Here is a 57671-nt window from a genome sequence, read left to right on the forward strand (position 1 = left end):
CAGGTGGGCGAGGCACGCATAGCCGCAGGCCGTGTCGGCGAGGCCGATCACGGTGGCGGCGTGCAAAAAACCGTTCGGCGCGAGCAATTCGTCGCGTACGGTCAATTCCGCGGTCAAGGTGCCTTGCTCCAGCGCCAGAACATGCACGCCCAGCAAGCCGGGAAGCTTGCCCTTCTGACGTTCATGCAGGCGTTCGATGGAGTATTCCGGACGGAGTTTGCTCATGAGATTCGGGTCCTCGATGGAAAAAACAGGGGTGTGTGGCCGCTAATTAGCCGTTTGGGGGCTTCGACCCCGGTGCATTTGCCGATATTATCAACGGCTGGATCGACGGGTGAACCTGAAACCGGCAGGGATCAGGGCACATCGGCGCAAGTCAGAGCAAACTGCGCGGCAAACCGGCTGGCGGCGCCCAGCCTTCTTTCCGGGAGAATTCATGACGGTGATCGTGGTGGCGAATCCGAAGGGCGGCGTGGGCAAAAGCACGCTGTCCACCAATCTGGCCGGCTATTTCGCGTCGCAAGGGGAATGGATCGCGCTGGCGGACATGGACAAACAGCAGTCTTCGCACGCGTGGCTGTCGCTGCGGCCGCCTGCGCTGCCGGCCATCGAGACCTGGGAGGTCGACCTTGAAAACCCCGCCAAGCCGCCCCGAGGTCTGGAACACGCGGTCATCGACACGCCGGCCGGGTTGCATGGCAACCGCCTGAATATCGCGCTGGATCTGGCCGACAAGGTGATCGTGCCGCTCCAGCCGTCAATGTTCGATATTCTCGCCACCCAGGAATTTCTCGAGCGGCTGGCCAAGGAGAAGGCAGTCAGGAAAGGCGCGATCGAGGTCGGCGTGGTGGGCATGCGCGTCGACGCGCGCACGCGCTCGGCGGAGCAGCTGCATCGCTTTGTCGAGGGGTTGAAGCTGCCGGTGCTGGGTTACCTGCGCGACACGCAGAATTACGTGCAGTTAGCGGCGCACGGCCTGACCCTGTGGGATGTCGCGAAAAGCCGCGTGGAGAAGGATCTGGAGCAGTGGCAGCCGATCATCCAATGGACCAACGGCGAGAGCAAGAAAGCGTGATATGAATCAGCAGGCGGCGTGGCCGCCCGCTGCATGGAATTACGCCGTGCCGTGCGGCGAAAGGCCGGTTCAGATCCCGCTTAAGTCCAGTTCTGGGTCGGCACGTGGTCGCGGCTGCCCTTGATCTTGTTGTTGTCGTCCACGAACACCAGATCCGGCTTCCAGCCTGCCTTCAGTTCCGCCTCGTCGACCACCGCGAACGCCGCGATGATTACCAGATCGCCAAGTTGCGCGCGCCGCGCGGCCGAGCCGTTCAGCGAAATCATGCCGCTGCCGCGTTCGCCCTTGATCGCGTACGTCGAGAAACGCTCGCCGTTGTTGATGTTCCAGATGTCGATCCGTTCGTTTTCGACGATGTTCGCGGCTTCCAGCAGGTCCTCGTCGATCGCGCACGAGCCTTCGTAGTGCAGCTCGCAGTGCGTGACCGCGACGCGATGGATTTTCGACTTCAGCATGTTGCGTTGCATGACCAATCCCTTGTGCTTCGAATGCGTGTTTGCACAGCCTAAGACGGCTTCAGATTTCGAGGTTATCGATGAGACGCGTGGTGCCGAGCTTGGCGGCGGCCAGCACGACCAACTCCGCGTTCACCTCTTGCGGGCCCGGCGGCAGCAGATTCGAGCGCTTGCGCACTGCGATGTAATCCGGTTGCCAGCCACGCGCTGCCAGTTCCGCCATCGCCGCCTGTTCGAGTTTTGCGAAGTCGCGGTCGCCGGCGAGCACCGCATCGCGCACGCGATTGAGCTCGACGGCCAGCATCGGCGCCTCGGCGCGTTCGGCCGTTTGCAGAAAGCGGTTGCGTGAGCTGAGCGCGAGGCCGTCGGTGTCACGCACGGTTTCCGCGGCGATGATGTCGGTCGGCAGCGCGAACTGGTGGCACATGCTGCGCACGATCATCAACTGCTGATAATCCTTTTTGCCGAACACGGCGACGCGCGGCTGCACGCACGACATCAGCTTCATCACCACCGTGCACACACCCTGGAAGAAACCAGGCCGGAATTCCCCTTCGAGAATGTCGCCCAGATCGTGCGGCGGATGCACACGATACTCCTGCGGCTCCGGATACAGATCTCGCTCAGTCGGCGCGAACAGCACGTAGACGCCTTCTTTCTGCAGCTTCTCGATGTCGGCTTCGAGCGTGCGCGGGTATTTGTCGAAATCTTCGTTCGGGCCGAATTGCAGGCGGTTGACGAAGATGCTCGCCACCACCGGATCGCCGTGCTGGCGCGCGAGGCGCATCAGCGACAGATGGCCCTCGTGCAGATTGCCCATGGTCGGCACAAAGGCGGTGCGATTCTGGCCGCGCAACTGGTCGCGCAATTCATGGATCGAGCTGATGACTTTCATGATCGGACAGGGATTTCCTCGCGCGGCGCGAGACCCGGTTGGCGCAAAAACTCAGGTTTTCGCGGGTCCCGCAGCCTCACTGGTAATGACAGGTTCGGAGCGCGGGATTGTAGTGGATTTGCTCCCGGGGCGCACCGAAATGAGGCGTCTGCGGCAGCGATAGCGCACACAAGCCCCGTTTTGCGGCGTCAGGCCGGCAGATAGGCGAGGCGCACATAGATCGGTGCGAACGGCTCGGCCTGCGTGATTTCGACGAGCGATTCGCGGCACAACTCGAGCATGGCGATGAAATTCACCACGACCACCGGCACGCCCTTGCTCGTATCGAACAGGTCCGAGAACTCCACGAAGCGCGCGTTTTGCAGTTGCCGCAGGATCGTGCTCATATGTTCGCGCACCGACAACTCCTCGCGCGAAATCTTGTGATGCTGAACCAGCTTGGCGCGCTTGATCACGTCGGCCCAGGCGGCGCGCAGGTCTTCGCTATCCACATCCGGAAAGCGCGGCGTGATGCTTTGCTCGATGTACACCTCGGCGCGCAGGAAATCGCGGCCAAGTTGCGGCAGATGGTCGATGCGTTGCGCGGCGAGTTTCATCTGCTCGTATTCGAGCAGGCGGCGTACCAGTTCGGCACGCGGATCTTCGGCTTCTTCGCCGCTGTCGGCCTTCTTCACCGGCAACAGCATGCGCGACTTGATCTCGATCAGCATGGCGGCCATCAGCAGATACTCGGACGCGAGTTCGAGATTGGTCTGGCGCAACTGGTCGACGTAACCGAGGTATTGGACCGTGACGTCCGCCATCGGGATGTCGAGCACGTTGAAGTTCTGCTTGCGGATCAGGTACAGCAACAGATCCAGCGGGCCTTCAAACGTTTCGAGGAACACTTCGAGCGCGTCCGGCGGAATGTACAGATCCGTCGGCAGCTTGAAGAGCGGTTCGCCGTACAGGCGTGCGAAAGCGATGCCGTCTACGGTGTCCGGCGTCGAATCGGTGGCGGGCGCGGCAAGCGCGGCGTCAGGCGCCTGTGTGGCGCCCTTTGCCTCGTCGGCGTGACTCACGCGCTTAGAAGTTTTGATAGTACGAGTAAGGCGTCTGCTCTACGCGCGAGGCTTTCTGCTCGGCGCGTTCTTCGAGATCGATCGGCTGTTTGTCCCACAGCAGCGACCGGCCACGGCGCTGCTCCGCTTCCAGGTTCGGTTTTTGTTGCTTGAGCTGGTTCAGGAACTGGGTGATGTCCGATTGATACATGGCTAGACGTCCGTGGTGTGGGGAATGGCGGCTGCCCAGCGGGGATCCCGCGCGGCATCGCTCCTATTCCATAATTTTACCGCATGCGCCGCGCGTGGTCGAAAAATGACGGCGTGCTTGTCTCCTGCGGGGTTCTGACGCGCCGATCGGACTTTTTTTCAGCGCGTCGATATGGAAATGTTCCCGGCATTCATGCCGCTGTGGTGGCTTGGAGCGGCCTGGATACGGATGCCGGGTTGCGCGGCGGCGCGCGCCGATTTACGCCCGCCCGGCTTCGCCTGCGCGTTCTTCGACGAGCTTCAGAACGGCTTCGCCGAATGCCTCGGGCCGCCCTTCGAAGAGCCGCTCGGCGGCTTTCTCCTCGATCAGACGCTGGCGTAACGTTTCGCGCTCCGCGTGCTGCGTCGCGAGACGCACGGCGGCGCGGACATATTCGTCCACCGTCGACGTCGTCAGCCACGACGGCAGTCCGGCGCGAGAAAAAAGCCCGCTGTCGATGTGCTCGAACACTTCCGCGCCGCACAGGTTGACGCCGGGCAGGCCGAGCGTGAACGAATCGACAATGCCATTCGTATTGCCGAATGGGAACGGGCTGATGAACATGTCCATGGTGTTGAGAATTTGCAGATACCGCGGATAGGCGGTAGAGCCGTATACCCATGCGTGCGATTCCGGCAGCGCGGCGTGGATCGACTTTCTGACGTACGCGATGTCGACGCCTTCGCCCCATGAGGTCATGAAGTGAAAGCGCACGGGAACGCCCGCGGTCTCGATGATCGAGCGGCACGCTTGCAGGAAAACCGGGTTGATCTTCATCGCGCTGGCCGTTACCGCGATATTGATGCACTCGCCGCGCGGCGGAATGGCCGGCGTGATATCCGACAGCAGTTTCGATGGCCTGTACGGTTGCCCGTCCTTTGGCAGGCGCAGCAGCTTTTCGCTGAAGCACGCCGGGTCGCCGACGAAGTCGTCCTCGACGCTCACATAGTCCATTTGCGAGCTGTGCATGGTCGCGGGATGGCCGAGCCCGGCGATCTGCAATGGCGCAAGGCGCACGTTGCTGACGAAAATGGTGTGAGAGAACATGCCGACGCTCGGCATGTACAGGACGTCCGGCTGATGTTCGTCGACGAAATCCTGCAACTGGCGGATGCAGTCGCCGATGTGCTCCGGGTACTCGAACGGAATGAACCGGTCGAAAATAGCGCGCCCCATTTCGTCCACGTGCTGGTCTTCGCCGAACGCCACGACTTCGAAATGTTCGCGCGCCGCGAGCATCGTGCGTGAGTGCGTGCGGTAGATCGAATGGCCGCCCGTGAACCATTCGAGCACAACGAGCATCACCGGTTTGCGCCTCGTCTGCGGCATGCGCGCAGCATCGCGTCCGGGCGCGACTTCGCGCTCGAGCAGCCCGAGCGTCCGCAGTTTGTTGCGGACCAGCCGGTTAATGCTGCGTTTGACCGCGTGCCGCTGCGGCAGAAGCGAGTAACTGCAGTGCATGTAGGCGGCGCAGACCGCCCAGCCCGGCAGGTCGTCGAGATCGTCGATCGTATCGAGCACCGGCGGCAACCATTCGGCCATGCGTTCGCGCTTCGCATGCGCGGCCGGCGAGATGACGACGGCCGCGCCGAGCATCGAGATGCCGAGGCTTGCCGCGAGCACGGGATCGCTTTTTGCCAGTGCGCCGAGATCCATGTCGTATTGCGACTCCGCTGTGTACAGCACGAGTTGCTTCCTGGTAAGTGCATCCACACCGTCCTTGTCATCCGGCGCGGGCGCGTGTTCGAGCAATGCGCGGACGATGTGGTCGGTGCTGCCGTAGGACGTCGCGGCAAACAGCATGTTGAGCCATGGGCGGGCCCAGAACAATTGACCACACTGTTCGTTCGAGAACTGGAACCCTGGGTCCGACAGCAGCGTGGTCAGTGCGTCGGCGATACGTTGCAGGATTTGCTGCGATTGTTCGTCGCGCGGCTCGTTTGGGACAACGCTTGCCAGCCGGTCGTCCGGGAGCGTGCCGCGACGTTGAATCAACGTGTCGAGCAGGGCGACGGTTTCGGTATGCGCACCGTCGTAGTCGCAGGACTGGACAAGGGATTCCAAACGATCAAGAGAGAATTCTGTGCTCATGGCTATGGTCGATAATGAACGGCCTGCGTTGTTCTGCATGCCCGGTGTCTTCAATGAGAAAGCGTCTGACAGAACAGGGGTGACGCTGGGTGTGTCGGCTGGGATCGTGGCATCGCGGCATCGCGGAGATTCGCACCTGAACATCGTGGGGGCGCTTCCTGTCTGTGTTGCCGACTGATGAACATTGTCAAAGAGTTCGATCGGCCTGCATGTAGGAGGAGTCTTATTTTGAGAAAGCTATTTCGGGTGCGGCCGGACTTTTTTGTGGACGAATCCGAGACGCAGGCGCGAAAAGTCTGCGGAACGTTCGGCTTAGGAAGCGCGTCCAAGGCGGGCGCATAGGCTGCAGGGCGCCCGGTGCGGCTCGTGTTCTTTGATCAACGCGTCTTGCGATGGCATGCGTCATGTCGCCGCCTGCGTTGCCCGCGATATTGTTTGGCGGATCGGTCCCCGGCAGGCAAACCCTCGCACCAATGTGGTCAAATAGCGGGCGCCCCGTCCAGCCTTGAGCGCCGGGTGGCCGCATTCCTAAACAGCTGTTAAATCTGAGCCGGAGGTCGTGTTTGGCGGGGTGGACAAACGAGCAGTCGCGCGAGCGACGTCAGGAAAGCGCGGTGAAAGCCTGGCATCCCATGCGCGGCGCATCGTTGACGACCGTGCTTTTGCGCGGCTGGCTCGCTTGCGTCTTCAGCGCACTGCTGCTCGTTACACTGAATGCCCACGCCGCGCGCCCGAAGGCCTCGTACCAGGTCGACATCGAAGCGACGCCGCGCTCGCTGCGCAAGCTGCTGGAAGCGCATCTGGATATCGCGCGGTTCGCCAAGCGCGCCGACATCAGCGACGACCAGTTCGAGTTCCTGATTACCGCCACACCCCAGCAAGTGCGCGATCTGGCCTCCACGCAAGGCTACTTCACACCGATCGTGCGCACCGACGTCAGAACCGTCGACGACAAAAAACGCGTCACGGTGAGCGTCGATCCCGGTCCGCAAACGCTCATCAGTTCCATTTCCCTGTCGTTTAGCGGCCCGGTGCTGACCGAAGACCCGGCTCAGGAAAACGCCGCGCGTTTTGCGTTTTCACTGCACGAAGGCGATCCGTTTTCGCAGGACGGCTGGGACGACGCAAAAAACGCGTCGCTCAAGGCGCTGCAGGCGCGCCGCTATCTGGGCGCGAAGATTTACCACTCCGAGGCGCGTGTCGATCCGCGCACGCATGAGGCGAAGTTGTCGGTTACGTACGAAAGCGGTCCGACCTTCACTATGGGCAAGCTCGACGTCTCGGGCACGCGGCGCTATCCGGAGCAGATCGTCGATAACGTGAATCCGATTTCGGTTGGCGATATCTATGACGTGCAGCGCGTCGCCGAACTGCAACGGCAATTGCAGAACACGCCGTACTACGCGAGCGTCGCGATCGACGTGGATAGCGACCCCGCCAAACCGGTCGACACGCCGATGCACGTGAAGGTGTCGGAATATCCGTATAACAATATCCGCGGCGGCGTGGGTTATTCGACGGACAACGGTCCGTTGATCCAGGGCGCCTATTCATATCTGGACACGTTCGGCAAAGCGTGGCCGTTCACGGTCGAGGGCCGTCTCGACCAGAACCAGCAATACGGGCAGATCCAGCTTGCCATGCCGCCGGGACCGCGTGCGTGGACCAATAGCGTGCTGGCGTCCTACACCACTACCGACGTTTCCGACACACGCATCTACAGCATCCGCGCCGGCGTGCAGCGGGCCCGCACCTCGCAATTCATCGACTACAACTATTCGATCCTGTACTACCAGGACCGGCTCGACCAGAACGCCATTGCGCCGACCACGAGCCGCGCGCTGGTCCCGTCGTGGTCGTGGACCCGACGCAATACCGACGACCCGCTGTTCCCGCGCTCGGGCAACCTGATTCACGTCGAAGCGGGTTTCGCGGTCAAAGGCGTGCTGACCGACCAGACGTTCGCGCGCGGTTACGCACGCGGCCAGCAGTACCTGCCGATCGGCAAGGAAGACCTCGTGCTGATCCGCGCCGAACTCGGCGGCGTGTTCACGAGCGGCAGTTCGAGCGGTATTCCGGCTTCGCTGCTGTTCCGCGCGGGTGGTTCGAATTCGATACGCGGCTACAGCTATCAGAGCATTGGTAATAGCGTCGACGGTTCAGTGCTGCCCACCAAGTATCTCGTCACGGCGGCAGCCGAGTACCAGCACTGGTTCACGCACGATTGGGGCGCGGCGGCGTTCTTCGACGTCGGCACCGCCACCGACACCTGGGGAGAAAAAGTCTTTTATCCGGGTGTCGGCGTGGGGGCGCGCTGGCGCAGCCCGGTCGGCCCGGTCAATGTCGATGTCGCCTATGGGATACGCAACAGAAGCGTGCGGCCGTACCTGACGCTCGGCATTGCCTTCTGATGGAACCTGCTTTCACATGACCTACGCATGACCACGGACGCTTCCGCTCAACCATCCTCGCAGCCGCCAGGTGCTTCTCCGCCTGGCCAGCAGCCGCCCGAGGCGCCGCCGGCAAAGCGCCGGCTCGGCCGCTTGCTGCTGAAAACGCTTGCGTGGTTGGTGGTCGTGCTGGTGCTGCTAGCCGCGTTGGCCGTCGGCCTGCTGTACGGCGCGCTGACAACCGAGCGGGGCACTGCCTACGCATGGCAGGCAGCGGTCAAGCTGTTGGGCGGCAAGCTGACCGGCACGCTGGAGAGCGGCGCGCTGGCGAACGGCGTGCAATTGCGCCAGGTGCGCTGGCGCAGTCTCGACAGCAGCGGCACCGATATCCAGATCGACCGCGTGGCGGGCCGCTGGGGGCTCACGCACAAACCGTGGCGCTTCACGATCGACTATTTGCATGTCGGCACTGTCGACGCACGGATCGGCGCATCGTCGTCGAGCAGCAGCGAGCCGGTGAAGCTCCCGCAAGACTTGCAGTTGCCGCTGCAGCTGGAAATCCGCGACGTCCAGGTCGACCGGCTGCTGTTGCACCAGGGTGCGTCGACGACGGAGTTTTCGCACTTCGCTTTTCACGGGCGTAGCGACGGGCGCCACCACGAGGCCGCGATCGAACGGCTCGACACGCCGTTTGGCGCGGTGACGGCGGCGGCGAAGCTCGACGGCGTTCAGCCGTTCCCGCTCAGCGGCGATCTCGGCTATTCCGGCAAGGTCAACAACGAGGCGGTGCAGGTGGGCGGCCATCTGAGCGGCTCGCTCGAAAATCTCGTCGCCGAGCTCGACGCCAGCGGCATGAAGCTCGCCGGCCATGCCCAGGTCGAAGCCACGCCATTCGACGACGTGCCTTTGCGGCGTGCCACGCTGACCTTCGATCACATCAATCCGCAGGCGTTTGCGCCCGGCGCGCCGCTGGCCGATCTGGCCGTGCGGGCGGAATTGCAGCCGGTGACGCAAGGTGGCGTCAGTACCGATACGGCCAAAAAAGGCGTCGCGAGTTTCGCCGTCGCCGGGCACGTTTCGATCGTCAACGCCCGGCCCGGTGCGATCGACCAGAACCTGCTGCCGTTGATCGATGCCAACGTGGACGTGCACCTCGACGCTCAGGCGCAGCGCATCTCGAACCTGAACGTGCGGCTCGTGAAGAACGCCACGCTCACCGGCGGCGGCGCGCTGACCGGCAAGCGCGGACAGTTCGATCTGCAGGTTGCCGGGCTCGACCTGAACGCGCTGGAAGCGACGGTGCGGCCCACGCAGCTTGCCGGTCCCATCGGCATCCGTCTGAACGACGACGTGCAGAGCCTCACGCTCGACCTCGCCGACCCGAAAGCGGCGCTGCGCGCGCAAGGCAAAATCACGTTCGACCCGGCCCGCATGAGCTTCAACGATGTGCGCGTGACGTCGGGCAAAGGCCGCATCGACTTGTCGGGCGCGCTCAAGCACGATGCGAATTCCAGCTACAACCTGAAAGCGCAACTGACCGATTTCGACCCATTGACGCTCGCGTCGCAGATGCCGTCGCGCACGCCGGTGGCCGGCCCGGCGCCGGCGGCGAGCAACGCAGGAGGCAAGGCCGGCGCACCCGTCAAGCCAGGCACGGCGGAAGCGGGCAGCACGGCCGGCGCCAAAAGCGCGGCGCCGGGCGACCAGGCCGCCGCCGTGGCGAAGAACACCGCCAAAGCGGTGGTGAAGACCGAAGTGGTCCAGCGCAAAACGCCGCCGCCCAAACGAGGCGCGCCGCCGGCCCGCAAGGTCGAGGCGCGTGTGAGCGGCACGCTCACCGCAGCCGGCATGCTCGGTCCAGTCTTTACCACCAAGGCGGAATTCAAGCTGGGACCGAGCGTCTACGACGGCCTGCCGCTGACTGGCGGCGGCACCGTCCAGTTAGCCGGCTCACGGATTCTGCCGAGCCGCGCGAATCTGTCGGTGGCGGGCAATCAGGTGGATCTGCAAGGCAGCTTCGGCGCGCGCGGCGACCGGCTGCGCTTCAAGGTCGATGCGCCGCAACTTGAACGCCTCGGTTTCGGCCTCGCGGGTCTTGTCGCTGCGGATGGCGACGTCACCGGCTCGTTCGCGCATCCGAACATCGTGCTGAACTACAAGGCCGACAGCGTGGTGTTCAGCAGCAACCGCATCGGCCATGCGGAAGGCCACGCGGAATTGCGCGACGGTGCGAACGGCGCGCTTGTCTTCAGCACCGACGCACGCAATCTCAGCGCCGGCGGCGTCGATCTGACCACGCTCACGGCGCACCTGTCCGGCACGCGCGCGAATCACACGCTCGAAGCCGCGGCCACCGGCAAACTGCAGGACCGCCCGCTCGATCTCACGCTCGCCGCCAACGGCAAGCTGACCGAAGCGCGCGACGGCACCCGCTGGGACGGCACGGTGACGCGCCTGCAGAACCGCGGCACACCGGCGCTGAATCTCGAGTCGCCGCTCGCCGTGAGCGCAGGGCCGAGCCGCCTGACGCTCGGCGCCACGCGCCTCACGCTCGAAGGGGCGGTGCTGAGCCTGAAATCGTTCGCCTTAGACCACGGCAAGATCCAGTCGGCGGGCAGCTTGACCGACATTTCGCTGGCCCGTCTGCAGGATCTGCGGCGCGAGGTTACCGGCGAGCCGCCTGCCGTCAAAACCGATCTGGTGTTCGATGGCGACTGGGATTTCGCGCTTGGCAGCACGGCAACGGGCCACATCCAGCTCAAGCGCCGTAGCGGCGACGTCACCGTCGAAATCGGCCGGGGCCTTGCCTCGCTGGGTCTCTCGGACATGAGCGCGCGCGCCGAATTTACCGGCGGCAACCGGCTCAATGCCACGGTGCACGCCCAGGCGAGTCGGATCGGCGTGATCGATGCCGACGCGCACACCATGCTGGTCATGCGCGACGGCTTCCTGAGCGTCAACGAAGAAGGTGCGGTCACCGGCAACGTGAATGCGAATGTGCCTTCGCTGAAAACGACCGGCGGCCTGTTCGGTCCGAGCTACCTGCTCGACGGCCACCTCTCGCTCAAGCTCGCGCTCGGCGGCACGGTGGCCAAGCCGAATCTGACCGGCGCGCTGGTCGGCGACGGTCTTTCCGCGACCCTGGTCGATCAGGGCGTGCAGTTGAAAGACGGCGTGGTGCGTATCGCGCTCTCACAGAATCTGGTGGACTTCCAGCAGGTCGAGTTTCACGGCGCGAGCGGTACGTTGCGGGCCACCGGCCGTGTACGGCTGGACGGCGCGGAACCGGATCTGGCCGCGAGCATCGTCGCGGACAAGCTGGAACTGTTCGCGGCGCCGGACCGCAATCTGTCGCTGTCGGGCAGCGCGAGCGTGGCGAATGCCGGGGCGGAGGGCGGCATGGCGATCAATGGCAAATTCGTGGTCGACCATGCGTTGTTCGACATGCCGGAGCAGTCCGCACCGAAGCTGGGTGACGACGTGGTGGTGGTGCGCCCTGACGGCACGGTGGCCGGCGAGCGGCAGCCGCCGGTGGCCGGTACCAACAAGCCGATCGGACCGTTCGCGCCGCGTGCGAATATCGACATCAGCCTGGGCAATAGCTTCCGCTTCCGCGGTCAAGGCGCCGACCTGGGACTCACCGGCACGATCACCGCGATGAGCGCGCCGAACCTGCCGCTGCGCGCGGTCGGGAACGTGCGTGTGACACCGGGGTCGACCTATACCGCGTTCGGCCGCAAGCTCAACATCGAGAACGGCTTCTTTACGTTCAACGGGCCGGTGGCGAATCCCGGCATCAACATTCTGGCGATGCGTCGCAATCAGCAGGTCGAGGCGGGCGTGCAGGTCGTCGGCACGGTGCAGTTCCCGGTGGCGAAGCTGGTGTCCGAGCCGAACGTGCCGGATAACGAAAAGCTCTCGTGGCTGCTGTTCGGTCACGGCACGGATCAGGGCAACAACCTCGGTCAGCAAAGCACCATGACGACGGCGCTCGCGCTGCTCGGCAGCGCGAGCGGCAAGCGAATCGCGCAGACCTTCGGGCTCGACGAGTTTTCTATCGGACGCAGCGAAGTCGGACTGACCGATCCACAGGTGGTGATGGTGTCGAAGGCGATCAACGAGTGGCTCGTGCTGGGCTACGAGCAGGGGCTGCAGTCGGCCAGCAATGCGATCAAGGCGACGGTCAACCTGACGCGCTATTGGTCGGTCGCGGCCTACGGCGGGACGTTCGACGGCATCGAGCTGCTGTACACGCGGCGCTTCGACCGGATCCGGTGGTGACCGGGCCCGGACAAAAAAAACGGCACGCCTTTAATTAAAGACGTGCCGTTTTTATTCATGGCGGCGTTCGTTGCCGCCGCAGCGCGTCTTACTTCACACGCATGCCCGGCTTCGCGCCGCTATCCGGCTCGAGCACGTAGAGGCCGGGTTCGGCTTTCTCGTCGGTGGCCGAGGCCGCCAGCACCATGCCCTCGGACAGGCCGAATTTCATCTTGCGCGGCGCGAGGTTCGCGACCATCACCGTCAGTTTGCCGACCAGTTGCTCAGGCTGATAGGCCGACTTGATGCCCGAGAACACGTTGCGCGTTTTCTCTTCGCCAATGTCGAGCGTGAGTTGCAGCAGCTTGTCCGAGCCTTCCACCGCCTTGCAGTCGACGATCTTCGCGATGCGCAGATCGACCTTCGCGAAATCGTCGATCGAAATGACGCCGGGCGTTTCATCCTTGTCTGCGGCGGCTGCTTTTGCTGCTTTCGACTTGGCCTTCGCATCCGCCGGCGCCGCGGCTTCCGGCGTGGCCTGAAGCGAATCGCGATTCGCCGCAATGAGCGCGTCGATCTGCTTCGGATCGACGCGCGTCATCAGATGCTTGTACGCGTTGATCGGGCGCGCGGAGGAGAGCGGCACGTTCGCGTCGGCCCACACCAGCGGCTCGATGCCGAGGAAGCCTTCGACCGCTTCAGCCAGCTTCGGCAGCACCGGCTTGAGCGCCAGCGACAGCAGACGGAACGCCTCGACGCTCACGCTGCAGGTCTCATGCAGCGCAACTGCGTTCGCCGGATCTTTTGCCTGATCCCACGGCTTGGCGGAGTCGACGTAGGCGTTGACCGCGTCGGCCAGTTCCATGGTCTGACGCAGCGCGCGGTTGTACTCGCGCGCCTCGTAATTCGCGGCGATCTGCGGCACGGCGGCGCGCAGCGAGGCGAGCAGCGGGTGCTGCATTGCGCTGTCCTGCACGCGGCCGTCGAAACGCTTGATCAGGAAACCGGCTGCGCGGCTCGCGATGTTCACGTATTTGCCCACCAGATCGCTGTTCACGCGTGCCTGGAAGTCGTCGAGGTTCAGGTCGAGGTCTTCCATCGTGCTGTTCAGCTTGGCGGCGAAGTAGTAGCGCAGCCATTCCGGATTCAGACCCGTGTCGATCACGCTTTGCGCGGTGATGAACGTGCCGCGCGACTTCGACATCTTCGCGCCGTCCACCGTCAGGAAACCGTGCGCGAACACGTTGGTCGGCGTACGGTGACCCGAGAATTCGAGCATGGCCGGCCAGAACAGCGTGTGGAAATACAGAATGTCTTTGCCGATGAAGTGATACTGCTCGGCGCTCGACCCTTTGCGGACCCACGCGTCGAAATCGAGGCCGCGTTTTTCGGCGAGGTTCTTGAAGCTCGCGTAGTACCCGACCGGCGCGTCCAGCCACACGTAGAAGTACTTGCCCGGCGCGCCCGGAATTTCAAAGCCGAAATACGGCGCGTCGCGCGAGATATCCCAGTCGGCGAGCTTGGCTTCGCCGGCGTCGCCGAGCCATTCGCGCATCTTGTTGGTAGCTTCCGGCTGCGCCAGACCGCCTACCCATGCGCGCAGGAAATTCTCGCAGCGCGGGTCGGACAGGCGGAAGAAGTAGTGCGTCGAGGTCTTACGAATCGGCGTGGCGCCCGAGACGACCGAGTACGGATTGATCAGATCGGTCGGCAGGTAAGTCGAACCGCATACTTCGCAGCTGTCGCCGTATTGATCCTTCGCGCCGCACTTCGGGCACTCGCCCTTGATGAAGCGGTCCGGCAGGAACATTTCCTTGACGGGGTCGTATGCCTGTTCGATATCGCGTGCTTCGATCAGGCCGGCTTCCTTGAGCGCCAGATAGACCGATTCGCTCAGCACGCGATTCTCGTCGGAATCGGTCGAGTAATAATTGTCGAACGAAATCCCGAAGCTGTCGAAATCGCGCTTGTGTTCCTGCCAGACACGGTCGATCAGCTGCTTCGGCGTCAGACCTTCCTTTTCCGCGCGCAGCATGACCGGTGTGCCGTGCGTGTCGTCGGCGCCCACGTAGTAGACCTCGTGCCCGTGCATTCGCAACGTCCGGACCCAGATGTCCGTCTGGATATATTCGACCAGATGGCCGATATGGATTTGCCCGTTCGCGTACGGAAGGGCTGACGTGACGAGAATCTGGCGACGGCCTGACGGCGCGCCTGCGGAGAGATCGGTTGCGGGTGCTGACATAAGAATGGTGGGAGCCTGCGGTGGGACGAAACGTTGATTCTAGCAGGGCCGGTGCCCGGCGCGGGCTGGGCCGTCTGGGCCACGGCCGGGTGATTGCTGGAGCGGGGCGGTGCGTCTCCCAATTCCCTTGGGGGGACTTCCTGGGGATGAAAACCGTGCGCCCAAAAAAAACCGGGGTTATTAACCCCGGAGCAACAACGACAAGAGGAGAATGGTGACGCGACGGCAATTGCCAGCCACGTACCGTAAAGAGAGACCGCGGATTTTCGGCAGAGTTCGAAATTTTTTCGCTCTCGTGCGAGATTTTTTGCGTCGGCCCGCGTTTGTCCGAATTTGCCTTTTACTGCGTGCCGGACACCGGCGGTGCCAGACGGCAAAAGGCGGCAAGCGCCGCCTTTTGTCCGGTTGCTTCTTCCTCTTTCAGGCTGTGCCGTTATTGCGTGGCGTGCTGAGCCGTGGCACGCAGATAGATTTCCACGCGACGGTTTGCGGCACGGCCGGCTTCGGTGTTGTTGTCGGCGATCGGCTGGTTCTGGCCCATGCCTTCAGCCGACAGGCGTTGCGGCGCCACGCCGCGTTGCCCCAGATAGCCCGTCACGCTTTGCGCGCGATTGACCGACAGTGTCTGGTTGTATGCCGGCTGACCCGTGCTATCCGTGTAGCCGACCACCTGGGCGATCAGTTCCGGATTCTGCTGCAGGGTCTGCGTCAGTTGATCCAGCACCGGCGCGAACGACGGCTTGATCGCGTAGCTGTTGGTGTCGAACGTGACCGAGCTCGGGATGTTCAGCTTGAGCGAGCCGTCCGGCTGCTCGGTGATCTGCGTGCCGGTGCCCTTGGTCGCGCCCGACAGCTTGTTGTGAATGGCTTGCCAGTTGTAGCCGGTGATGCCGCCTACCGCAGCGCCGACGCCCGCGCCGATCGCCGCGCCCTTGCCGCCGCCGAAGATCGCGCCGAGTGCCGCGCCGGTGCCGGCGCCCACGCCCGTGCCGACAGCCGTGTTAGTGCCCTGTTGGGTTGCACAGCCTGCCAGCAGCGAACCGGCAACGGCAAAAACGGCAAGGCGAGTCATGATTTTTGCGTTCATTTTTTGATTCCTCTTGAGTGAAGCAGGTGGAAGCGATAAATCTATTCGCCAAACGTAACGGTCGTAAAGCGCATGACTCGAGAATACGAGAATCCTGCGCCTTCCCTGGTCCCGGTCCGACAGTGGAGAAGGGTCTTCCGGCAAGGCTTGGCGCCAGCCACTACAATGATGACTGAAGTACGCAGCGATGCGACCCCATGGCGTCCCGCCTGCCCGAAGGGTGCACGGCGCATCTGGTTTTAGCAATGCTGCCTAACAATTTTTTTCAAATTCCGGCGTGTGGCTGAACTTGGATTCTGCCGCGCCGCAAGTGTTCCCCACGGAGTGTCAATGAGTATCGATCGGGCTTTGGTCGACGCCGCCCTCGCGGCCGTCACTGACCCCAACACGGGCAAGTCCTATGCGGCTGCCAGGAACATCAGGAACGTGGCCGTGGAGGGTGGCACGGTTAGCCTCGAAGTGGTACTCGGCTATCCGGCTAAACGGCAGTTTGAAGCGGTTCGCGCGCAATTTGCCGACGCGCTGAAAGCCGTACCCGGCGTGGCAAACGCGCGCGTCGAGGTGTCCCAGCACATCGCGGCGCACACGGTGCAGCGCGGCGTCAAACTATTGCCGAACGTTAAAAACATCGTCGCGGTGGCGTCGGGCAAGGGCGGGGTCGGCAAGAGCACGACCGCCGTCAATCTCGCGCTGGCGCTGGCGAGCGAAGGCGCGTCGGTCGGCATCCTCGATGCGGACATCTATGGCCCCTCGCTGCCAATGATGCTCGGCATTACCGGCCGTCCCGAATCGCCCGATGAAAAGTCGATGAACCCGATGGCCGGCCACGGTTTGCAAGCCAACTCGATCGGCTTCCTGATCGAGCAGGACAACCCGATGGTATGGCGCGGCCCGATGGCCACCTCGGCGCTCGAACAACTGCTGCGGCAGACCAACTGGCAAGATCTCGACTACCTGATCGTCGATATGCCGCCGGGCACCGGCGACATTCAGCTGACCTTGTCGCAGCGCGTGCCGGTGACGGGTGCCGTGATCGTCACGACGCCGCAGGACATCGCGCTGCTCGACGCGAAGAAGGGCCTCAAGATGTTCGAGAAGGTCGGCATTCCGATCCTCGGTATCGTCGAGAACATGGGTATGCATATCTGCTCGAATTGTGGCCACGAAGAGCATATCTTCGGCGCCGGCGGCGGCGAGCGGATGGGCAAGGAGTACGGCGTCGACGTGCTCGGCAGCCTGCCGCTCGATATCGCTATCCGTGAGCAGGCCGACTCGGGCAAACCCACGGTCGTGGCCGATCCGGAGGGGCGTATTGCCGGGATTTACCGGTCGATCGCGCGTAAGGTTGCGATCCATATCGCCGAGCGGGCTCGCGACATGACTTCGAAGTTTCCCAGCATCGTTGTCCAGAACACCTGACTAGCCGTTCGGACAAGGGCCAACGCGGGGTCAAGGCGTCAATTTTCGCCTGGTCTCGCGGTATCATGTCGACTTCACAAGTTCGGCTCGGCGGCCGCAGGGGCGGCCGCCAGGCCGGCAAGAGGATCGCATGGGAAAACGAATCGACGGGCAGGCGGTGCATGCGTTCATCGTCCTGGCTGCCAGCAGCATGCTGTTATGCGGCTGCAGCACGTTCCTGAGGCCACAGGAAAAGCGTGCTGACGCGCAGTTGCTGCCTACCGTGGGCAATCAGGCGCACGGCCTCGTGACGTTCATCGAGCGTTCGGATGGCGTGCAGGTTACCTACAATCTTGCGGGCTTACCGCCCAATAGCGACCACGCATTGCAAGTGCACGAGCGCGGCGACTGCAATGCCGCCGACGGCTCCAGCGCCGGCCCGGTGTTCTCGCCGGCAGCCGAGCGTCTGAAAGTGGGTGCCCGGGTCGAGGGCGATCTCGGCAATATCCACGCGGACGCGAACGGCGTGGCCAGCGGCTTCATCGTTGCACCTGACGTGTCGCTGGACGGTATCCGCTCGGTGTTGCAACGCGCGGTGCTGTTGCATCACGACGCGACCGACCCTTACGCGTATCCGCAGCTTGGGGCAGGCCCCGCGCTCGCCTGCGGGCTGATTCGCCAATGAGGCGCCACGCACCGTGCGCGTTATCTGCGTGCGGAGCGGCTTGACCGCCGCGCAACGGCTTCTGGACGTGCGCCGGGCCGTGCTCAGGCCATACCCGTAGCAGCATTCTCATGATCGCGTAAAATAAGCGCCTTTCGTTGGGGGCGTGTAGTCCGGGGCGTCCGGGCTGCGTAGCAGGGAGCCGTCTGGCCCGGCGCACGTAGCTGGGGGCACCCAGCCCGGAACGCGCGCTTGAGGCCTAGTCCGCGGCGCCCGTTTGAACGGCGTTCCGCCCAAGGCGGCCCCCGAGAGTTTGCCGATAAGTTGCCCGGTACCCACCGGGTTGTTACCCGTCACACACCTGTCACTCAAGTCGAGCAGCGTTCACCTATGACTATCAAATCCGACAAGTGGATCCGGCGCATGGCCGCGTCGCACAACATGATCGAGCCGTTCGCACCCGATCAGGTCCGCGTCTCCGAAGATGGCCGGAAGATTGTCAGCTACGGCACCTCGAGCTACGGCTACGACATTCGCTGCGCCGACGAATTCAAGATCTTTACGAATATCAACTCGACCATCGTCGATCCGAAGAACTTCGACGAGAAGTCGTTTGTCGATTTCAAGGGCGATGTCTGCATCATCCCGCCGAATTCGTTCGCGCTGGCCCGCACGGTCGAATATTTCCGCATTCCGCGCAGCGTCCTGACCGTGTGTCTGGGCAAATCCACGTACGCGCGTTGCGGGATCATCGTCAACGTGACGCCGTTCGAACCGGAATGGGAAGGGCACGTTACGCTCGAATTCTCGAATACGACACCTTTGCCTGCGAAAATCTACGCGAACGAAGGCGTCGCCCAGGTGCTGTTTTTCGAAAGCGACGAAATTTGTGAGACGTCGTACGCGGATCGCGGCGGCAAATATCAAGGTCAGCACGGCGTCACGTTGCCCAAGACGTAACGGCGGCAGCGTACTGACCCACCAGCTATTCGGGTGACCGCTGCTTAGTCGAATGCAGCGGTCGTTCTTTTTGGAGAATCGTCCATGAAGTTTCGTTTTCCCGTCGTCATCATCGACGAAGATTTTCGCTCCGAGAACATCTCGGGTTCCGGCATCCGGGCTTTGGCCGAAGCTATCGAGAAAGAAGGCGCGGAAGTGCTCGGGTTGACGAGCTACGGCGACCTGACTTCGTTCGCGCAGCAATCGAGCCGCGCATCGTGCTTCATCCTGTCGATCGACGACGACGAACTGCTGCCGTACGTCGATAACGTCGTGGTGGAAGGCGAGACACCGGAGCTGGCTGCCGCGATCGTCGCATTGCGCGCGTTCGTGACCGAAGTGCGCCGCCGCAACGCCGACATTCCGATCTTCCTGTACGGCGAAACGCGTACCTCGCGCCACCTGCCGAACGACATCCTGCGCGAACTGCACGGCTTCATCCACATGTTCGAGGACACGCCGGAGTTCGTCGCGCGCCACATCATTCGCGAGACCAAGGTCTATCTGGATTCGCTCGCGCCGCCGTTCTTCAAGGAACTGGTGCAGTACGCGGACGAAGGCTCGTATTCGTGGCATTGCCCGGGGCACTCGGGCGGCGTCGCATTCCTGAAGAGCCCGCTCGGTCAGATGTTCCACCAGTTCTTCGGCGAGAACATGCTGCGCGCGGACGTGTGCAATGCCGTCGACGAACTCGGTCAGCTGCTCGACCATACCGGCCCGATTGCCGCCTCCGAGCGCAATGCGGCGCGCATTTTCAGCGCCGACCACGTGTTCTTCGTCACCAACGGCACGTCGACCTCGAACAAGATCGTCTGGCACGGCACGGTGGCGCCGGGCGACATCGTGCTGGTGGACCGCAACTGCCACAAGTCGATCCTGCACGCGATCACGATGACCGGCGCGATCCCGGTGTTCCTCACGCCAACGCGCAATAACTTCGGCATCATCGGCCCGATTCCGCGCAGCGAATTCGAGCCGGAAAACATCAAGAAGAAGATTCTCGCGAATCCGTTCGCCCGCGAAGCATTGGCGAAGAATCCGGACCTGAAGCCGCGCATCCTGACCATCACGCAGAGCACGTACGACGGCGTGATCTACAACGTCGAGATGATCAAGGAAATGCTCGGCGACTGGCTCGACACGCTGCACTTCGACGAAGCGTGGCTGCCGCATGCCGAGTTCCACGAGTTCTATCAGGACATGCACGCGATCGGCGCGGGCCGTCCGCGCATCGGCGCGCTCGTGTTCGCGACGCACTCCACGCATAAGCTGCTGGCCGGTATTTCGCAGGCTTCGCAGATCGTCGTGCAGGATTCGAAGAACAGCCGCTTCGACAAGCACCGCTTTAACGAAGCGTATCTGATGCATACGTCCACCAGCCCGCAGTACGCGATCATCGCTTCGTGCGACGTCGCCGCCGCCATGATGGAAGCGCCGGGCGGCACGGCGCTGGTCGAGGAATCGATTGCCGAAGCGTTGGATTTCCGCCGCGCGATGAGCAAGGTCGACGCCGAATACGGCGACGACTGGTTCTTCAAGGTGTGGGGCCCGGAGACGTTCGCGGAAGAGGGCATCGGCTCGCGCGAAGACTGGATGCTGCGCCCGAACGACGCGTGGCACGGCTTCGGCCCGCTCGCCGAAGGCTTCAACATGCTCGACCCGATCAAGGCGACCATCGTCACGCCGGGTCTGGATATGGACGGCGGCTTCGGCGAGTCCGGCATTCCGGCCGCGATCGTGACGAAGTACCTGGCCGAGCACGGCATCATCGTCGAGAAGACCGGGCTGTATTCGTTCTTCATCATGTTCACGATCGGCATCACCAAGGGCCGCTGGAACTCGATGGTCACCGAACTGCAACAGTTCAAGGACGACTACGACAACAACCAGCCGCTGTGGCGTGTGTTGCCCGACTTCGTCTCGCATCATCCGATGTACGAACGCGTCGGGTTGCGCGACCTGTGCGATCAGATTCACAGCGTCTACCGTGCGAACGACATTGCGCGCCTGACGACCGAGATGTACCTGTCGAGCATGGAACCGGCGATGAAGCCGTCGGATGCGTTCGCCAAGCTCGCGCATCGCGAGATCGACCGGGTACCGATCGACGAACTCGAAGGCCGCGTCACGTCGATCCTGTTGACGCCGTATCCGCCGGGCATTCCGCTGCTGATTCCGGGCGAGCGCTTCAACAAGACTATCGTCAGCTATCTGCGTTTCGCGCGCGAGTTCAACGAGCGCTTCCCCGGTTTCCACACGGATATCCATGGGCTTGTCGGCGAAACCATCAACGGGCGCATCGAATACTTCGTCGATTGCGTGCGCGCCTGACGATGCGGGTAGTGAAGTTCCTGCCGGGTGCTGAGGGCTGGCGGCGCGCGTTCGGCGCGCTGGCCCTGACGGCGGCGATGTCGGCGGTGGTGCTTGGCGTCGCGCCGCTTCAGGCGCATGCCGAAGTCGCCGCAGCCGATCCGATCGATGCGTCGATGCGCACCTGTCTTGCGCGCAGCGACATGTCGTCGACGGCGGGGCAGGTGCAGTGCATGGACAACGCGCGGATCGGCTGGAAGGCGGCGTTGGACGGCGCCTGGCAGCAGCTTCAGGCGAAGTTGCCGCCGGCGCAACGCAAACCGTGGGAAAAGAGCCAGGCGAGCTGGCAGGCTTCGCGCGATGTCGAGAAACAATTACTGGCAGCCGTGTTCGAGACGACACACGGTTCGATGTACGTATTGGCCGAAGCCGACATGCAGTTGCAGCCCGTGCGTGACCGCGCACTTTCGCTGCGAAGCGCGGTGGCCAGGATCAGCGCCGGGGGCGATCCGCCGCACCGTGCTCGCGCCTGTACTGCGGACGCGCAATGCGAACATGCCATGTTCGATCTGAACCGCTATTACCGCCGCTTGCAAGCGAAGATGCCGGTGCGTTCACGCTCGACGCTCGTGCGTGCGCAAAAGGCCTGGACTGCGTATCTTGACGCTACCGCGCCGGTGATCGACGAACGCAGCCGCATCGATATCATCGGTGCGCGGGTGGCGACGCTTAAGCGCCTGTCGGAGACGGTTGGCAACGATTGAGTGGTTGCCTACGGCGTTGGGGTTTGCTTGGTCTGGTTGCCTGCACGGCGTTTATTGTTGTGCGCCTACGGCGTTGGCCTTTCCTTGTTTTGTTATTGGTTTATTAGCGTCGCCCCTGTGCGGGGCAGGCACCTACTTTTCTTTGCCTGCTGCAAAGAAAAGTAGGCAAAAGAAAGCAGCTCACCCCGCTAATTCTTAAGCGGGTCCCCCGCACAGTCACGGTAGTGGCGCATCTGGAATCCGTGCCCTCGCGCATTCAACGTTCGTGACAAGGCCATCATACTTCCGGCGACGCTGCGCGCGCCGTGGCGGTCGTTCATCGAAGCAGCCAGCGCTTTTGCGCCCAGTGGTAATTCACGAAGTGCCCTCTATCCGGGACCCGCGGCATCTCAAATTGCCGTTTGCCGCGCCCGATGCCTGCGGCACTTTACAAAACCGCTACCGGAGTTCGCTGCCCGTGATACTTCACAGTGGTACCTCACCGCGGTACTTCACCGTGGCACTTCAAAATGCAGCTTGCTGTTTTTAGCGTCCAGGCGCGCTTCGCATGCTGCTGGCTATGCTTGACGTCGGTGGTCTTCCAAAGCACCCAGGCGTCCTTGACACTAATCGCTTGAGCGCCGGCGGCGTTTGCGGCCGAGGCAAAACCGATGGCTCTCACCACGCTCAACCGAAGTCCCGGGTTCCCGATGGACCCTTCCGGCGAGCACGTAGTGCGAGGCGGGAAGCATGACGGCCTTGTCACGAACGTCGAATGTGCGGAAGCACGGATTCCAGATGGACCACTACCGTGACTGTGCGGGGGACCCGCTTATAAGCTGGCGGTGTGAGCTGCTTTCTTTTGCCTACTTTTCTTTGCAGCAGGCAAAGAAAAGTAGGTGCCTGCCCCGCACAGGGGCGACGCTAATAAACCAATAAGAATTCAAGGAAAGGCCAAAGACCAAAGAATCCAGATCAAGGAAAGGCCAACGCCGTAGGCGCACAACAATAAACGCCGTGCAGGCAACCAGATCAAGACAAACCCAACGCCGTAGGCAACCAGACCAAGCAAACCCTAACGCCGTAGGCAATCAAACCAGACAACAAAGCGGCCGCGCAGCCAAACCAATCAAGGAAAGCCCAAAGAATCCAGATCAAAGAAAGCCCAACGCCGTAGGCAACCAGACAACAAAGCGCCGCGCAGGCAAAAGATCAAAACCACGAGCCCACCGCGGCAACCCAAACCCCAAAAAACAGGCCGCCGCGAAGGCCCAACCCTTAATCCCGCGCTGAAGAAGCCGCCCCATGACTCAACCAGTCAAGCACCGCGGTAGCATCATCATCAGCGCCCTGTCGCGCCTTAGCGACCGTCTCAGCTACATCCGCGCTAGGCATAGCGCGCCGAATCGCCACTCCAACCGCAAGAATATCGATCATGACAAGATGCAGAATCCGCGAAATCATCGACAACTGCGACTCGCGAATTTCAATGTGATCGGTCTCCAACGCGACAGTAGCCCGCTTGGCCAATGGCGTATTGCTTGAGGTAATGGCAATCACCTTGGCCCCCGCCTGCATGGCGACATCCAGCACCCGCAGTAACTCAGGCGCCCGTCCCGACTTGGACACCGCAACAATCACATCACCCTTGCCGAGCAAAGCAGCCGACGCCGCCTGCATATACAGATCGCCATAGGCAATCGTCGGAATACCAAACCGGAAAAACTTGTAATGCGCGTCCTGCGCGACGATGTTCGAATTGCCGAGTCCATAAAACTCGATCCGCCGCGCGCTGTTCAACAGATCGATGGCACGCTCGACCTGATCGAAATTCAAATGCTCGCGCAACTGCAAAATCGCGGACACGGTGTTGTCCAGCACCTTCGCACCGAAGTCCGTCGCGGTGTCGCCCAGATGCACCTGGCTATGACTCACCGGAATCGTGCCGGTTAAACCCGTCGCCAGCTTCAGCTTGAAATCCGACAAGCCCTGGCAGCCGAGCGAGCGGCAAAAGCGGATCACCGTCGGCTGGCTCACGTCGGCCTTGCGCGCAATGTCGACAATCGGATCGTTGATGATCGAACGCGGATGATTCAACGCGAGATCGGCCACGCGGCGCTCGGCCGGCGTCAACGCGTCGCGCATCTGGCGAATCCGCTCGAACACGGCCGATGAACTGCCGCCCGCGCGGTTCGACAACTGCTCCGCGAGAATCGCCGACACACCCAGAAACGCCGGATATTCAGCGGTAATCACGTAAGTCGGCACGTTCTGCAAATACGCCTCGAAGCGGCCCTTCGCCTCGAACCGTTTGCGAAACGACGAGCGCGCAAAGAACTCGCCGAGCCGCGGCACGACGCCGCCGCCAATGTAGATGCCGCCCAATGCGCCGAGCGTCACCGCGATATTCCCCGCGAAGGTGCCGAGAATGCCGCAGAACACGTCGACGGATTCGGCCGCGAGCGGCTCGCCTTCCATCGCGCGCTTGACGATCTCGATCGTGTCGACATTCGCCGCCACCCGTTTCTTGTCGCGGCCCGCCAGCGCACGGTAAATCACTTCGATGCCGGGACCCGCCGCCACCCGCTCGAACGAGACGTGCGACCACTTTTTGCGCGCATATTGCAGCACGATGTCTTCGCGTTCGTCGGCCGGCGCGAAGGTGGCGTGGCCGCCTTCGCTGCCGAGCGCGATCCAGCGGTCGTCGGCCGGAATCAGACCGGATACGCCCATGCCGGTGCCCGGGCCGAGCAGCCCGATCACGCTGTTCGGACGGCGGGTGCCGCCGCCGACCTGCACGCGCTGCGCGTCGGTCAGACCGGGGAGGGCCATGGCCAGCGCGGTAAAGTCGTTCACCACCAGCAGCGTGTCGAAGCCGAGCGCGCGGCGCGTGGCTTCGATCGAAAAGCTCCAGTCGTGATTGGTCATGCTGACCTGATCGCCGTCGACCGGATTCGCGATCGCAATCGCCGCGTGATTCACGCGGCCGATCCTGGTGTCCTTCAGATACTTCTTGATGACTTCGGCAACGCCCGGATAGTCCGCGCACGGATAGACCTGCACCGAGCCGATCTCGCCCGGGCTTGTTTCGAGCGCGAAGCGCGCATTGGTGCCGCCGATGTCGGCGAGCAGCCTCGGTCCATCGGCGTGCTGGCCCGCGCCCGGAACAGCCTTAGTTTGCACACCAGTAGACATCGAGTCTCACTCCCTTGTCGTTTGCCAACTGCGAGATGGCATTTTTTTGTAGCGAAGCGGAGGCGGCATTCAGCACGTCCATCTTTCGCGGTCCTGCGATCAGCAAAAACAGATGCTTCACTTCTTTCAAGGCCGAGAGCGACCAGCTCACGCGCGCATGCGGCGCGCTGCCGGGATGCACGGCGACGAAGCGCTCAGTGGTGGTGATCGCGTGGTCCCATTCGGGCGCGTCCGCGAAAATCGACGCGGTGTGGCCGTCTTCGCCCATGCCGAGAATCGCGACGTCCGGCACGGCGCTAAAGCGCGGGTCGGCGTTCAGCGCGGCAACGTGCGCGTTCAGGTCTTGCGTCGTGTCGACCAGCGGCCAGAAAGCGGCGTGCTGCGCGGCGTTCTGCAACAGCGTGTCGTGCACGAGTTGCGAATTGCTCGCGCTGTCTGTTTCCGGCACCCAGCGGTCGTCGACCAGCGTCACGGCAATGCGTGCCCAGTCGAAGGATTGCGTGGACAACGTCTGCAGGAACGGACGCGGACTGGTGCCGCCGGACACTGCAAGCATTGCCGGGCGCGCGCCAGTTGACGTGCCCGCGGCGGCCGTGGCCGCCTGTGCGGCGAGCGACGCATGTAACGCGTCGCCAACCGCTTTCGCCAACGCGTCGGATTGGGCGCGTTGATCGTCGAAAGCGTGAAGCTCGATCACTTCTCCTCCGTGCTGCTTTCTTGTTAGATCTGCGGAACGTGCCGTACTGCTCTCACACGATGCCTGCAAGCGGGATGGCTTGCGGGCGCCTTCGTGATACCGGCGCCATTCCGTTCAGTTCGTCGGTGGGTCTTGCAGGCGCCGTGCCGTGCTTCGATCAGGATCGGGCATGGTATGACGCCGTAATTCAGTTGATTCAATTCTCTTCTTCGAGCCAGCAGGTGTCGTGCTGCGCCAACATCGCGCTCGCCGCGGCCGGTCCCCACGTGCCTGCCGCATACGGCTTGGGCGGTTTGTTGGAAGCAGCCCATTCGTTGAGGATCGGTTCGACCCAGCGCCATGCCGCTTCCTGCTCGTCGCGCCGTACAAACAGCGCGAGCCGGCCGTTGATGACGTCGAGCAATAGACGCTGATACGCCTCCATCTGCCCTTCGCGGAAGAACCGGTCGAACGCGAGGTCGAGGTGGACGCTGGCGAGGTTCATGCCTTCGCCCGGCTGCTTCGCAAGACAGTAGAGGCGAATGGTTTCGTTCGGCTGCAAGCGGATCACGAGACGGTTTGCACCGCCGCGCAACGCGGACGCGCCCAGTGCCGAATGTGGCACTGCACGAAAATTCACCACGATCTCGGCGACACGATCGGCGAGACGCTTGCCCGTGCGCAGGAAAAACGGCACGCCAGCCCAGCGCCAGTTTTCGATTTCCACCTTCACCGCAACGAAGGTTTCGGTCGTGCTGTCCGGCTTCACGCCAGGTTCGGTTGCATACGCCGGCACCGCGCTGCCGCGGATCACGCCCGCATGATACTGGCCGCGCACCGCGACCTTGCCGATATCGCGCGGATCGATCGGCTTCAGCGCGCGCAGCACGCGCAGCTTTTCATCACGGACCGAGTCGGAATCCATCGAATGCGGCGGTTCCATCGCAACGATGGAAAGCAGTTGCAGCAAATGGTTCTGCACCATGTCGCGCAAGGCGCCGGTGTTGTCGTAGAAGTCGCCGCGCGCTTCCACGCCGAGTTCTTCCGCAATCGTGATCTGAATGCTTTCCACCCATTCACGGCGCCACAACGGTTCGAACAGCACATTGCCGAAACGCAGCGCGAGCAGGTTCTGCACCGGCTCCTTACCGAGGTAGTGGTCGATCCGGTAGATCTGTTCTTCGGCGAAGATTTCACCGACTGCATCATTAATTGCGTTGGACGACTTGAGGTCGTAGCCAAGCGGCTTTTCCAGCACGATGCGCGAATTTTCGTTGAGCCCGACCGAGGCCAGCGCGCGGCAGATCGGCACGAACAGCGACGGACCCGTTGCCAGATAGAACACCCGGATGCCGGCGCGGCCGCTCAAGGCGTCGCGCAGCAGCGTGAAGTCTTCAGGGTTGCCGAGATCGATCTTCACGAACTCGATACGTTCGAGGAAGCTCGCCCATGCCGTTTCATCCACACCGTTCTTCGACACGTGCGGTTTGACGTGCTCATTGACCCAGTCAATGTAGGCCGCACGATCCGCGATATGCCGCGCTACCGCGACGATCTTGCCGCTGTCGGCCAGCATGCCGCCTGCACGGTGCGCTTCAAACAGTGCCGGCAGGATCTTGCGCATCGACAGATCGCCGGTTCCGCCGAACAGAACGAAGGTGAAGCTTGAATCGGTTTGCATGTGTCTCCGTCGATATCCTGGGGCCGCCGTGCTGACCGAAAAGGGCGACCGTAGTCCGATAAAATATTTTTTGACACTGAATTGTAGTTTAACTACAATCCAAATCAAGAGGTAGCGCTAATTCGATGAAAAAAGGCGTGCGTTGTAAGGCTGGATGCGCGTTTTCCCGAATCGGCAGGCGCTCCCTGCATGTTAACGGACATTGCGTGCGGGCACGTGCCAGCATGCCCCCGGCGGCCCTTACGGAAAGCCGGAAGGCTGAGTTGGCGTCAGGGTTAACGTGTGAGGCACCTCGAGTCTGCCGCGCGCGACGCGGGCAGGCAAAAATCAAAAGAGGAGACAGTCAGTTGCATCCCGAACCACTCATCTCTTGAGCTTCCAGCGGCCGGATATCGGTCCGCCGTCACATGCCTCAAGCATGTGACCGACCGTGCTCGATCGCCCAGTGTTTTGCCTGTTTGAACCAACCACAGCACCCTGGCGACATCAGGGGCCATTTGTTTTTTGTTCAGGTGTCTGGAGGAGATAAGCAATGAAATTTCGCGCGATCATGGGCGCTTTGTGCGCTGCGGGTCTGATGTGTGGCGTCTCGGCTGTGCAAGCCGCCGAGTCGATCGAAGTGTTGCACTGGTGGACTTCGGGCGGCGAATCGAAAGCCGTCGGCGTCCTCAAGGACGACATGACGAAGCAGGGTTACACGTGGAAGGACTTCGCGGTTGCTGGCGGCGCGGGTGCGGCCGCCATGACGGCACTCAAGACGCAGGTGATCTCGGGCAACGCGCCGAGCGCCGCGCAGATCAAGGGTCCGCTGATCCAGGACTGGGCTTCGCAGGGCGTGCTGGTGCCGATCGATTCGGCCGCCGCCGACTGGAAGAAGAACCTGCCGCCGGAAATCGACAAGATCATGCACGCCGACGGTCATTACGTTGCCGCGCCGTTCTCGGTGCACCGCGTGAACTGGCTGTACATCAACAAGGCAGCACTGGACAAGGCCGGCGGAAAGGCGCCGACCACGTGGCCTGAGTTCTTCGCTGTGGCCGACAAGATGAAGGCCGCGGGCATCCAGCCGATCGCGATGGGCGGTCAGCCGTGGCAAGACCTGACGCTGTGGGAAGACGTCGTGCTGTCGCAAGGCGCGGGCTTCTACAAGAAGGCGCTGGTCGACCTCGACGAGAAGACGCTGACGTCGGATCAGATGGTCGGCGTGTTCGACACGGTCCGCAAGATCCAGGGTTACTTCGACGCGGGCCGTACGGGCCGTGACTGGAACCTGGCAACGGCCATGGTCATCAACGGCAAGGCTGGCATGCAGTTCATGGGCGACTGGGCGAAGGGCGAGTTCGCCAACGCCGGCAAGAAGGCCGGCTCGGACTACATCTGCGCTGCGGTTCCGGGCACGGAAAAGGCTTACACGTTCAACGTCGACTCGTTCGTGTTCTTCCAGCAGAAGGGCCAGAAGGCTGCAACGCCGGGTCAACTGGCGCTGGCCAAGACGATCATGTCGCCGGACTTCCAGGAACAGTTCAGCCTGAACAAGGGGTCGATCCCGGTTCGTCTGGGCGTGTCGATGGCCAAGTTCGACGACTGCGCGAAGAAGTCGTACGCGGATGAACAGGTGGCGATCAAGTCGGGCGGCTATGTGCCTTCGCTGGCACACGGCATGGCGCAACCGGATGCAGCAGCCGGCGCGATCTCGGACGTCGTCACGAAGTTCATGAACTCGCAGCAGGATTCGAAGAGCGCGGTTGCTGCGCTCGCGAAGGCTGCGAAGACCAAGTAAATAGCGGCTAGCAAAGTAGTGCGCCCGGCCGTTCCCTTCGGGGGCGCCGGGCGCGTTCCCAGGAATGCTTGCAGCCGTTGCGTTACTTAGGGCGAGACACTTCACCCCCGGTTTCATCGAGTCATACTTATGCCGTTCCGGTCTCGCGTTTTTCGTGCGTGAGCGCCCCGGCGGTACAGTTTCAGCAGGAGTCGAGTAGTGACTGCTTCTATCAGCGGAAACGGGAAAACCACGGCTTCCGTGACCCGCCGCACGTCGCCGATGGCGGCCCTTGCCGATCGCTGGATTCCGAAGCTGGTGCTCGCACCCAGCGTCGTGATCAGCCTGATCTTCGTGTATGGCTTCATCGCTATTACCGGCTATCTGTCGCTGTCGAATTCGCGACTGATGCCACGTTATGATTTTGTCGGTCTCGATCGTTATCGCGAACTGTTCGATAACGACGTGTTCTGGACGTCGGCTGCCAACCTCGGCTGGTTCGGCATTCCGTTTATCGGTATCTGTATCGGCCTCGGCCTGTTCCTCGCGATCCTGCTCGATCAGCAGATCCGCAACGAAGGCGCGCTGCGCGCCGTGTTCCTGTACCCGATGGCGCTCTCGTTCATCGTGACGGGTACGGCATGGCAATGGATCATGACGCCGAGCGTCGGTCTCGAGAAGGTGTTTCACGACTGGGGCTGGACGAGCTTCTCGTTCAGTTGGCTCGGCGACCCCGACAAGGCGATTTTCTGCGTCGTGATCGCGGCCGTGTGGCAATCCACCGGCTTCGTGATGGCGCTGTTTCTTGCAGGCTTGCGCGGTGTCGACGGTGAAATCTTCAAGGCCGCGCAGATGGACGGCGCCGGCTTGCCCACCATTTACCGCAAGATCGTGATTCCGAGCATGCGCCCGGTGTTCTTCTCCGTGCTGCTGATTCTCTGCCACATCACGATCAAGACCTTCGACCTGGTTGTCGCGTTGACCGCGGGCGGTCCGGGTACGTCTTCATCGCTGCCGGCTATTTTCATGTACACGTTTTCGTTCAATCGCGGGCAGCTTGGCGTCGGCGCGGCATCGTCGATGATGATGCTCGCTACCGTTGTGGCCGTGCTCGTGCCGCTGATGTATCTGGAATCGAGGAGCACCCGCAATGCAGCCTAAGATGACGATCAGCCGTGCCGTCATTTATGCGGCCTTGATTCTGTTCGCCCTGTATTTCCTGTTTCCGCTGTACGTGATGCTGTCCACCTCGTTCAAGGACATCGACCAGCTGCGCTCCGGCAACCTGCTCACGCCGCCTACGCATTGGACCATCGACCCGTGGATCAAGGCATGGAGCGGTGCGTGTACGGGTGTGCGTTGCGACGGCATGCAACCGTTCTTCATGAACTCCGTGCGCATGGTGATTCCGGCCGTGCTGATCTCGTCGATCATCGGCGCGTTCAACGGTTATGTGCTCACGCACTGGCGCTTCCGTGGCGCGGATCCGATCTTCACGATGATCCTGGTCGGCTGCTTTATTCCGTTCCAGGCGATCCTGCTGCCGATGGCGCGTTTCGAAGGTTTTCTCGGTCTGTCGAACACGACCACCGGCCTGGTGGTGGTGCACGTGATCTACGGTATCGCCTTCACCACGATGTTCTTCCGCAACTTCTACGTGAGCATTCCGGCCGAACTCGTGAAGGCCGCGCGGATCGACGGCGCCGGTTTCTTCACGATCTTCACGAAGATTCTGCTGCCGGTGTCGCTGCCGATTTTCATGGTGTGCCTGATCTGGCAATTCACGCAGATCTGGAATGACTTCCTGTTCGGGATTGTGTTTTCCGGCGTCGATTCGATGCCGATCACGGTGGCGCTGAACAACCTCGTGAACACCTCGACCGGCGTGAAGGAATACAACGTGGACATGGCCGGTGCGATCATCGCCGCACTGCCCACCTTGCTCGTCTACATCGTCGCCGGACGCTATTTCGTGCGCGGCCTGACGGCGGGCGCAGTGAAGGGCTAAACCCGGGCTAGACCCTACGCATCGCGGCGGCGCTTTTTCGATAGTGCGCCGCCGTTATCCGACCAAAGTTTTCAAGCTGTACCAGAGACAAGAGGATTCACAGCATGGCAAGCCTTTCCATCCGTGACGTGTACAAGACTTACCCGAACGGGGTGCCGGTTCTGAAGGGTGTCAACATCGACATCGAAGACGGCCAGTTCCTGATTCTCGTCGGCGGCTCGGGCTGCGGGAAGTCGACGCTGCTCAATATGATCGCCGGCCTCGAAACCGTGACCAAGGGCGAGATCCAGATCGACGGCAAGACGGTGAACAACCTCTCGCCGAAAGATCGCGACATCGCGATGGTGTTCCAGTCGTACGCGCTGTATCCGTCCATGACGGTGCGCGAGAACATCTCGTTCGGCCTGAACATCCGCAAGGTGCCGAAGCAGGAGCAGGCGCAGATCGTCGAGCGCGTGTCGAATACGCTGCAGATCACGCATTTGCTGGACCGCAAGCCGGGCCAGCTGTCCGGCGGTCAGCGTCAGCGCGTGGCAATGGGCCGTGCGCTCGCACGCGATCCGGTGATGTTCCTGTTCGACGAACCGCTGTCGAATCTCGACGCGAAACTGCGCATCGAGATGCGTTCGGAAATCAAGCTGCTGCATCAACGCCTCGGCACGACGATCGTCTACGTGACGCACGATCAGATCGAAGCGATGACGCTCGGCGACCGCATCGCAGTGATGAAAGACGGCATCGTCCAGCAGTTCGGCGCGCCGCAGGATATCTACGACTCGCCGGCGAACCTGTTCGTGGCCGGTTTCATCGGCGCGCCGCCGATGAACTTCATCCAGGGCAAGCTGGTGGAGCAGGGTTCGGGCGTCGGCCTCGAACTGGATACAGGCAACTTGCGAGGCGTGTTGAACCTGCCGTTCGACTCCGCGAAAGTGAAGTCGCACCTGGGGCGCGAAGTGATTCTGGGCCTGCGCCCGGAGCGGATTACCGATGCGCGCGGCGCGCACGGCGACAATGCGTCGTTGCAGCCGATCGAAGTCAAGGTCGATGTGATCGAACCGACCGGACCGGACACGCTGGTGTTCGCGCAAGTCAACGGCAAGCGCATCGTGAGTCGCGTGCACCCGGCGTCGAATCCGCAGCCGTTGTCGAATGCAACGCTGTTGTTCGATACGTCGAAGGCGGTGCTGTTCGATCCGGCCAATGAAGAACGGATCGCCTGAGGCGAGTCATTCGCCGGCCGATTCGAACTGAACCGGGATGAAGTGTGGAAGGCCCCATGCGTTGTGAAACGCATGGGGCCTTTTTCGTTTGCCGGGTACCGTTCACGCAGACAAGGGCAGGAGCCTGACGCTCCTGCGGCAAGCCATCAAGTGCCCGTGATACGCAGATCCGGATTGTTCCGTGCCAGTTCGGTGACCCACTCGGTGAAGGCGCGGAGCCGCGAACTCAGGTTGCGGCGATGCGCGTACAGGATAGACAACGGCGTGCCAGGGCTCGTGTAGCTCGTGAGGATTTCCTTGAGCGCGCCTTGCGCAATCAGATCGGCGACCATAAAGCGCGACGGCTGGATGATGCCGTGGCCGAGCGCCGCCGCACCGATGTAGACGCTGCCGTCATTGACCGCCAGCACGCTCTTCAGCGTGACCTTGACGATCTCGCCGTCCACCTGGTATTCGAACGGGAAGGTCTTGCCGCTGCGGGCGGAAACGTAGTTGACGGCGCGATGTTCGCCGAGCTCATCGAGCGTAGTGGGGGTGCCGTACTTCTCCAGATAGGCCGGCGAGGCGCAGGTCACGATCCGCGCGTCGCCGATGTGCCGCGCGACGAGACTCGACTCTTCCGGCGTACCCATGCGGATCACGCAATCCACCCCGTCCTGAATCAGATCGATGTTGCGATCCGCCAGCCCGAGCCGCACGTCGATCTCGGGGTATTGCCGGTAGAAATCGTCGAGCGCCGGCAGCAGCAGCGCACGGGCGAGCGTGCCCGAGGTATCGACGCGAATCGTGCCGCTCGGATGCTCGCGCTTGTTCGACAGCGACGATTCGGCATCGGCGACTTCCGCGAGAATGCGCACGCAACGGTCGTAGAACAGCGCGCCGTCTTCGGTCACGCTGACCTGCCGCGTGGAACGGTTCAGGAGGCGTACGCCGACGTGTTCTTCCAGCGCCTGAATGGTGCGGCTGACTTTGGCGCGAGGCAGATCGAGCGATTCGGACACTTTGGTGAAGCTGTTCGCCTCGACCACACGCGTAAATATCTCCATCGCTTCAAAACGGTCCATGTTTTGCCTTAGGGAGTGATGGGCTGAAGTGGGTTTCGAAGTGAAGTGTATAGGTTGGAAATGGCGTTGTCGCAATGTGATCAGCGCGGCGCGCGAATGGGGTCGCCTGTCAGTTTGCCCGCGCGCCTGCTGCGCCGTGCTGCGTAATGTCGTGCCGTGCCGCGTCGGCGCGTTCAATCCCGGTCGGGCGCGCCGAGCGGAAATAGCGGGCGATACGGGCGTGCCTCGTCGACCGCGCGTGCAAACGATGGCCGGGCCAGCAGCCGCTTCCGGTAGGCGAGCACGTGAGGAAACGCCGGGCCGATGCGATGCGTCCAGTCGGCATAAAACAGAAACGGCGCGGCGCCGCAATCGGCGAGGCTGAAGGTATCGCCGGCGGCCCATTCGCGTTCAGCCATCACCTTGTCGAGCCAGCCGTAGGCGGTGTCGAGCATGGCGCGGGCGTCGGCGACGCCGCGCGGATCACGCTCCGGCTCGGCACGCAGACTGTCGAACACGATCTTCTGCTGCGGCGTCGAGATGTAGTTGTCGAAGAAGCGGTCCATGCTGCGCACTTCCAGCGCGGCGCGGGCGTCGGCCGGCAGGAGCGGCACCGGTCCCGGGTGATACAGGCCTAGATATTCGATGATGATGCTCGCCTCTACCACCACGCGGCTGCCGTCGACCAGCACAGGAAAGCGCTTGATCGGCCAGAGCGCGGCGAGCTCCCCCATGACCTGCGGATCGTCGTGCGACAACAGGCGCAACTCGAACGGCGTGCCGTTTTCGTAAAGCGCGGTCAGCGCCTTCTGGCAATAGGAAGAGAAGGGGTGGGCATAGAGCTTCAAGGTCATCGTGGTCACCTGTGGCGGTTACTCGCAGCGCTGTAGCGCGATAACGGCCGGAGAGGCCGTTTACCTGACGACGAACGACGATGGAGGAAATCGACAGGCGCGAGAATTTTGGCGACAGGCGGTTGGCCCTCTGCTTTCGCCAAAGACCGGAGGCGGCAAAAAGCTGATGCGCGGTGATTTCTTACGACAAAACGCGACAAACTTTTTAGAAAGATAGTGTAACATTTGAAAAAATTGTAAGAAAACCGACGTGACCACGACGTAACCGGGTTGCCGCCGTTATCAGAAAGACCACCGGGGCGTCGCGCAGTGAATAACGAAAAACTCGAACGAATAACTCGAACGAATAACTCGACGCACGGAGCCTTTGCATGTCATCCATCACTACATCTGTAAGCAGCGCGACCGCTAACGCGCAGAGCCAGGTGCAGCAAGCGGCGCAATCGATTATCAGCGGCTCCACCGGCAACTCGACAATGGACGTGGCGACGCTGGTGTCGGCCCTCGTGAATGCGAAGACGGCCGGGCAGACGGCGGCGCTGAAGGCGAAGCAGACGAGCGATACCACGGTCCTGTCCGCCTATGGCGCCCTGAGTTCCGCGTTGAATGCCCTGCAGGCAGCCATCAAGAATCTCTCGGACGGAACGCTGCTGTCCACCTTCGGGGCCACCGCAAGCGGCAAGGGCCTGGACCCGAAGGCCGGCGCCGGCGCGGTTGCCGGCAGCTACACGATCGACGTCGCGCAAATCGCCGCGTCGCAGAGCCTGTCGTCGGCGGCGTTCGACGCCACCGCCAGATTAGGCACCGGCAAGTTGACCATCGCGGTCGGCGGCAAGTCGATGGACGTCACGATCGACAGCACCAACAACACACTGAGCGGTATTGCCAACGCGATCAACAAGGCGGCCAACAACCCGGGTGTCACGGCCACCATCGTGACCGGCACGGGCGGCGCTCACCTTGTGTTGCGCTCGGTTGCCACGGGCGCGGCCAACACGATCGACGTGTCCACCAGCGGTGTCGAGAACGATAACGGCCTGTCGAGCCTCGGTGTGACGTCCACGCCCGGCGCGGACGGTGCGGCGTCCACGATCGTGTCGTCGGATACCAACAAGGCCTGGCGGCAAAGCGAAGGCGCTCAGGACGCGCGGTTCACCATCGGCGGGATTGAGGCGAGCAGTTCGACGAACGCGGTCACGTCGGCGATTTCCGGCGTCACGCTGAATCTGTCGAGCGCCGCGGCCGGCACCACGCAGACGCTGACGATCGCGCCGGACACGACTGCGCAAAATACGGCCATCACCAACTTCGCCAATCTCTACAACACCGTCGTCACGACGATCAATTCGCTGTCCTCGTACGACAAGTCGTCGAAGACCGGCGGCGCGCTGCTCGGCGATTCGACGCTGATGACGATCAAGAATTCGCTGGCGTCGATCATCGGTGGTGGCGTCGGCTCGGGGAGTTCGGCGGTCGGCCTCGCTTCGATCGGGATTGCGTTGAAGGGCGATCCGGCGGATGGCACGTTGGTGATCGACAGCAAGAAGTTGAGTGCGTCGCTCACCAGCAGCCCGGCGCAGATCGCCACGTTGTTCAACTCGACCAACGGCATTGGTGTGAAGTTGAACAGGAGCATTACGGATTTCGTGAAGACGGGCGGCATTATCGACACCCGCAACACGGCGCTGAATGCCGACCTGAAGAGCATCACGGCCCAGCAGACCACGCTTGCCAATTACAGCGCGCAGTTGACGAAGCAGTACCAGAATCAGTTCACCGCGCTCAACACGCTAATGGCGACGATGAACAACAACTCGCAGTATCTGACGGCGCTGTTTGGCGGCTCGAAGAGTGCGGGGGCGTTGGCTACCAACAAGTAAGGCTGCTTCAAAGCGCACGCCGCCTGATTCCGGGCGGCGTGTTTTTTTATGAGGCAAGTTTGGTGGCGCGAGCCTTGCGATGCAAATTTAGTGCGGCAAGCCTGGTGTGGCGAGTTGTTCGGCGATCCAGGCTCAGTGCGGCAGCCGGACGTCGAACCTGAACGTCACCAGCCTTGCGAGCAGGATAAAAGCGGTAGCGATCAACACGTTATAAACCGTATCGACGTTCATGTAGTCCAGCAGCACGTACAGCCAGCACCCCACGAAAGCGCAGGTTGCGTATGGCCGCGAATCGCGCAAAATCAGCGGTACCTCGTTGCACAGCACGTCGCGAATCACGCCGCCGAATACGCCTGTCAACACTCCCATCATCACCGACGTGAACCACGGCATCTGCGCGTCGTGCGCGATCGACGTGCCTGAAATGCTGAACAAGCCCAGCCCCACCGCATCGGCCACCAGCAGGACCCGCTCGGAGAGCAGGCGCGAGGCCATCTTCAATAGCGTCGGCGCAAACAACGACATCACGAAGATCGCAATCAGATAGGCCTGATGCTCGACCCAGTAGAAAGGCCGCCGCTCGAGCAGCACGTCGCGCAACGTGCCGCCGCCGAAGGCCGTCGCGATCGCCACGAGGAAGGTCCCCACGGCGTCGAGCCGCCGGGTTCTCGCTTCGATAAAACCGGAAATCGCGTACGCGAAAATGGCCAGCGCCTCCATGATGGTCAGCGCCAGCGTCAGCCTCGGATGGATCACCGGGACTCCGTCAGGACTTGGGGTAAGCCGGCACTGCGCCGGGCTGCAACAGCACGACCACCGCGCCTGCGCCGCCGTCATGCGGACGCGCCTGACAGAAGGCGATCACCTCGGACTTCTGCACGAGCCACGCGCGCACTTTGCCCTTCAATACAGGTTCTTTACCGATCGACCCGAGGCCCTTGCCGTGAATCACGCGTAAGCACCGCAGGCCACGCTTCACCGATTCACGAATGAACTCGGCCAGCGCCTCGCGCGCTTCCTCGCGACGCATGCCATGCAGATCGATTTGTGCCTGCACGATCCAATCGCCACGCCGCAGTTTGCGTACGACCTCCTGACTCACACCGGGCCGGCAATAGGAGAGCGTTTCGTCGGTTTCGAGCAGGATCTCGGGATCGAACTCGTCGGAGATCGCTTCGTGCAGCACGGCTTCTTCGTCGAGTCGGGTTTGCACCGGCAGCGGCGACGGGGGATTGCGCGGCAGAGTGGCGCGCGGCGGGACGGCCAGCGGCGCAACCGCGCCGATCTCGCGGCGAAACAGATCGGCGTCCGCCGAGGCTTCGCGCTGCGCGGCCGCTGCTGCCGCGCGTTCGCGTTCACGCCGTTGCGTATCGCCCTTTAACGCGTCGCGCAATGCGCCGAGGCCGGCTAGTCCCGCGGCCGGGTCGATCTTCGGTTTGGCAACAGGCGCGGCGGCTGTTTCAGGTGCGGGCCTGGCAACGGTACGCGTGCGCTTCGGTTCGCTAGGGTGGGGCTGATTCTTCGGCATATCGGTAATACACGCAGAAAGGTAGAACGATCGCGCGATGCGGCTTGCGGCACCGGAATGTGCCGCGGCGCATCGCAACGCCGGGCCGCCGGGCAGGGCAAGCGTACACGTAAGGGCGTTGGAACGACGCCAGCCTGCTGCCGGAACGACGCAGACACCGCGCAGACATAACGCGGTCACGACGTAGCCACGATGCAAAAAAGGCCGTCGGCTTTTCAGCCGCGGCCTTCTGTCTGGCAGGCGGCCGGGCCATGCCCAGCCGCCATTTTACCGTTGCGCTTACTAATGCAAACGAGGTTGCAAATGAGCTTGCAGATGACGCTGCAAACGAGCTTGCAGATTAGCGATCGGCTTCCGCGCTCATCACGTGCTCGCCGATTTCTTCGACGCTTTCCAGATAGCGTTGTGCGTCGAGCGCGGCCATACAGCCCGTGCCGGCGCTGGTGATCGCCTGACGATAGACGTGATCCTGCACGTCGCCCGCCGCGAACACGCCCGGCACGCTGGTTGCCGTGGCGAAACCGTTCAGGCCGCCCTTGGTGATGATGTAGCCGTTCTTCATCTCCAACTGGCCTTCGAAAATGTCCGTGTTCGGCTTGTGGCCGATCGCGACGAAAATACCTTGCAGCGCGATGTCCGTGGTGTCGCCGGTTTGCGTGTTCTTGATACGCAGGCCGGTTACGCCGGTGTGGTCGCCGGTCACTTCGTCGAGCGTGCTGTTCCACTTGATCTCGACCACGCCTTCTTTTTCCTTTGCCAGCAGGCGGTCGATCAGGATCGGCTCGGCGCGGAACTTGTCGCGGCGATGGATCACCGTCACCTTCTTGGCGATGCCGGAAAGATAGAGGGCTTCCTCGACTGCGGTATTGCCGCCGCCGATCACGGCCACATGTTGTTGCTTGTAGAAGAAGCCGTCGCAGGTGGCGCAAGCCGACACGCCCTTGCCCATAAACGCTTCTTCGGACGGCAGGCCGAGGTACTGAGCCGATGCGCCCGTCGAAATGATCAGCGAGTCGCAGGTGTATTCACCCGAATCGCCGATCAGGCGAATCGGCTTTTCGTCCAGCCTGGCCGTATGAATGTGGTCGAAAATGATTTCCGTGTTGAAACGCTCGGCGTGCTCCAGGAAGCGCGTCATCAGTTCCGGGCCTTGCACGCCGTTCGCGTCGGCAGGCCAGTTTTCGACGTCGGTCGTGGTCATCAGCTGGCCGCCCTGGGCGAGACCCGTGACGAGCACCGGCGACAGGTTGGCGCGTGCCGCATAGACCGCTGCCGTGTAACCGGCGGGGCCTGAACCGAGAATCAGAACTTTGGCGTGTTTCGTGGAAGTTGCGGGCATGATCGAATCCTTTTACGGCGCCCGGCTCGCCCCTGCGAGGCCGCGCGACTTGAGCTGAAACTATAGATGGGTATCAGAGCGGCATTATAAAGGGCGGCACGCCGGCCTGCTCCATGAAGCTTTCCGATCGCGGCGATAGCCTTCTTGTCGTGGGCCTGGGCACCTTTTCTGAGGCCGAACGGCTAAGTTACCGTCATTTACAGCCTCGCGTCCGACACTGCGTTTACAATAGGCCGCATCGATGGACCCGGTAGCCGGGACCGGGTCCGGAGCAGCCCCAGGCGCCGCTTCGGGCCGCGACTCCGGCAGCAAATCGGCCACACAAGCAACAGGATCAATGGCAAAAGCTCCCTATTCCGCGAGCGCGCAGGCATTGCCGCACCGCATGTCGCGCCTTTTCACCGAAATCCGCTGGATCTTGCAGGTCGCGCTCGGCGTGTTTCTGCTCATGGCGCTCGTCAGCTACAGCAGGCACGATCCGAGCTGGACGCACGCCGCGCAGGTCGACCACATCGCCAACTGGGCGGGCCGCGTCGGCGCGTGGACGTCCGACATCCTGCTGCTGCTGTTCGGACTCTCCGCGTACTGGTGGATCGTGCTGCTCGGCCGCCATATCTCCGCCAATTACCGCCGTATCACCCGCCACGAGGAACTGCAGGACGATGCGCCGCGCGACGCCGGCTGGCTCGCGGACGCGTTCGCGTTCATGCTGGTGTTGCTCGCCTGCGACGGTATCGAAGCGCTGCGCATGTGGTCGCTGAAAGTGCAGTTGCCGCGTGCGCCGGGCGGCGTGATCGGCGAAGCGGTCGCGCGCGGGGTGTCGCATGCGCTGGGCTTCACGGGCGGCACGCTGGCGCTGCTGATCGTGCTGGCCATTGGTTTGTCGCTGTATTTCCGGTTTTCGTGGCTGTCGGTGTCGGAAAAGGTCGGCGAATCGATCATTTCGGCCGTCACGTTCGCCAAGCTGCGCCGCGAGGCCGGCCGCGACCGTAAATTGGGTGAAGCCGCCGCCGTGAAGCGCGAAGGCAAGGTCGAAAAGGGCCGCGTGCGGATCGAGGAACATGAGCCGGTCATGATCGTGCCGCCTATCGTCACGCCCGCCAAATCGGAGCGCGTCGAGAAGGAGCGGCAAGTGCCGCTATTCACGGACTTGCCGGGCGACTCCACCTTGCCGCCGATCTCGCTGCTCGACGCGGCGCCGGCCGCGCAGGAAACCATTTCCGCCGATACGCTCGAATTCACTTCGCGTCTGATCGAGAAAAAGCTCAAGGACTTCGGCGTGGAAGTGAGCGTGGTCGCCGCGTATCCGGGGCCGGTGGTCACGCGTTACGAAATCGAGCCGGCCACGGGCGTGAAGGGCAGCCAGATCGTCGGTCTGGCGAAGGATCTGGCGCGTTCGTTGTCGCTGGTGTCGATTCGCGTGGTCGAAACGATCCCGGGCAAGAATTTCATGGCGCTGGAGTTGCCGAACCAGCGCCGTCAGACGGTGAGTCTTTCGGAGATTCTCGGCTCGGCGGTGTATGCGGACGCGGCTTCGCCGCTCACCATGGGCCTCGGCAAGGACATCGGCGGCAAGCCGGTGTGCGCCGACCTCGCGAAAATGCCGCACTTGCTGGTGGCCGGTACGACCGGTTCGGGTAAATCGGTGGGTATCAACGCGATGATCCTGTCGCTGCTCTACAAGGCGAGCGCCGAGCAGGTCCGCATGATCCTGATCGATCCGAAGATGCTCGAAATGAGCGTCTACGAAGGCATTCCGCATCTGCTGTGTCCGGTGGTCACGGATATGCGCCAGGCGGGTCATGCGCTGAACTGGGCGGTGGCTGAAATGGAGCGCCGCTACAAGCTGATGAGCAAGCTCGGTGTGCGTAACCTCGCCGGCTACAACAACAAGATCGACGAAGCCACCAAGCGCGAAGAGAAGCTGCCGAATCCGTTCAGCCTGACGCCGGACGATCCGGAACCGCTCACACGCTTGCCGAACATCGTCGTCGTGATTGACGAATTGGCCGACCTGATGATGGTGGTCGGCAAGAAGGTCGAAGAGCTGATCGCGCGGATTGCGCAGAAGGCGCGCGCGGCCGGCATCCATCTGATTCTGGCGACGCAGCGTCCGTCGGTGGATGTGATCACCGGCCTGATCAAGGCCAACGTGCCGACGCGCATGGCCTTCCAGGTGTCGTCGAAGATCGACTCGCGCACGATTCTCGACCAGCAGGGCGCGGAATCGCTGCTCGGTATGGGCGACATGCTGTATCTGCCGCCCGGCAGCGGGTTGCCGGTGCGCGTGCACGGCGCGTTCGTGTCGGACGAAGAAGTGCATCGCGTCGTGGACAAGCTCAAGGAGCAGGGCGAGCCGAACTATATCGAGGGCATTCTCGAAGGCGGCGTGACGGGCGAGGGCGACGAAGGCTCAGCGGGCGCCGGGGGATCCGGCTCGGGCGACGGCGAGGCCGACCCGTTGTACGACCAGGCGGTCGACGTGGTGCTGAAGAACCGCCGTGCGTCGATTTCGCTGGTGCAGCGGCATTTGCGCATCGGCTATAACCGGGCGGCGCGTTTGCTTGAGCAGATGGAGAACTCGGGCGTGGTGTCGTCGATGTCGTCGAATGGCAATCGCGAGATTCTTGCGCCGGCGCGGGAAGCGGAATAGGCCGTCCGTCAGGCTATTGCGCCGAGCCGGCGGCAAAGCGCAGCGTATAGATCCTGCTTAAGTCCCGCACATAAGTTCTGCGTATAAGTCCTGCGCATAAGTCCTGTTTAAGGCTTCTTGCTTAAGGTGTTGCTCAAGGCCGAGGGTTCGTCCCTCGGCTGCGCGGTTCAAGCCAGCCGCCACGGTCACCCGGCCGCCGCCCTCAACGCCCGCCGTCGTGACCGCTCAACGAATTCAATCAAGGGAGAAAACACCATGCAGCTTTTCGCGCAGCAGCACGCTCGACAGCGTGCTCAATCCAACCGTCTCGGCCAACTTGCTCGCACGATCGTACGTGGCGTCGGCAGTGTGGCGATCGGCGCATCGATGCTCGTCGCGTCGCAGGCATTCGCGAGTGGCACGGAGCAACTGAAGGCGTTCGTCGCGCAAGTGCATTCCGCGCGCGGTACCTTCGTGCAGCAGGAAGTGCGCGCGCCGAGCAAGGCGCAAGGTGCAAGCGGCGCGAGCGGTGTGCTGTCCACGGCGGGCAAGACCGGCACATCGAGCGGCACGTTCACGTTCGCGCGTCCCGGCAAGTTCATCTGGCAATACGAAAAGCCCTATGCGCAACTGCTGCAAGCCGACGGCGACAAGCTCTACGTGTATGACAAGGATCTGAACCAGGTGACCGTGCGCAGCCTCGGCGGCGCGCTCGGCGCGAGCCCGGCGGCGATCCTGTTCGGCAGCAACGATCTGGACAAGAACTTCACGCTGCGCGATGCGGGCGTGAAGGCCGGCATCGACTGGCTCGAGCTGACGCCCAAGGCGAAAGACACGCAATTTCAGCGCGTCGGCATTGGCTTCAAGGACGGCAATCTTGAAGCAATGGAACTGCACGATGTGTTCGGCAACGTGACGCTGCTGACGTTCTCGAACATCCAGAAGAATCCGCCGCTGCCGGCCGATGCGTTCAAGTTCACGGTGCCGAAGGGCGCGGATGTGATCAACGGTTAAGCTGTCCAGCTTGTCCATGCAATAAAAAAGCCGCGCCTCAATTGCGCGGCTTTTCTTTTGGTGGCGCGTGCAACGCCGAATCGCTACTCATCCACTTCCAGCATCTGCACCGGATGCGCGGCTTTCATATCGTCGATGAACGCTTCGACGATATCCGTTCGATGCTGCCGCGCCCGCGTGACCATATGGAACGCCACGCGGTACTTCATCTGTGTGGGGTTCAACGCGGCCAGCAAGCCTTGCTTCACGAACGGCGCCGCGAAATGTCCCGGCAGATAGCCGAGGTGATGCCCCGACAGCACCAGCATCGCGACCGCTTCCATGTTGTCCGCGACGGCGGTGACGTTCTGCGGCGTGGTCGAACTTTCGGCTTCGGGCAGCGGATAGCTGCGCCACGCCCATTCGTGAGCCGCGGCTTCCGCGGGTGACACGTCTCCAGCTGAAGCGAATAGCGGATGCCCCTTCGCGCAATAAGCGAACTGATCTTCGGCGAATACCTCGGTGTATTCGAGCGACGGTACGCGATGCCAGAAATAGCCGATACCGATCTGAATCCGGCCGTTCAGCAGCAGTTCTTCGAGTTCGCCCGGCGAGCGCACCAGAATCGAAAACCGCACCGACTGATCGCGCGCCCGAAACCGGCCGATCGCGTCGCTGATGCGCGCGCTTGCCGATACCGGCGTGTGGCCGATCATGCCAATATCGAGCGTGCCGACCAGTTTGCGGCCGACATTGCGCGCCTGCATGCCGAAGGTGTCGACGGCGGAAAGTAGCGCGCGGGCCGCGTCGATGAACTGCTCGCCGCGCGCAGTCAGGCTGAAGCCGCCGCGGCCGCGTTCGCACAGCCGGTAGCCGAGGCGCGTTTCCAGCGTGGCGAGTTGCGTGCTGATGGTCGACTGGCCGACGTTGAGCGTGGCCTGGGCCGGCGAGACGCCGCCGGCGTCGACGATGGCGAGGAAGACGCGGATCAGGCGCAGGTCGAGATCGGTGAGTTGGGAGAACATACGGCAGGATACATCGCTACGAATCAATGTGAAGTTTATTCTGTTTGTATTTTAACTTGAGGGAAACTGCTCAAGAATCGAGATTCGCCCGGCAAGGTGCGCTTTTTCTATTGATCCCTCGGCCGGTTGCACGATTCTGCTTACTGCCCTCTTTTCATTGCCGAGACACGATGAATACCTCTTCTTTCATTTCCCCCGACGCCGGTGAACGGCCGCAGCCGCTGTCCGGCAACGCAATGCCCCGTTGCGGCGGCATTGCGACGATGATGCGGCTGCCGAACGTCGGCTCGGCCGAAGGGTTCGACGCCTGCTTCGTCGGCGTGCCATTCGATCTCGGCACCTCGAACCGCACCGGCGCGCGCTTCGGGCCGCGCCAGATCCGCAGCGAGTCGGTGTTGCTACGCCCGTACAACATGGCGACGCGCGCCGCGCCGTTCGATTCGCTGCGCGTGGCCGACCTCGGCGACGTCGCGATCAATCCGTACAACCTGCACGATTCGATCAGGCGCATCGAAACCGCCTACGACGAAATCCTCCAGCACAACTGCAAGCCGATCACACTGGGCGGCGACCACACGATCGCGCTGCCGATCCTGCGCGCGATTCATCGCAAGCACGGCAAGGTCGGCCTGATTCACGTCGACGCTCACGCCGACGTCAACGACACGATGATGGGCGAGAAGATCGCGCACGGCACGCCGTTCCGCCGCGCGGTGGAAGAGGGCTTGCTGGATTGCGATCGTGTCGTGCAGATCGGTCTGCGTGGCACGGGTTACGCGGCTGAAGACTTCGACTGGTGCCGCGATCAGGGCTTCGAAGTCGTGCAGGCCGAGGCGTGCTGGAACCAGTCGCTGGCGCCGCTGATGGCACGCGTGCGTGAACGCATGGGTGACGGTCCGGTGTACATCACGTTCGACATCGACGGTATCGATCCGGCTTTTGCGCCGGGTACGGGCACGCCGGAAATCGCCGGTTTGACGGTACCGCAGGCGCTGGAAATCATTCGCGGCTCGCATGGCTTGAACATCGTCGGCTGCGATCTGGTTGAGGTGGCGCCGCCGTACGATCCGTTCGGCACGACCGCGTTGCTCGGCGCGAATCTCGCGTTCGAATTGCTGTGCGTGTTGCCGGGTGTCGAGTATCGGGCGTCGAAGCGTTGAACTGCGTATTGAGCTGATCAAGCTTGATGATGCATGAAGAGAAAAGGCCTGCATTTGCAGGCCTTTTCTTCATTGCAGTGGTGCTCCAGCGACTCAAGCGTAGGCCGTCTTCCGAGCCGACACCAGCGCCAGATAACACACCGCGCCGATCGCCAACGCGGGCAACGTCGCGCCGAGATTCGGCAGCCATTGATTGATCACCTGATACGCCACGATCCCGATTGCCCACGACGCGAACGCGCTCAGATGCCAGCCGCCCGAGAAGCCGTAACGGCCACGCACGTCGCCGAGCACGGCCGCTTCAATGCGGCGCTTGCGCACGATGAAGTGATCCACCAGCACCACGCCGAACAGCGGCGCGAACACCGAGCCGATCAGCAGCAGGAAGTTCTGATACTTCGCCATCGGCACGAGCAAGGCGATTGCCGTGCACAGCGCGCCAAACGCCGCCGACAACAACGGCACGCTGCCGCGGGTCCAGAACGTTCCCGTCGAGACCGCTGCCGAGTGGATGTCGGCGAATGCATTGTCCACTTCGTCGATCAGGATGAGCAGCAGGGCGAGGCCGCCGCCTGCTTGCGCCAGCGCGCCGGTCAAGAGCGCATCGCCGCCGCCGGCCGCGAGGCCGTAGATCGCGCCGAGCGCGTAAAACCAGAGGTTCGCAACGCCATAGCCGAGCAGCGTGCCGCGGAAGGTCTCGCCGGGGCGCCGGCCGAAGCGCGTGTAGTCGGCGATCAGCGGCAGCCACGAGAGCGGCATCGCGACCACCAGATCGATGGCGCCGCCGAACGACATCTCGCCCGTGCCCGGACGGCGCATCAGCGTGGCCAGGTCGTGCTTGGCCAGCAGATTCCACGAGAGCCATGCGGCGCCCGCCAGCAGCAGCCAGATACCCCACGTGCGCAGAAAGCGGCGCACGAACGACAGCGGGCCGCTGATCGCCAGCAGCGTTGCGAGCAAACCGAAGATCACGGTCCAGATCAGCGGCATCGAAAAACCGAAGGCCTGCTTGGCGAGCGCATCGGCGGAATCGCGCATCACGATCACCTCGAACGAACCCCAGCCGACCAGTTGCACCGCGTTCAGCACAGCAGGCACCGAGGCGCCGCGTACCCCGAGCGTCGGCCGCAACGACGACATCGCCGCGAGCCCCGTATCCGTGCCGATCACGCCGGCCAGCGCCAGCAATACGACGCCGATTACGCTGCCGATCACGATCGCCAGCAACGCATGCGGCAGCGACAGTCCCGGCACCAGCAGCGCGCCCGCCTGCGCGACCAGCAGGCCGATGCCGAGCGAGAACCAGAGCGCGAAAGCGTCGCCCGTGCGGAACGCGCGGCGCGCGTCGGGCACCGGCGTGAGCGGTGCGTAGGTGGAGCCGGCGTCGCCGGCGAGTGGATCTTGTGCCATCTAGTCTTGTCCCTGTTGATATTGCTTGCGAATCTGCGCGCTCATCGCTTGAGCGCCGTCGCTGTCATAATGCAGGACGTTGCCCGCACCCCTGCGTGCTGGCGTGGCTCACCGGCAGCACGCCGCCTTCACACGGACTGCGTCCGGAAAAGCCGAGATTATCCCCAAAACGTCATGTTTGAAGAAACCCGTGCCAATGTTCCGCTCGCCGAACGCCTGCGGCCCCGCAATATCGACGAAGTGATCGGCCAGAAGCATCTGCTCGGCCCGAACAAGCCGTTGCGGGTCGCTTTCGAATCCGGCGAAGCCCACTCGATGATCCTCTGGGGCCCGCCCGGCGTCGGCAAAACCACGCTCGCGCGGCTCATGGCCGACGCGTTTCATGCCGAGTTCATCGCGTTGTCCGCGGTGCTTTCGGGCGTGAAGGATATCCGCGAAGCCGTCGAGACCGCGCAGATTCATCGCGCGAACGGGCACCAGACGCTCGTGTTCGTCGACGAAGTGCATCGCTTCAACAAGAGCCAGCAGGACGCGTTCTTGCCGCACGTCGAGTCGGGGCTGTTCGTGTTCGTCGGCGCGACGACCGAGAATCCGTCGTTCGAGGTGAACAGCGCGTTGCTCTCGCGAGCCGCCGTCTACGTGCTGAAAAGCCTCACCGACGAAGAACAGCGCGAACTGCTCGACCGCGCACAGAAAGAACTCGGCGGCCTCACGTTCACCGACGAAGCCCGCGACGCCCTGATCGGTTCCGCCGACGGCGACGGCCGCAAGCTGCTGAACAACCTGGAAATCGTCGCGCGCGCGGCGGCCCGGCAAAAGAGCACGGAAATCGACGGCGCCTTGCTCGGCAGCGCGCTCGCCGAGAATCTGCGCCGCTTCGACAAAGGCGGCGACGCATTCTACGACCAGATCAGCGCGTTGCATAAATCCGTGCGCGGCAGCAGCCCGGACGGCGCGCTGTACTGGTTCTGCCGCATGCTCGACGGCGGCGCGGACCCACGCTATCTCGCGCGACGCATCGTGCGGATGGCGTGGGAGGACATTGGCCTCGCCGACCCGCGCGCGGCCCGCATTGCGCTCGACGCGTCCGAAACCTACGAACGCCTCGGCACACCCGAAGGCGAGCTGGCGCTGGCGCAGGCGATCATCTATCTGGCGGTCGCGCCGAAGTCGAACGCCGGGTACAACGCGTACAACGAGGCGCGGCGGTTCGTGAGCAAAGACCAGTCGCGCGGCGTGCCGGTGCATCTGCGTAACGCGCCGACCAAGCTGATGAAGGAACTCGGCTACGGTCACGAATACCGCTATGCACACGACGAACCCGATGCCTATGCCGCCGGCGAGACCTATCTGCCGGACAACATGCGCGACCCGCATTGGTACGAGCCGACGCCGCGCGGTCTCGAAGGCAAGATCGGCGACAAGATGGCGCGTCTGGCCGAGCTCGACGCGCAGTGGCGCAGCGAGAACAAGCCTAAAAAGGGCTAAGCTTTTGCGGCTCATCGAGCGCTTTGTTCTGCGCGTCAGTTAGCGCCGCTTCTCGCGCCTCGGCCGGCGCCTTGCCGCGCGTCGTTTTTGGCGCCTTGCCGCCATTCCGCACGCCTCGACCATCTAACGCACCGGCCGCCCGCGCCGGTGCGCTAAAATCGCTGCTTCATACAACGAACACCCGCCCCATTCCATGCTCGACATCCAGCTGCTGCGCAAAGACCTCGACGGCGTCGCCAAACGCCTCGCCGACCGCGGCTATACCCTCGACGTGGCGGCCTTTACCGCGCTCGAAGCGGAACGCCGCGACACCCAGACCCGTACCGAAGAGATGCAGGCGCGCCGCAACACCCTGTCGAAGCAGATCGGCGGGATGAAGGGGCGGGGCGAGGATACCTCGGCGCTGATGGCCGAGGTGGGCGGTATTGGCGACGAGATGAAGGCGTCGGCGGCGAAGCTGGACGATATCCAGAAGCGCCTGTCCGACCTGCTGCTCGGCGTGCCGAACCTGCCGCACGAAAGCGTGCCCATGGGTAAGGACGAAACGGAGAATGTCGAAGTGCGCCGCTGGGGCACGCCGCGCCAGTTCGATTTCGAGGTGAAGGATCACGTCGACGTCGGCACGCCGCTCGGTCTCGATTTCGAAACCGGCGCGAAGCTGTCGGGCGCGCGTTTCACCATGTTGCGCGGACAGATTGCACGGCTGCATCGCGCGCTGGCGCAATTCATGATCGACACGCACACGCTGCACCACGGCTACACCGAGGTGTACACGCCGTACATCGTGAATCCGGAGATTCTGTACGGCACCGGCCAACTGCCGAAATTTGCCGACGATATGTTCCGCGTCGAGAAGGGCGGTGACGAGAATACGGTCACGCAGTATCTGATTTCGACGTCGGAAATTTCGCTGACGAACACGGTGCGCGACAGCATCGTCGAAGCCGACACGCTGCCGATCAAACTGACCGCGCATTCGCCGTGTTTCCGCTCGGAAGCGGGCTCGTATGGCCGCGACACGCGCGGTCTGATCCGCCAGCATCAGTTCGACAAGGTCGAGATGGTGCAGATCGTCGCGCCGGAAGCGTCGTATGACGCGCTGGAGCAAATGGTCGGCCACGCCGAGACGATTCTGCAGAAGCTGGAGTTGCCGTACCGCGTGATTACGCTGTGCACGGGCGATATGGGTTTCTCGGCTGCGAAGACGTATGACCTGGAAGTGTGGGTGCCTGCGCAGAACACGTATCGCGAGATTTCGAGCTGCTCGAATACGGAGTCGTTCCAGGCTCGCCGGATGCAGGCGCGTTTCCGCAATGCGCAAGGCAAGCCGGAGCTGGTGCATACGCTGAATGGGTCGGGCCTGGCGGTTGGCCGTACGCTCGTGGCGGTGCTTGAGAACTTCCAGAACGCGGATGGTTCGGTGACGGTGCCGGCGGCGCTGCGCCCTTACCTCGGCGGGGTGGAACGGCTGGAAGTGCCGGCGGCTTGATGGATGTGCGACTGATGCCTGGTTGATGCCTGGCTGATGCCTGGCTAAGGTCGCATCGATTGCCAAGTCTCCTCAAAATTTTCTCGAGTAGGGGCTTGGAAATTGGATTCAGCTGTTCTATAATCTTTTTCTCCCAAGCAACGACCCGCTTGGATCTGATTCATAAACAACTAAGAAGCAACTAAGCAAGCCCTCGTTGTTGTGAGTTGGAAGACCCGGAAAGGTGGCAGAGTGGTCGAATGCGCTGGACTCGAAATCCAGTGTACCTTTAGGGGTACCGTGAGTTCGAATCTCACCCTTTCCGCCAAATTCAAGATCAAAGCCCTGTAAGTTCGACGACTTACGGGGCTTTTTTTTTCCGACCTGCAAATCAACCCGTGTGACGAACGATGCAGGTTTGCCTTGCTATGCGGCGGTCCCGCTTTCTTGCAGAACAGCGCACGTCCGATGTTGACGTGCGGACGGCGCATGTTGCATCGACTGATTCGTGCCGCCATGAACTGGCGGGCTCACTTTATATCCTGCATCCCTTAATGCGATTGCGGCTGAGTGCGTTGTCCTTGCTATTACAGGTTCGGACGTGCAGCTAAAAGACGATCCCATAGAGATGGCGGTAATGGAATGTCTGAACCGTCGCCGTCTTCGCCGCCACGGGAAAAATTCACGGATGGGCCTATATAACGCGGGATCGGCTCACCAGAGTGAAAACCGGGAGACCAAAAAAGATCGGGTACCGGCGTGATAAAAGTATGTTCCGCCAACAGTTTTCCACTCTCTGCATTGAACAATCGGCCAACATACTTTGCATCTCCACTGCGAAATGACTGGACTTCCAGGAAGCAGCGCTCGGCGATATAAATGCCATCCGGGGATGATGATTTTTCGCATTCCGTGCCGTGCGGAGTGCGGTCAAAGAGGCCGAAATAGAGCGCGCCGATAACGGTGAGTCCGACCAGCACCACGGCACGTAGGCGCAAGAACTTCATAGATGTACCCTGATTGGTGGAATGACTGGAACAAACCGCCGATCTGTGAAGACGATAAAATCGCCGCCGCGTTGATGCTTGATTTGCCACTGTCTGAAATCGCGATTGTGTATCGGGTAGTAGACCTCACCCTTGATAACCGGGTTGCCAATGGTGACTGGCGACTCCACGTATGGGATGTAGGGAGATGTCGCAGCGATACCATCCAGAGGGATGACAATTACTCCGTCGCTACTCCAATGCCCCAGATACTGTGAGCGGTCACCCGCTTTATCGGTGAACGTGTAACCGTCCGTCACATACACCCATATCCCCGTCAGTTCGGCGATCCTTGTGTCGCTCACCCTTACACCACTGGCTATATCGCTTGAGAAGCGGACGTGGCCAATGGCCGCATAGAAGACGAACGAGCCAGGCGCAGCAGTAAGGTCGTCCGGGGCACTATAGTTTGTAGCTCCGGCTGCCAATTGCAGCATGATTTTTTCTGCCAACGTGCCACCAACTTCGACCCGTTGGAACTGGAACAGTGTGTGCAATTGTTCTGGGTCGTTCCCACAAATGTTTGTAGTAAAAAGGTCGCCCATGTCCTTATACGGGATGAGTGCGTCGTGAAGTGCTTTACGCGCTTTATCGGACCGAATCGCCTCCGTTATCAGGTACTCGTACTTGCTCCTGGCGCGCTCAAACTTGAGTACCCAGTCCAGCTTGACGGTAGTTGTGTCATACATGTCTGGCGGATAAGGTTTCCCATCCTGATTGATTTTGGCCCGCTCGTCGTCATCGGTGGGGGAGTAGTTCAAACGACCGGCAAACCAACGCTCCATCAGCTTGGCCCCAATCGGCATCATCTCCTCGCGCATTGCGCCGGGGATTTCCTGAATGTCGAACGGCGGCACCGCCTTTTCTGGCTTCGCTGGCGGGGGCGCTTTCGGTGGCTTCGGCGGATCGGGCGTGTTTAGCCAAATCTTGAAGCGGGAAAAAGCCTCTACAGCCTTCCCTATGTCGTCCACCATCTTGACCATCGGATCAGGCTTGGGCGGTTTCGGCGTAGGCGTGCCTCGAGTGGAGTTTGTTTCGGGTTGCTTTGGCAGTGCTGGCGGGGCCTTGTCCGTCGACAAACCGACCTCACGCACGATGCGTGCACCTTCCTTGCTGCTCCAGCGCCACAACAGCTTGTTGATCTTGTAATAAGAGAATTCGTCAGCCATCTCGTTTTGCTTTGATTTCCAAATCGGACGCTCGTGAATAGTCGGCAGATGTCCGGGGTTGACGGGCATTTTTTGCCCCGAGCGCCTTGATATCCGATAATCCGATCGGAGAGAATCGGACTGACCCTAAAAATAGATCAACGATTGAAATGGGGATTTTTTCGGCCGACTGGCGGCGTGCTCATTCGCGTTCTAGCGGTTGAGCCTGTATCGTTCCCAGACGCTAATCCGGGGTCACATTGTGAACGTGACGATGAAGGTATAACGTGGCAGCCGCGGCCACTGTCACGTGCGAAGCCCTAGGCGAGTTGGAAAGGAAGAAGAAAAGCGCCGCGCGCTGACATTACCGCCGCGGCCGCAAACTTACGCTTCATTATCGCTGGTACAAATGAAATGCCCCGTGCCGCGATTCGACGGTGCGCAGGTCCAGAAAATCATGACACGTAATGTTCCGATATCTGCGGAAACACCTATCGGGCGCCGTAATCGTTACCCTTTGAATCGTTTCCATCGGAAGATTCAAAGTGCATGCAATCCCTATTTTTATCGTTGTAGCCGTATTGTGGTTTTTGCTGATCAAGATCCCGCCGCACGACGAGTAACCGGGACGCGAGTTGGCAGGCTGCTGGCGCCACTCGACGAACGTGACAAGCCGGACGCGACAAGCGCCAAAAGAAGGTCTAAACTCAAACGGCACGCCTTATCCAGCTCCATTACCCAAGTACCCCTTGGAGGTTGAGCATGACTGCGCCGCGAAAGCTTTACGGTGTGACGCTGAAGCCTCACGTCAAGACTCCACCGCGTAAGTTCATTGACGTCCTTCCTCTGGAACGAAAGCCGGACATGCTGGAAGCCGTTCGCCAGGCCGTTGCGGAGAATCGCGAGCGGGTCGAGCGACCATCCCAGCGATAGACTTTTTTACTGTTCACCATAGCCCGCCGCGAGCGGGCTTTTGCACATTGCGCATTTAAAGCGGCGGCGTGGAAACACCGGCTCGGGCCGACCGGCGATTCCACGCGTCACACCCTCCTCAGGCTCCAGTTGTCGAAGCAAAAAGCTTGTCGTAAGCGGCGAGCAGGTTGCTGTGCATGGCGCTTCCCTCGAAATCCACGCCGAGCGAGGCGAGACCGAAGAACCGCTCCTTGCGATCTACCAGTGCTTGCGCCTGGCGCAGCGTTTCCGCGCCATAAAACAAGGTCAACGAATGGGTGAAACTAGCCGGCCCATCGAGATTGAGCAGCGCTTCGACGCAACGATAAACCAGCCAGCGCCCCTGATTCATCTGGCGGTAATGGTGAATCCAGTCGCAGCCTTCGCGTGCGGTCTCCACGTCGCCGATCGCGAGCGCCAACAAGGTCTTGAGTTCGCCGATACGCAGTTCTTTCCACGCTGTCCCGAGCGGTACGGCAAGGCCGAGAATTTCCCAGAGCGGCCGTTCGTCGCCGAGATTCATCGTCTGCAGGTCGTCGAGCAGCGTGCGGCACTCCGCGTCGCTGAGCTCGTTCAGGCGGACCAGCGCCGGGCGGATGTCGTTGCCTGCGCTGTTGTTTTCCCATTGCAGATCTTCGACGGGGTAAATCTCCGACATGCCCGGTACGAGAATCCGGCAGGCATAGGCGTCGAGTTCTTCGAAATCGGCGACGTACACGTCTTTGCCTTCCTCGGCGATGCACGTGCACAGCCAGTCGTAATCCTCCTGCGTCGTCGAGCTGAAATTCCAGTCCGCGAATGCGTAGTCGGGTTTGTCGCTCAGGAAATTCCAGCTCACCACGCCGCTCGAATCGACGAAGTGAATCTCCAGATTCGCCACAGCCGAAATCTCGTCCATGTCGAAGCCGGGTTCCGGAAAGTCTTCCAGTGATTCGAGCGAGCGGCCTTGCAGCAACTCGGTCAACGCGCGTTCCAGCGCGATTTCGAAACGCGGATGCGCGCCGAAGCTCGGGAACACGCCTTGGTCTTTCGGATGCAGCAAGGTCACATTCATCACGGGATAGCGGCCGCCCAGCGACGCATCCTTCACGAGGATGCCGAAGCCGGCGTCACGCAGCGACTTCACGCCGGCGGCAATGCCCGGGTAACGCGCGATCACGTCTTCCGGCACGTCGGGGAGGCACAGGCCTTCGCTGATGATGCGGTACTTGACCTGGCGCTCGAAAATCTCGGACAACGCCTGGGTCCGCGCCTCGATTTTGGTATTGCCCGCCGACATGCCGTTGCTGACATACAGGTTGCCGATGATATTCACCGGGAACCACGTCGTCGCACCGTCACGCAGGCGGGTGTACGGCAGCGCGCAAATGCCGCGATCCTCGTTACCGGAGTTCAGGTCGACAATCACCGAACCGTCGATATCGCTGTCCGGGTTGTAGAACGCGTGTAACTCGGGGTTGAGCAATTCCGCCGGCCATGCACCATCTTCGGTGGGGGCGAACCAGCGTTCCTGCGGATAGTGAACGAAGGGACGGTTGGCCCGGGTCTCGCCAAGATAAAAGTGAGTCCAGAAATAATGGCAACCCAGACGCTCGATGAATTCACCGATCGCGCTGGCGCGGGCAGCCAGTTCCGAGGCGCCCTTGCCGTTGGTGAACAGCATCGGACATGCCTTGTCGCGCATGTGGCATGACCAGATGTTCTCGGCCGGATTGAGCCACGAGCTTTCCTGGAGGAAAAAGCCGCGCGCCGCCAGCTTCTGCTGCATGGTGGCAATGGAGAATTCCAGCGATGCATCCTTGCCAGGAATGAAGCTTTCGGTTTGCATGATGTCGTGCCTTTATCTGGTAGAACTTGCGTAAATTTCGTCCGAACGCTCGGATTTGCCGCCGAAGGCAGTCATTGGGAATCTGGGATGTGACCTGATGGAGGAGACGGCAGGTCTCAGGTCTGTCTGGCAGTCTCAGTGAGACGGATCGGCGCCAACTCGGCGCAGGCAGGGTGAGGGGCTGGATGCGGGTTTTGCGGTCCTGACCTCGCGCGATTCTTCAGGTCAGTTATTTCGCCGCACGACAAAACGGCTCGATCTTTCAGCGCGGATCACTCGTATGGTGTGTGGTCCGCTTTCGCGTACCGGATTGTCGACGATTCAGGCCGCGATGTCGAATGCGCCGGCCAGGACCGCGACGGCGGGCTACCGGATCAATCCTGGCGCAGCGCTTACCTGAATCTATGTCATTTACATAATCGACGCATATTTTCCCGTCCGCGTGGACGCATTCACCAGCAGCGGATGCATTGAAAGCAATTAGAAAATAATTTGATGATTCTTTGTCAGGAAACGATTTTCGACTGAAGTCCACACGTGAAGCCATGGCCCATTAGATCGATTCGAGTTGGTGATTGCTGAATCATGTTGAAGAACAAGACGCACTTCCCCCGCCGCCTGAGTGGCTGTAAAGTCATACAGCGTTTTCGCGTCAGCCCAAAAAACCAGACCGAAAATGCGCAGCCACAACGATGTCCCGAGCAATTTGCAAAATCAGTTTTTGTAAAACAAGCTTCAAAAGGGGATTCACATGTCAGTTGGCAATTCGGTCGTTGACACGACCAGAAGCAGCACCAAATACAAAGTCATCAAGTGGTCGATTATCGGGCTGTGCATCGCGATCGGTGCGCCGCTTGCGATCCTGCTGGTCAAAGGGCTTGTCGGCCTGATTCTCGCGGCGGTGATCGGGCTGGCGGCGATCAACTTCGGTCCCGTTCTCGCCATGAAGTTCGCGAACCAGAAGGTCAAGATGTTCGTGAACGAAGCAAAGTCGAATCCGATCGAAACGCTTTACAACGAACTGGCCGAAAAGCAGGAAGGCGCGGAACGATTCAAGAAGAGCATCACAGATTTCCGCACCGAAGTGAAAAACTTCGAAGACAAGACCGCCCAGTTTAAAAAGCAATATCCCGAAGACGCAGCGCGTTTCGAGGCTCAACTCGCAACGATGAAAAAACTGCTCGCGTTTCGCGAGGGACGCTATAAGCAGGTGCAAGACGAACTCAAGCGATTCTCCGACGCAATCGATCGCGCCAAAGCACTGTGGGATATGTCGCAATCCGCGCAACGCATGAACAAGATCGCCGGCATGCAATCCAGCGATACTTTCGCGCAAATCAAAACGGATGCCGCGCTCGACTCCGTAATGAATTCGGTGAACAAGGCATTTTCAGAGATGGAAACATCGTTGATGGAAAGTGCGGAAGTGCAGCAAGCCAAGGCCGCCGCCATCGACATGGGCGCGGTCAATCCGCCCGCTCAGCAACTCGGCTCGCCCGCGGCACCCAAATAATCAGGCGCACGTTGCTCGACCATTCAACTCGATCGAAAAACAATGAAGAAAATTCTAGGTTCGATTCTTTTCCTGATCTTGCTGGCTGCCGGTTGGTACATCCACGAAGGCGGCCTCAAAACCCTTAATTACGGTCAGAGCGCCAACAAGGACACCGCCGCGGTGAACGGGATAGACACCGGCAACAGCAGCAGTGCCGATGTCAAAACGCCGCCCCCGAGCAATCCGGACGGCTTCGTGGCCAACAAGGACACGCTGAAGTCGATCTTGAGCAACGGCGTCGTGCGGGTCAGCGTCGAGAATCCGTCGCGGCCGTTTTACTCGGAAGACAACGGCAAGCCGCAAGGCTTCAATGTGGACTTCGCGAATCTGCTGTTCGCCCAGAAGGAGTTCACCTCCGGCGACCATTCGACAATCACGGTCGATACGCATCACGGCGTGGACACGTATCCGGCGGTCCCCGATCAACTGACGAAAACCGACACCCAAGGCAATGCCGTCGTCGACGTCGCCATGGACGGCCTGACGTTCCCCGACAACACGCCGAGCGGCGTCGTCTATTCGATTCCCTATGTCGAGGACTTTGGCTATTCGCTGATCGTTGCCAAGGGTTCGCCGGTCCGCTCCGCGAACGATCTCGCGGGCAAAACGATCGGTGTGCTGCAGGGCGACCCGGACGTGAAAGCGTTTGTCCAGAAGGCGTTTCCGAACAGCAAAATCGTCGAGCTGTCGGATGCGAGCATTGAAGGGCAACGCTCCTGGATGTCGCACTTCCTCGACGATCATCAGGTCGACGCTATCGTCTACGACTATCCGTTTGGCGTATCGGAGATCAAGGGTACCGACCTGACGTTCGCGGTCACGAAGCTGGACGGCTCCAACCTCGCGTACAAAATCGGCGTACGCAAGGAAGACAGCGCGCTCCTGATCTACCTGAACTCCGCGATCGCGAAGGTCAAGCAGTCGCCTGCCTATCTGGACCTGCTGCGTAAATATTTCATCAGCGACCAGGTGTTGACCACCGCTGCCACTGGCGGGGAAAAGACCTACGTGGTCCGCTCCGGCGACACGCTAAATGCCATTGCCGCAAGTCAATTGGGAAGCGGTGCGCGATTTGTGGAGGTGCAGAAGCGCAACAACCTGCCCAACCCCAACCTCATCCTGATCGGCCAGCATCTGATCATTCCGGTGCGCTGACGCGGTGGATTTTCTGCCGGGCCCTCGCGGCCCGGCAGGAACACAATCTGGCTTTTGACGGACCGGTGATGCACGAGCGCCTGTGCCGATCGCGGGGGCCGTCCCGCGATCCTCTGTACAATTGGCCGATCGTCAACATCGACTCACCCCGATCGAATTCATGGCCATTACCTACAAGACCCCCGACGACATCGCCAAACTGCGCATTTCCGGCCGTCTCGCGGCCGACGTGCTGGCGATGATCGGCGAGCACGTCAAGGCCGGTGTCTCCACCGACGAGCTCGACGCACTGTGCAACGACTACATTGTCAATACGCAAAAGTCGATTCCGGCAAATGTCGGCTATCTGGGTTTTCCGAAGACGGTCTGCACGTCCGTCAACCAGGTGGTGTGCCACGGCATCCCGAACCGCAGTGAAATCCTGAAAGACGGCGACATCATCAACATCGACGTCGCGATCATCAAAGACGGCTATTTCGGCGACACCAGCCGCATGTATTGCGTCGGCCAGCCGAGTACGGTGGCGCGCCAACTGATCGACACGACCTATGAAGCGATGCTTGCCGGCATCCGTGAGGTCAAGCCGGGCGCCACGCTTGGCGACGTCGGCCATGCAATCCAGAAGATCGCGCAGCGCGACGGTTTCTCGATCGTGCGCGACTACTGCGGCCACGGTATCGGCCGTGTCTATCACGAAGACCCGCAAGTATTGCACTACGGTCAACCG

The 57671-nt window shown here is 61.8% G+C and carries 42 protein-coding genes, 2 tRNA genes and 1 pseudogene (2 of these 45 cut by a window edge); 23 read left to right on the forward strand and 22 right to left on the reverse strand.

Going from position 1 to position 57671, the window contains the following annotated elements; genetic code table 11:
- Window positions 1–225 carry the 5' portion of a PaaI family thioesterase gene (locus tag ACOSV0_RS04015; protein WP_434108889.1) on the reverse strand. Its footprint begins 195 nt before the window's first position, so the window shows 225 of its 420 coding nt (coding positions 1–225); its start codon is at window positions 223–225; its stop codon lies off the left edge, out of view.
- 211 nt (window positions 226–436) lie between these two features.
- Here ACOSV0_RS04015 and ACOSV0_RS04020 point away from each other — a divergent pair, with 211 nt between their 5' ends.
- Window positions 437–1075, forward strand: coding sequence for a ParA family protein (locus ACOSV0_RS04020; protein ID WP_434108891.1), 639 nt, complete (start codon window positions 437–439; stop codon window positions 1073–1075).
- A gap of 80 nt (window positions 1076–1155) precedes the next feature.
- On the opposite strand, the gene panD is transcribed toward ACOSV0_RS04020, so the two are convergent.
- Both panD and ACOSV0_RS04030 read right to left on the reverse strand, forming a co-directional pair.
- Window positions 1156–1542, reverse strand: a complete 387-nt coding sequence (gene panD / locus ACOSV0_RS04025) for an aspartate 1-decarboxylase (RefSeq protein ID WP_012432059.1) — start codon at window positions 1540–1542, stop codon at window positions 1156–1158.
- A 136-nt stretch (window positions 1543–1678) separates the two neighbouring features.
- A tRNA-Ala gene (locus tag ACOSV0_RS04030) sits at window positions 1679–1760 on the reverse strand.
- On the opposite strand from ACOSV0_RS04030, the gene ACOSV0_RS04035 reads away from it, so the two are divergent.
- Window positions 1724–1879, forward strand: a complete 156-nt coding sequence (locus ACOSV0_RS04035) for a hypothetical protein (protein WP_434108892.1) — start codon at window positions 1724–1726, stop codon at window positions 1877–1879. The two genes, ACOSV0_RS04030 and ACOSV0_RS04035, sit on opposite strands and share 37 nt — an antisense overlap.
- A gap of 378 nt (window positions 1880–2257) precedes the next feature.
- Here ACOSV0_RS04035 and ACOSV0_RS04040 read toward each other — a convergent pair.
- The 4 genes and pseudogenes from ACOSV0_RS04040 to ACOSV0_RS04055 form a co-directional block, all read right to left on the reverse strand.
- A pseudogene (locus ACOSV0_RS04040) lies at window positions 2258–2425 on the reverse strand (pantoate--beta-alanine ligase); the annotation flags it as partial.
- Between the two features lie 188 nt (window positions 2426–2613).
- Window positions 2614–3486: a segregation and condensation protein A gene (locus ACOSV0_RS04045; protein WP_434108893.1), complete on the reverse strand. Its 873-nt coding sequence runs from the start codon at window positions 3484–3486 to the stop codon at window positions 2614–2616.
- Between the two features lie 4 nt (window positions 3487–3490).
- Entirely contained in the window at window positions 3491–3676 is a 186-nt protein-coding gene (locus ACOSV0_RS04050) for a DUF3460 family protein (RefSeq protein ID WP_054035105.1), read from the reverse strand.
- 258 nt (window positions 3677–3934) lie between these two features.
- Window positions 3935–5806, reverse strand: a complete 1872-nt coding sequence (locus ACOSV0_RS04055; protein WP_434108895.1) for an adhesin — start codon at window positions 5804–5806, stop codon at window positions 3935–3937.
- 632 nt (window positions 5807–6438) lie between these two features.
- On the opposite strand from ACOSV0_RS04055, the gene ACOSV0_RS04060 reads away from it, so the two are divergent.
- Both ACOSV0_RS04060 and ACOSV0_RS04065 read left to right on the forward strand, forming a co-directional pair.
- Window positions 6439–8217 (forward strand): autotransporter assembly complex protein TamA, encoded by a 1779-nt coding sequence (locus ACOSV0_RS04060; RefSeq protein ID WP_434110158.1) that lies wholly within the window; start codon window positions 6439–6441, stop codon window positions 8215–8217.
- A gap of 27 nt (window positions 8218–8244) precedes the next feature.
- Complete coding sequence (locus ACOSV0_RS04065; RefSeq protein ID WP_434108896.1) at window positions 8245–12477, forward strand: translocation/assembly module TamB domain-containing protein; 4233 nt, start codon at window positions 8245–8247, stop codon at window positions 12475–12477.
- 88 nt (window positions 12478–12565) lie between these two features.
- On the opposite strand, the gene metG is transcribed toward ACOSV0_RS04065, so the two are convergent.
- A complete protein-coding gene (gene metG, locus ACOSV0_RS04070) occupies window positions 12566–14701 on the reverse strand; it encodes a methionine--tRNA ligase (protein ID WP_434108898.1) in 2136 nt (711 codons plus the stop codon).
- A 433-nt stretch (window positions 14702–15134) separates the two neighbouring features.
- Window positions 15135–15788, reverse strand: coding sequence for an OmpA family protein (locus ACOSV0_RS04075; protein ID WP_434108899.1), 654 nt, complete (start codon window positions 15786–15788; stop codon window positions 15135–15137).
- Window positions 15789–16118: 330 nt separating this feature from the next.
- On the opposite strand from ACOSV0_RS04075, the gene apbC reads away from it, so the two are divergent.
- The 5 genes from apbC to ACOSV0_RS04100 all read left to right on the forward strand — a co-directional run bounded on the left by apbC (window position 16119) and on the right by ACOSV0_RS04100 (window position 21923).
- Complete coding sequence (apbC, locus tag ACOSV0_RS04080) at window positions 16119–17207, forward strand: iron-sulfur cluster carrier protein ApbC (RefSeq protein ID WP_434108900.1); 1089 nt, start codon at window positions 16119–16121, stop codon at window positions 17205–17207.
- 130 nt (window positions 17208–17337) lie between these two features.
- Complete coding sequence (locus tag ACOSV0_RS04085) at window positions 17338–17871, forward strand: superoxide dismutase family protein (protein ID WP_434108902.1); 534 nt, start codon at window positions 17338–17340, stop codon at window positions 17869–17871.
- A 369-nt stretch (window positions 17872–18240) separates the two neighbouring features.
- Complete coding sequence (gene dcd / locus ACOSV0_RS04090) at window positions 18241–18810, forward strand: dCTP deaminase (protein ID WP_012432068.1); 570 nt, start codon at window positions 18241–18243, stop codon at window positions 18808–18810.
- A gap of 84 nt (window positions 18811–18894) precedes the next feature.
- A complete protein-coding gene (locus ACOSV0_RS04095; RefSeq protein ID WP_434108903.1) occupies window positions 18895–21180 on the forward strand; it encodes an Orn/Lys/Arg decarboxylase N-terminal domain-containing protein in 2286 nt (761 codons plus the stop codon).
- Window positions 21181–21182: 2 nt separating this feature from the next.
- Window positions 21183–21923, forward strand: a complete 741-nt coding sequence (locus ACOSV0_RS04100) for a lysozyme inhibitor LprI family protein (RefSeq protein WP_434108904.1) — start codon at window positions 21183–21185, stop codon at window positions 21921–21923.
- Window positions 21924–23180: 1257 nt separating this feature from the next.
- On the opposite strand, the gene ACOSV0_RS04105 is transcribed toward ACOSV0_RS04100, so the two are convergent.
- From ACOSV0_RS04105 to zwf, 3 genes are all read right to left on the reverse strand, one after another.
- Window positions 23181–25097, reverse strand: a complete 1917-nt coding sequence (locus ACOSV0_RS04105) for a bifunctional transcriptional regulator/glucokinase (protein ID WP_434108906.1) — start codon at window positions 25095–25097, stop codon at window positions 23181–23183.
- Window positions 25075–25794, reverse strand: coding sequence for a 6-phosphogluconolactonase (gene pgl, locus ACOSV0_RS04110; protein ID WP_434108907.1), 720 nt, complete (start codon window positions 25792–25794; stop codon window positions 25075–25077). The genes ACOSV0_RS04105 and pgl overlap by 23 nt, the downstream gene beginning before the upstream one ends.
- A 196-nt stretch (window positions 25795–25990) precedes the next feature.
- Entirely contained in the window at window positions 25991–27454 is a 1464-nt protein-coding gene (gene zwf, locus ACOSV0_RS04115) for a glucose-6-phosphate dehydrogenase (RefSeq protein WP_434108909.1), read from the reverse strand.
- 532 nt (window positions 27455–27986) lie between these two features.
- Here zwf and ACOSV0_RS04120 point away from each other — a divergent pair.
- From ACOSV0_RS04120 to ACOSV0_RS04135, 4 genes are all read left to right on the forward strand, one after another.
- Complete coding sequence (locus ACOSV0_RS04120) at window positions 27987–29234, forward strand: ABC transporter substrate-binding protein (protein ID WP_434108910.1); 1248 nt, start codon at window positions 27987–27989, stop codon at window positions 29232–29234.
- 198 nt (window positions 29235–29432) lie between these two features.
- Complete coding sequence (locus ACOSV0_RS04125; protein ID WP_434108911.1) at window positions 29433–30374, forward strand: carbohydrate ABC transporter permease; 942 nt, start codon at window positions 29433–29435, stop codon at window positions 30372–30374.
- Window positions 30364–31221, forward strand: a complete 858-nt coding sequence (locus ACOSV0_RS04130) for a carbohydrate ABC transporter permease (protein WP_434108912.1) — start codon at window positions 30364–30366, stop codon at window positions 31219–31221. Before ACOSV0_RS04125 ends, ACOSV0_RS04130 begins: the two co-directional genes overlap by 11 nt.
- 104 nt (window positions 31222–31325) lie before the next feature.
- Window positions 31326–32441: an ABC transporter ATP-binding protein gene (locus ACOSV0_RS04135; protein ID WP_434108914.1), complete on the forward strand. Its 1116-nt coding sequence runs from the start codon at window positions 31326–31328 to the stop codon at window positions 32439–32441.
- Between the two features lie 146 nt (window positions 32442–32587).
- Here the strand turns inward: ACOSV0_RS04135 and ACOSV0_RS04140 are convergent, their stop codons facing one another.
- Together ACOSV0_RS04140 and ACOSV0_RS04145 are read right to left on the reverse strand one after the other, a co-directional pair.
- Window positions 32588–33505 carry a LysR family transcriptional regulator gene (locus ACOSV0_RS04140; protein ID WP_434108915.1) on the reverse strand — a complete coding sequence of 306 codons (918 nt, stop codon included), beginning with the start codon at window positions 33503–33505 and terminating at the stop codon, window positions 32588–32590.
- Between the two features lie 173 nt (window positions 33506–33678).
- Complete coding sequence (locus ACOSV0_RS04145) at window positions 33679–34338, reverse strand: glutathione S-transferase family protein (RefSeq protein ID WP_434108917.1); 660 nt, start codon at window positions 34336–34338, stop codon at window positions 33679–33681.
- 371 nt (window positions 34339–34709) lie between these two features.
- On the opposite strand from ACOSV0_RS04145, the gene fliD reads away from it, so the two are divergent.
- On the forward strand, window positions 34710–36218 hold the full coding sequence (fliD, locus tag ACOSV0_RS04150; RefSeq protein WP_434108919.1) for a flagellar filament capping protein FliD: 1509 nt from the start codon (window positions 34710–34712) through the stop codon (window positions 36216–36218).
- Between the two features lie 132 nt (window positions 36219–36350).
- Here the strand turns inward: fliD and ACOSV0_RS04155 are convergent, their stop codons facing one another.
- The 3 genes from ACOSV0_RS04155 to trxB form a co-directional block, all read right to left on the reverse strand.
- A complete protein-coding gene (locus tag ACOSV0_RS04155; RefSeq protein ID WP_434110160.1) occupies window positions 36351–36971 on the reverse strand; it encodes a trimeric intracellular cation channel family protein in 621 nt (206 codons plus the stop codon).
- 13 nt (window positions 36972–36984) lie between these two features.
- Window positions 36985–37746 (reverse strand): Smr/MutS family protein, encoded by a 762-nt coding sequence (locus ACOSV0_RS04160; protein ID WP_434108921.1) that lies wholly within the window; start codon window positions 37744–37746, stop codon window positions 36985–36987.
- A 340-nt stretch (window positions 37747–38086) separates the two neighbouring features.
- Window positions 38087–39085: a thioredoxin-disulfide reductase gene (trxB, locus tag ACOSV0_RS04165; protein ID WP_434108922.1), complete on the reverse strand. Its 999-nt coding sequence runs from the start codon at window positions 39083–39085 to the stop codon at window positions 38087–38089.
- A 337-nt stretch (window positions 39086–39422) separates the two neighbouring features.
- Here trxB and ACOSV0_RS04170 point away from each other — a divergent pair, with 337 nt between their 5' ends.
- Window positions 39423–41738 carry a DNA translocase FtsK gene (locus ACOSV0_RS04170; protein WP_434108924.1) on the forward strand — a complete coding sequence of 772 codons (2316 nt, stop codon included), beginning with the start codon at window positions 39423–39425 and terminating at the stop codon, window positions 41736–41738.
- A gap of 255 nt (window positions 41739–41993) precedes the next feature.
- Complete coding sequence (lolA, locus tag ACOSV0_RS04175) at window positions 41994–42731, forward strand: outer membrane lipoprotein chaperone LolA (protein ID WP_434108925.1); 738 nt, start codon at window positions 41994–41996, stop codon at window positions 42729–42731.
- 83 nt (window positions 42732–42814) lie between these two features.
- On the opposite strand, the gene ACOSV0_RS04180 is transcribed toward lolA, so the two are convergent.
- Complete coding sequence (locus tag ACOSV0_RS04180) at window positions 42815–43735, reverse strand: LysR family transcriptional regulator (RefSeq protein ID WP_434108927.1); 921 nt, start codon at window positions 43733–43735, stop codon at window positions 42815–42817.
- A 170-nt stretch (window positions 43736–43905) separates the two neighbouring features.
- Here ACOSV0_RS04180 and speB point away from each other — a divergent pair, with 170 nt between their 5' ends.
- The gene (gene speB / locus ACOSV0_RS04185; protein ID WP_175052700.1) at window positions 43906–44895 is read left to right on the forward strand and encodes an agmatinase; all 990 of its coding nucleotides are present in this window, start codon (window positions 43906–43908) and stop codon (window positions 44893–44895) included.
- 93 nt (window positions 44896–44988) lie between these two features.
- On the opposite strand, the gene cytX is transcribed toward speB, so the two are convergent.
- A complete protein-coding gene (gene cytX / locus ACOSV0_RS04190; RefSeq protein WP_434108929.1) occupies window positions 44989–46305 on the reverse strand; it encodes a putative hydroxymethylpyrimidine transporter CytX in 1317 nt (438 codons plus the stop codon).
- Between the two features lie 174 nt (window positions 46306–46479).
- Here cytX and ACOSV0_RS04195 point away from each other — a divergent pair, with 174 nt between their 5' ends.
- The 3 genes from ACOSV0_RS04195 (at window position 46480) to ACOSV0_RS04205 (ending at window position 49589) form a co-directional block, all read left to right on the forward strand.
- Window positions 46480–47793, forward strand: coding sequence for a replication-associated recombination protein A (locus tag ACOSV0_RS04195; RefSeq protein ID WP_434108931.1), 1314 nt, complete (start codon window positions 46480–46482; stop codon window positions 47791–47793).
- Window positions 47794–47986: 193 nt separating this feature from the next.
- Window positions 47987–49282 (forward strand): serine--tRNA ligase, encoded by a 1296-nt coding sequence (gene serS, locus ACOSV0_RS04200; RefSeq protein WP_434108932.1) that lies wholly within the window; start codon window positions 47987–47989, stop codon window positions 49280–49282.
- A 217-nt stretch (window positions 49283–49499) separates the two neighbouring features.
- Window positions 49500–49589 (forward strand) — tRNA-Ser (locus ACOSV0_RS04205).
- A gap of 259 nt (window positions 49590–49848) precedes the next feature.
- On the opposite strand, the gene ACOSV0_RS04210 is transcribed toward ACOSV0_RS04205, so the two are convergent.
- The 3 genes from ACOSV0_RS04210 to ycaO all read right to left on the reverse strand — a co-directional run bounded on the left by ACOSV0_RS04210 (window position 49849) and on the right by ycaO (window position 54234).
- A complete protein-coding gene (locus ACOSV0_RS04210) occupies window positions 49849–50268 on the reverse strand; it encodes a hypothetical protein (protein ID WP_434108933.1) in 420 nt (139 codons plus the stop codon).
- Window positions 50265–51545, reverse strand: coding sequence for a DUF6402 family protein (locus ACOSV0_RS04215; protein ID WP_434108934.1), 1281 nt, complete (start codon window positions 51543–51545; stop codon window positions 50265–50267). Before ACOSV0_RS04215 ends, ACOSV0_RS04210 begins: the two co-directional genes overlap by 4 nt.
- 961 nt (window positions 51546–52506) lie before the next feature.
- The gene (gene ycaO, locus ACOSV0_RS04220) at window positions 52507–54234 is read right to left on the reverse strand and encodes a 30S ribosomal protein S12 methylthiotransferase accessory factor YcaO (RefSeq protein ID WP_434108936.1); all 1728 of its coding nucleotides are present in this window, start codon (window positions 54232–54234) and stop codon (window positions 52507–52509) included.
- 751 nt (window positions 54235–54985) lie between these two features.
- Here ycaO and ACOSV0_RS04225 point away from each other — a divergent pair.
- The 3 genes from ACOSV0_RS04225 to map form a co-directional block, all read left to right on the forward strand.
- Window positions 54986–55747, forward strand: a complete 762-nt coding sequence (locus ACOSV0_RS04225) for a hypothetical protein (protein WP_434108938.1) — start codon at window positions 54986–54988, stop codon at window positions 55745–55747.
- Between the two features lie 42 nt (window positions 55748–55789).
- Window positions 55790–56944, forward strand: a complete 1155-nt coding sequence (locus ACOSV0_RS04230; RefSeq protein WP_434108939.1) for a transporter substrate-binding and LysM peptidoglycan-binding domain-containing protein — start codon at window positions 55790–55792, stop codon at window positions 56942–56944.
- Window positions 56945–57104: 160 nt separating this feature from the next.
- On the forward strand, window positions 57105–57671 hold the 5' portion of the coding sequence (gene map / locus ACOSV0_RS04235) for a type I methionyl aminopeptidase (RefSeq protein ID WP_434108941.1). The gene runs 219 nt beyond the window's last position; the window shows 567 of its 786 coding nt (coding positions 1–567); the start codon lies at window positions 57105–57107; its stop codon lies beyond the right edge, outside the window.

Source organism: Paraburkholderia caffeinilytica, from assembly GCF_051027425.1.
GTDB lineage: Bacteria > Pseudomonadota > Gammaproteobacteria > Burkholderiales > Burkholderiaceae > Paraburkholderia > Paraburkholderia caffeinilytica_A.

What these genes read in the sequence shown, in the direction of transcription:
- ACOSV0_RS04020 (WP_434108891.1), top strand. Translation starts at nt 437, where the DNA reads ATGACGGTGATCGTGGTGGCGAATCCGAAGGGCGGCGTGGGCAAAAGC.
- panD (WP_012432059.1), bottom strand. Translation starts at nt 1,542, where the DNA reads ATGCAACGCAACATGCTGAAGTCGAAAATCCATCGCGTCGCGGTCACG.
- ACOSV0_RS04050 (WP_054035105.1), bottom strand. Translation starts at nt 3,676, where the DNA reads ATGTATCAATCGGACATCACCCAGTTCCTGAACCAGCTCAAGCAACAA.
- ACOSV0_RS04055 (WP_434108895.1), bottom strand. Translation starts at nt 5,806, where the DNA reads ATGAGCACAGAATTCTCTCTTGATCGTTTGGAATCCCTTGTCCAGTCC.
- ACOSV0_RS04060 (WP_434110158.1), top strand. Translation starts at nt 6,439, where the DNA reads ATGCGCGGCGCATCGTTGACGACCGTGCTTTTGCGCGGCTGGCTCGCT.
- ACOSV0_RS04065 (WP_434108896.1), top strand. Translation starts at nt 8,245, where the DNA reads ATGACCACGGACGCTTCCGCTCAACCATCCTCGCAGCCGCCAGGTGCT.
- metG (WP_434108898.1), bottom strand. Translation starts at nt 14,701, where the DNA reads ATGTCAGCACCCGCAACCGATCTCTCCGCAGGCGCGCCGTCAGGCCGT.
- ACOSV0_RS04075 (WP_434108899.1), bottom strand. Translation starts at nt 15,788, where the DNA reads ATGAACGCAAAAATCATGACTCGCCTTGCCGTTTTTGCCGTTGCCGGT.
- apbC (WP_434108900.1), top strand. Translation starts at nt 16,119, where the DNA reads ATGAGTATCGATCGGGCTTTGGTCGACGCCGCCCTCGCGGCCGTCACT.
- ACOSV0_RS04085 (WP_434108902.1), top strand. Translation starts at nt 17,338, where the DNA reads ATGGGAAAACGAATCGACGGGCAGGCGGTGCATGCGTTCATCGTCCTG.
- dcd (WP_012432068.1), top strand. Translation starts at nt 18,241, where the DNA reads ATGACTATCAAATCCGACAAGTGGATCCGGCGCATGGCCGCGTCGCAC.
- ACOSV0_RS04095 (WP_434108903.1), top strand. Translation starts at nt 18,895, where the DNA reads ATGAAGTTTCGTTTTCCCGTCGTCATCATCGACGAAGATTTTCGCTCC.
- ACOSV0_RS04100 (WP_434108904.1), top strand. Translation starts at nt 21,183, where the DNA reads ATGCGGGTAGTGAAGTTCCTGCCGGGTGCTGAGGGCTGGCGGCGCGCG.
- ACOSV0_RS04105 (WP_434108906.1), bottom strand. Translation starts at nt 25,097, where the DNA reads ATGTCTACTGGTGTGCAAACTAAGGCTGTTCCGGGCGCGGGCCAGCAC.
- zwf (WP_434108909.1), bottom strand. Translation starts at nt 27,454, where the DNA reads ATGCAAACCGATTCAAGCTTCACCTTCGTTCTGTTCGGCGGAACCGGC.
- ACOSV0_RS04120 (WP_434108910.1), top strand. Translation starts at nt 27,987, where the DNA reads ATGAAATTTCGCGCGATCATGGGCGCTTTGTGCGCTGCGGGTCTGATG.
- ACOSV0_RS04130 (WP_434108912.1), top strand. Translation starts at nt 30,364, where the DNA reads ATGCAGCCTAAGATGACGATCAGCCGTGCCGTCATTTATGCGGCCTTG.
- ACOSV0_RS04135 (WP_434108914.1), top strand. Translation starts at nt 31,326, where the DNA reads ATGGCAAGCCTTTCCATCCGTGACGTGTACAAGACTTACCCGAACGGG.
- ACOSV0_RS04140 (WP_434108915.1), bottom strand. Translation starts at nt 33,505, where the DNA reads ATGGACCGTTTTGAAGCGATGGAGATATTTACGCGTGTGGTCGAGGCG.
- ACOSV0_RS04145 (WP_434108917.1), bottom strand. Translation starts at nt 34,338, where the DNA reads ATGACCTTGAAGCTCTATGCCCACCCCTTCTCTTCCTATTGCCAGAAG.
- fliD (WP_434108919.1), top strand. Translation starts at nt 34,710, where the DNA reads ATGTCATCCATCACTACATCTGTAAGCAGCGCGACCGCTAACGCGCAG.
- ACOSV0_RS04160 (WP_434108921.1), bottom strand. Translation starts at nt 37,746, where the DNA reads ATGCCGAAGAATCAGCCCCACCCTAGCGAACCGAAGCGCACGCGTACC.
- trxB (WP_434108922.1), bottom strand. Translation starts at nt 39,085, where the DNA reads ATGCCCGCAACTTCCACGAAACACGCCAAAGTTCTGATTCTCGGTTCA.
- ACOSV0_RS04170 (WP_434108924.1), top strand. Translation starts at nt 39,423, where the DNA reads ATGGCAAAAGCTCCCTATTCCGCGAGCGCGCAGGCATTGCCGCACCGC.
- lolA (WP_434108925.1), top strand. Translation starts at nt 41,994, where the DNA reads ATGCAGCTTTTCGCGCAGCAGCACGCTCGACAGCGTGCTCAATCCAAC.
- ACOSV0_RS04180 (WP_434108927.1), bottom strand. Translation starts at nt 43,735, where the DNA reads ATGTTCTCCCAACTCACCGATCTCGACCTGCGCCTGATCCGCGTCTTC.
- speB (WP_175052700.1), top strand. Translation starts at nt 43,906, where the DNA reads ATGAATACCTCTTCTTTCATTTCCCCCGACGCCGGTGAACGGCCGCAG.
- cytX (WP_434108929.1), bottom strand. Translation starts at nt 46,305, where the DNA reads ATGGCACAAGATCCACTCGCCGGCGACGCCGGCTCCACCTACGCACCG.
- ACOSV0_RS04195 (WP_434108931.1), top strand. Translation starts at nt 46,480, where the DNA reads ATGTTTGAAGAAACCCGTGCCAATGTTCCGCTCGCCGAACGCCTGCGG.
- serS (WP_434108932.1), top strand. Translation starts at nt 47,987, where the DNA reads ATGCTCGACATCCAGCTGCTGCGCAAAGACCTCGACGGCGTCGCCAAA.
- ACOSV0_RS04210 (WP_434108933.1), bottom strand. Translation starts at nt 50,268, where the DNA reads ATGAAGTTCTTGCGCCTACGTGCCGTGGTGCTGGTCGGACTCACCGTT.
- ACOSV0_RS04215 (WP_434108934.1), bottom strand. Translation starts at nt 51,545, where the DNA reads ATGCCCGTCAACCCCGGACATCTGCCGACTATTCACGAGCGTCCGATT.
- ycaO (WP_434108936.1), bottom strand. Translation starts at nt 54,234, where the DNA reads ATGCAAACCGAAAGCTTCATTCCTGGCAAGGATGCATCGCTGGAATTC.
- ACOSV0_RS04225 (WP_434108938.1), top strand. Translation starts at nt 54,986, where the DNA reads ATGTCAGTTGGCAATTCGGTCGTTGACACGACCAGAAGCAGCACCAAA.
- ACOSV0_RS04230 (WP_434108939.1), top strand. Translation starts at nt 55,790, where the DNA reads ATGAAGAAAATTCTAGGTTCGATTCTTTTCCTGATCTTGCTGGCTGCC.